At 72.8% G+C, this 55,386-nt stretch carries 43 protein-coding genes and 2 rRNA genes (2 of these 45 running past the window's edge); 36 read left to right on the top strand and 9 right to left on the bottom strand.

Translation table 11 applies throughout. From position 1 onward, the window contains the following. The 19 genes from ACVGV0_RS13055 to ACVGV0_RS12965 form a co-directional block, all read left to right on the top strand. Positions 1–934: ribosomal RNA gene (locus tag ACVGV0_RS13055) — 23S ribosomal RNA — on the top strand (it extends 2,163 nt beyond the left edge of the window). A gap of 106 nt (positions 935–1,040) precedes the next feature. Next, positions 1,041–1,157, top strand: a 5S ribosomal RNA gene (rrf, locus tag ACVGV0_RS13050). Between the two features lie 644 nt (positions 1,158–1,801). Further along, positions 1,802–3,172: a tetratricopeptide repeat protein gene (locus ACVGV0_RS13045; RefSeq protein ID WP_459155943.1), complete on the top strand. Its 1,371-nt coding sequence runs from the start codon at positions 1,802–1,804 to the stop codon at positions 3,170–3,172. Continuing rightward, a complete protein-coding gene (locus ACVGV0_RS13040; protein ID WP_459155942.1) occupies positions 3,169–4,239 on the top strand; it encodes an HAD-IIA family hydrolase in 1,071 nt (356 codons plus the stop codon). The genes ACVGV0_RS13045 and ACVGV0_RS13040 overlap by 4 nt, the downstream gene beginning before the upstream one ends. Positions 4,240–4,326: 87 nt before the next feature. Then, positions 4,327–4,557, top strand: a complete 231-nt coding sequence (locus ACVGV0_RS13035; RefSeq protein WP_459155941.1) for a hypothetical protein — start codon at positions 4,327–4,329, stop codon at positions 4,555–4,557. Positions 4,558–4,562: 5 nt separating this feature from the next. Then, on the top strand, positions 4,563–5,408 hold the full coding sequence (locus ACVGV0_RS13030; protein ID WP_459155940.1) for a TlyA family RNA methyltransferase: 846 nt from the start codon (positions 4,563–4,565) through the stop codon (positions 5,406–5,408). Continuing rightward, positions 5,405–6,310, top strand: coding sequence for an NAD kinase (locus ACVGV0_RS13025; RefSeq protein ID WP_459155939.1), 906 nt, complete (start codon positions 5,405–5,407; stop codon positions 6,308–6,310). Before ACVGV0_RS13030 ends, ACVGV0_RS13025 begins: the two co-directional genes overlap by 4 nt. 116 nt (positions 6,311–6,426) lie before the next feature. Then, positions 6,427–8,211 (top strand): DNA repair protein RecN, encoded by a 1,785-nt coding sequence (gene recN / locus ACVGV0_RS13020; protein ID WP_459155938.1) that lies wholly within the window; start codon positions 6,427–6,429, stop codon positions 8,209–8,211. Between the two features lie 240 nt (positions 8,212–8,451). Further along, a complete protein-coding gene (locus ACVGV0_RS13015) occupies positions 8,452–10,155 on the top strand; it encodes a CTP synthase (protein ID WP_459155937.1) in 1,704 nt (567 codons plus the stop codon). Positions 10,156–10,299: 144 nt separating this feature from the next. Next, the gene (locus ACVGV0_RS13010; RefSeq protein WP_459160006.1) at positions 10,300–10,956 is read left to right on the top strand and encodes an NUDIX domain-containing protein; all 657 of its coding nucleotides are present in this window, start codon (positions 10,300–10,302) and stop codon (positions 10,954–10,956) included. Positions 10,957–10,959: 3 nt separating this feature from the next. Beyond that, entirely contained in the window at positions 10,960–11,901 is a 942-nt protein-coding gene (gene xerD, locus ACVGV0_RS13005) for a site-specific tyrosine recombinase XerD (RefSeq protein WP_459155936.1), read from the top strand. A gap of 132 nt (positions 11,902–12,033) precedes the next feature. Next, entirely contained in the window at positions 12,034–12,990 is a 957-nt protein-coding gene (locus ACVGV0_RS13000; protein WP_459155935.1) for a ParA family protein, read from the top strand. A 248-nt stretch (positions 12,991–13,238) separates the two neighbouring features. Next, complete coding sequence (locus tag ACVGV0_RS12995; protein ID WP_459160005.1) at positions 13,239–14,087, top strand: segregation and condensation protein A; 849 nt, start codon at positions 13,239–13,241, stop codon at positions 14,085–14,087. Between the two features lie 137 nt (positions 14,088–14,224). After that, positions 14,225–15,007, top strand: coding sequence for an SMC-Scp complex subunit ScpB (scpB, locus tag ACVGV0_RS12990; protein ID WP_459160004.1), 783 nt, complete (start codon positions 14,225–14,227; stop codon positions 15,005–15,007). Next, complete coding sequence (locus ACVGV0_RS12985) at positions 14,997–15,755, top strand: pseudouridine synthase (protein ID WP_459155934.1); 759 nt, start codon at positions 14,997–14,999, stop codon at positions 15,753–15,755. The genes scpB and ACVGV0_RS12985 overlap by 11 nt, the downstream gene beginning before the upstream one ends. 134 nt (positions 15,756–15,889) lie before the next feature. Next, a complete protein-coding gene (cmk, locus tag ACVGV0_RS12980; protein WP_459155933.1) occupies positions 15,890–16,624 on the top strand; it encodes a (d)CMP kinase in 735 nt (244 codons plus the stop codon). Next, the gene (locus tag ACVGV0_RS12975; RefSeq protein ID WP_459155932.1) at positions 16,621–17,298 is read left to right on the top strand and encodes a lysophospholipid acyltransferase family protein; all 678 of its coding nucleotides are present in this window, start codon (positions 16,621–16,623) and stop codon (positions 17,296–17,298) included. The genes cmk and ACVGV0_RS12975 overlap by 4 nt, the downstream gene beginning before the upstream one ends. Further along, positions 17,295–18,704 (top strand): ribosome biogenesis GTPase Der, encoded by a 1,410-nt coding sequence (der, locus tag ACVGV0_RS12970; protein ID WP_459155931.1) that lies wholly within the window; start codon positions 17,295–17,297, stop codon positions 18,702–18,704. Before ACVGV0_RS12975 ends, der begins: the two co-directional genes overlap by 4 nt. Continuing rightward, a complete protein-coding gene (locus tag ACVGV0_RS12965) occupies positions 18,701–19,543 on the top strand; it encodes an aldo/keto reductase (RefSeq protein WP_459155930.1) in 843 nt (280 codons plus the stop codon). Before der ends, ACVGV0_RS12965 begins: the two co-directional genes overlap by 4 nt. Positions 19,544–19,698: 155 nt before the next feature. On the opposite strand, the gene ACVGV0_RS12960 is transcribed toward ACVGV0_RS12965, so the two are convergent. Beyond that, a complete protein-coding gene (locus ACVGV0_RS12960; RefSeq protein ID WP_459155929.1) occupies positions 19,699–21,774 on the bottom strand; it encodes a S9 family peptidase in 2,076 nt (691 codons plus the stop codon). A gap of 298 nt (positions 21,775–22,072) precedes the next feature. On the opposite strand from ACVGV0_RS12960, the gene ACVGV0_RS12955 reads away from it, so the two are divergent. After that, complete coding sequence (locus tag ACVGV0_RS12955; protein ID WP_459155928.1) at positions 22,073–23,722, top strand: family 43 glycosylhydrolase; 1,650 nt, start codon at positions 22,073–22,075, stop codon at positions 23,720–23,722. A gap of 85 nt (positions 23,723–23,807) precedes the next feature. Here ACVGV0_RS12955 and ACVGV0_RS12950 read toward each other — a convergent pair whose 3' ends face one another. Next, a complete protein-coding gene (locus ACVGV0_RS12950) occupies positions 23,808–24,599 on the bottom strand; it encodes a DeoR/GlpR family DNA-binding transcription regulator (RefSeq protein WP_459155927.1) in 792 nt (263 codons plus the stop codon). Between the two features lie 144 nt (positions 24,600–24,743). On the opposite strand from ACVGV0_RS12950, the gene ACVGV0_RS12945 reads away from it, so the two are divergent. From ACVGV0_RS12945 to ACVGV0_RS12920, 6 genes are all read left to right on the top strand, one after another. Beyond that, positions 24,744–25,481, top strand: a complete 738-nt coding sequence (locus ACVGV0_RS12945; RefSeq protein WP_459155926.1) for an HAD family hydrolase — start codon at positions 24,744–24,746, stop codon at positions 25,479–25,481. Positions 25,482–25,524: 43 nt separating this feature from the next. Continuing rightward, positions 25,525–26,583 carry a 2-hydroxyacid dehydrogenase gene (locus tag ACVGV0_RS12940; RefSeq protein ID WP_459155925.1) on the top strand — a complete coding sequence of 353 codons (1,059 nt, stop codon included), beginning with the start codon at positions 25,525–25,527 and terminating at the stop codon, positions 26,581–26,583. After that, positions 26,580–28,070 (top strand): FGGY family carbohydrate kinase, encoded by a 1,491-nt coding sequence (locus tag ACVGV0_RS12935; protein WP_459155924.1) that lies wholly within the window; start codon positions 26,580–26,582, stop codon positions 28,068–28,070. Before ACVGV0_RS12940 ends, ACVGV0_RS12935 begins: the two co-directional genes overlap by 4 nt. A gap of 94 nt (positions 28,071–28,164) precedes the next feature. After that, the gene (locus tag ACVGV0_RS12930) at positions 28,165–29,907 is read left to right on the top strand and encodes a dihydroxyacetone kinase family protein (RefSeq protein ID WP_459155923.1); all 1,743 of its coding nucleotides are present in this window, start codon (positions 28,165–28,167) and stop codon (positions 29,905–29,907) included. Between the two features lie 31 nt (positions 29,908–29,938). Next, positions 29,939–30,415, top strand: coding sequence for a ribose-5-phosphate isomerase (locus ACVGV0_RS12925; protein WP_459155922.1), 477 nt, complete (start codon positions 29,939–29,941; stop codon positions 30,413–30,415). 16 nt (positions 30,416–30,431) lie between these two features. Continuing rightward, the gene (locus ACVGV0_RS12920; RefSeq protein ID WP_459155921.1) at positions 30,432–31,076 is read left to right on the top strand and encodes a class II aldolase/adducin family protein; all 645 of its coding nucleotides are present in this window, start codon (positions 30,432–30,434) and stop codon (positions 31,074–31,076) included. Between the two features lie 24 nt (positions 31,077–31,100). On the opposite strand, the gene idi is transcribed toward ACVGV0_RS12920, so the two are convergent. Both idi and ACVGV0_RS12910 read right to left on the bottom strand, forming a co-directional pair. After that, positions 31,101–31,682, bottom strand: coding sequence for an isopentenyl-diphosphate Delta-isomerase (gene idi, locus ACVGV0_RS12915; RefSeq protein ID WP_459155920.1), 582 nt, complete (start codon positions 31,680–31,682; stop codon positions 31,101–31,103). A 236-nt stretch (positions 31,683–31,918) separates the two neighbouring features. Further along, positions 31,919–33,280, bottom strand: coding sequence for a NupC/NupG family nucleoside CNT transporter (locus ACVGV0_RS12910; protein WP_459155919.1), 1,362 nt, complete (start codon positions 33,278–33,280; stop codon positions 31,919–31,921). A gap of 533 nt (positions 33,281–33,813) precedes the next feature. On the opposite strand from ACVGV0_RS12910, the gene ACVGV0_RS12905 reads away from it, so the two are divergent. Then, complete coding sequence (locus tag ACVGV0_RS12905) at positions 33,814–34,617, top strand: SGNH/GDSL hydrolase family protein (RefSeq protein WP_459155918.1); 804 nt, start codon at positions 33,814–33,816, stop codon at positions 34,615–34,617. Positions 34,618–34,638: 21 nt separating this feature from the next. Here ACVGV0_RS12905 and ACVGV0_RS12900 read toward each other — a convergent pair whose 3' ends face one another. After that, complete coding sequence (locus ACVGV0_RS12900) at positions 34,639–35,385, bottom strand: Mut7-C RNAse domain-containing protein (RefSeq protein WP_459155917.1); 747 nt, start codon at positions 35,383–35,385, stop codon at positions 34,639–34,641. A 1,058-nt stretch (positions 35,386–36,443) separates the two neighbouring features. Here ACVGV0_RS12900 and ACVGV0_RS12895 point away from each other — a divergent pair. Beyond that, the gene (locus tag ACVGV0_RS12895; protein WP_459155916.1) at positions 36,444–37,568 is read left to right on the top strand and encodes a J domain-containing protein; all 1,125 of its coding nucleotides are present in this window, start codon (positions 36,444–36,446) and stop codon (positions 37,566–37,568) included. Between the two features lie 82 nt (positions 37,569–37,650). After that, a complete protein-coding gene (locus ACVGV0_RS12890) occupies positions 37,651–38,358 on the top strand; it encodes a dienelactone hydrolase family protein (protein ID WP_459155915.1) in 708 nt (235 codons plus the stop codon). A gap of 76 nt (positions 38,359–38,434) precedes the next feature. On the opposite strand, the gene ACVGV0_RS12885 is transcribed toward ACVGV0_RS12890, so the two are convergent. Continuing rightward, positions 38,435–39,589, bottom strand: a complete 1,155-nt coding sequence (locus tag ACVGV0_RS12885) for a beta-ketoacyl synthase N-terminal-like domain-containing protein (protein WP_459155914.1) — start codon at positions 39,587–39,589, stop codon at positions 38,435–38,437. Positions 39,590–39,999: 410 nt separating this feature from the next. Between ACVGV0_RS12885 and ACVGV0_RS12880 the strand changes: the two genes are divergently transcribed. After that, entirely contained in the window at positions 40,000–42,075 is a 2,076-nt protein-coding gene (locus ACVGV0_RS12880) for a putative bifunctional diguanylate cyclase/phosphodiesterase (RefSeq protein ID WP_459155913.1), read from the top strand. A gap of 21 nt (positions 42,076–42,096) precedes the next feature. Here ACVGV0_RS12880 and ACVGV0_RS12875 read toward each other — a convergent pair whose 3' ends face one another. Together ACVGV0_RS12875 and ACVGV0_RS12870 are read right to left on the bottom strand one after the other, a co-directional pair. After that, complete coding sequence (locus ACVGV0_RS12875; RefSeq protein WP_459155912.1) at positions 42,097–42,945, bottom strand: NAD(P)-dependent oxidoreductase; 849 nt, start codon at positions 42,943–42,945, stop codon at positions 42,097–42,099. A gap of 341 nt (positions 42,946–43,286) precedes the next feature. Then, entirely contained in the window at positions 43,287–45,827 is a 2,541-nt protein-coding gene (locus ACVGV0_RS12870) for an ATP-dependent Clp protease ATP-binding subunit (protein ID WP_459155911.1), read from the bottom strand. A 644-nt stretch (positions 45,828–46,471) separates the two neighbouring features. Here ACVGV0_RS12870 and ACVGV0_RS12865 point away from each other — a divergent pair. From ACVGV0_RS12865 to ACVGV0_RS12840, 6 genes are all read left to right on the top strand, one after another. Further along, complete coding sequence (locus ACVGV0_RS12865; RefSeq protein ID WP_459155910.1) at positions 46,472–46,996, top strand: XdhC family protein; 525 nt, start codon at positions 46,472–46,474, stop codon at positions 46,994–46,996. 4 nt (positions 46,997–47,000) lie between these two features. Next, positions 47,001–48,230, top strand: a complete 1,230-nt coding sequence (locus ACVGV0_RS12860) for a TetR/AcrR family transcriptional regulator (protein WP_459155909.1) — start codon at positions 47,001–47,003, stop codon at positions 48,228–48,230. A gap of 267 nt (positions 48,231–48,497) precedes the next feature. Then, positions 48,498–50,135 (top strand): acyl-CoA carboxylase subunit beta, encoded by a 1,638-nt coding sequence (locus ACVGV0_RS12855; protein WP_459155908.1) that lies wholly within the window; start codon positions 48,498–48,500, stop codon positions 50,133–50,135. Positions 50,136–50,149: 14 nt separating this feature from the next. Beyond that, complete coding sequence (locus ACVGV0_RS12850; RefSeq protein WP_459155907.1) at positions 50,150–50,419, top strand: acyl-CoA carboxylase epsilon subunit; 270 nt, start codon at positions 50,150–50,152, stop codon at positions 50,417–50,419. 84 nt (positions 50,420–50,503) lie between these two features. Further along, entirely contained in the window at positions 50,504–52,267 is a 1,764-nt protein-coding gene (locus ACVGV0_RS12845) for an acetyl/propionyl/methylcrotonyl-CoA carboxylase subunit alpha (RefSeq protein WP_459155906.1), read from the top strand. Between the two features lie 858 nt (positions 52,268–53,125). Next, positions 53,126–54,046, top strand: coding sequence for a hypothetical protein (locus ACVGV0_RS12840; protein ID WP_459155905.1), 921 nt, complete (start codon positions 53,126–53,128; stop codon positions 54,044–54,046). Between the two features lie 43 nt (positions 54,047–54,089). Here the strand turns inward: ACVGV0_RS12840 and ACVGV0_RS12835 are convergent, their stop codons facing one another. Further along, on the bottom strand, positions 54,090–55,386 hold the 3' portion of the coding sequence (locus ACVGV0_RS12835; protein WP_459155904.1) for a xanthine dehydrogenase family protein molybdopterin-binding subunit. The gene runs 782 nt beyond the window's last position; the window shows 1,297 of its 2,079 coding nt (coding positions 783–2,079); the start codon falls outside the window, past its right edge — the gene reads right to left on this strand; the stop codon is at positions 54,090–54,092.

Here is a 55,386-nt window from a genome sequence, read left to right as displayed (position 1 = left end):
GAATGGCGTAACGACTTCTCCGCTGTCTCGACCACAGGCCCGGTGAAATTGCATGACGAGTTAAGATGCTCGTTTCGCGCGGCAGGACGGAAAGACCCCGGGACCTTTACTACAGCTTGGTATTGGTGTTTGGTGCGGCTTGTGTAGGATAGGTGGGAGACTGTGATGCGGGCACGCCAGTGTTCGTGGAGTTGTTGGTGAAATACCACTCTGGTCGTTCTGGGCATCTAACCTTGGTCCGTGATCCGGATTGGGGACAGTGCTTGGTGGGTAGTTTAACTGGGGCGGTTGCCTCCTAAAGGGTAACGGAGGCGTCCAAAGGTCCCCTCAGCTTGGTTGGGAATCAGGCGGTGCGTGTAAGTGCAGAAGGGGGCTTGACTGTGAGACTGACGGGTCGAGCAGGTGCGAAAGCAGGGACTAGTGATCCGGCACTTCTGTGTGGGTGGGGTGTCGCTCAACGGATAAAAGGTACCCCGGGGATAACAGGCTGATCTTGCCCGAGAGTCCGTATCGACGGCAGGGTTTGGCACCTCGATGTCGGCTCGTCGCGTCCTGGGGCTGGAGTTGGTCCCAAGGGTTGGGCTGTTCGCCCATTAAAGCGGCACGCGAGCTGGGTTTAGAACGTCGTGAGACAGTTCGGTCCCTATCCGCCGCGCGCGGAGGAGACTTGCGGAAGGCTGTCCCTAGTACGAGAGGACCGGGACGGACGGACCTCTGGTGTGCCAGTTGTCCCGCCAGGGGCAGGGCTGGTTGGCTATGTTCGGAAGGGATAACCGCTGAAAGCATCTAAGCGGGAAGCCTGTTTCAAGATGAGGTCTCCCTCCCCATGTGGGTTAAGGCTCCCAGGAGATGACTGGGTGGATAGGCTTGGCATGGAAGCGCAGTAATGTGTTTGTGAGTGGACGAGTACTAATCAGCCGAGTGACTTACCAACTCCCCTGTTTGTGGGCTGTTGGGTGGGGTGATGCGTGGGGTGTTCACACCTGCTGATCGGCTTCTCAAGCATCGTCCCCACCACGGTGGTGGTGGGGTGTGGGGTTGTCGGTGGCTATGGCGGGAGGGGTAGGCCCGGTCCCATTCCGAACCCGGTAGCGAAGTCTCCCTGCGCTGATGGTACTGCACTCGGTGGGGTGTGGGAGAGTAAGGCGCCGCCGACACAACACGAAAAAAAGAAGGGGTGGGGTTGTTGAGCCCGTCCACGCTGGGAGGACCAGGGGGTTTTCCCGGCTGGGGTGGGGGCTCCGACTCCACCCCTTTTTTTCGTTGTGTGTGGGCCTGTGTTGGGCCGTGTGGGGTGTGGGTGTGACTCCTGGTCGGGGTCTCGCCCGCGCCCCTCTCTTTGTGTGTGCGTGGCCGGCCGGGATCCGGGTGGTCGCCGTGTTTCGGCTGGCGGGCGGCGCGTGCGGGGCGCAGCCGCGCGGTGGTCCAGTTCCGGGACGGCGAGCACCGCATGGTGGTGTTCGTGCTCCTCCGCCCTGGCTGCCCCTGCCAGGACAGCGCGGCATTCCGGACTGCTGAGCTCGCACCGGCCCGGCGGCGGGTCACCGCGGCAGCGTTCGGCAGTCCCGAACGGTTCGGCGGGTGCGGCGGGTTCAGGAGTGGTCCGGCGCACGTGCTGGCAGACCGCGGGCGCTGTTCTCGATGCTCACTGCTTCGGCCTGACCCGGCCTGGTTCCCCGCGTGGTCGGGCGAGTGAGGCGTGCGCATCAGCCGCGGGCACGGCAGCGCCGGTGCTGCGCCGGGACCCGATAAAATGGGTTCAGCTGTGAGCAATCGATTTTTTCCGAGTTCAGGAGGTTCGGTGTCCGGTTCCGAAGACAGGCGCAGCGGCGCTCGCCATGGGGCCGGTGCCGGCCGTAATCAGGACCAGAACCGCGGCCACGATCCGAAGAAGCCGCAACACTCCCGGGGTGGTAAGCCGGGTCCCCGCGACAAGCAGGGGCCGCGCGACGGCAAGCAGGGGCCGCGCGACGGCAAGCAGGGCGGCAAACCGGACTTCGCGGGTTCCGGTGGTGGCGCGGGGCGACCTCCGAAACGCGATGGGAAGAAGGGGTTCGACAAGCCGAGGGGCGAGCACGGCCCGAAGGGCGCTCAGGGTCCGAAGGGCGGACGCGGCCCGAAGAGCCCCGCGGGAACCAAGGCAGGTTCCAAGAACGCCCCCGGATCGAAGCCTCCCCAACGGCAGAACCGGGAGTCGCAGAAGCAGCGCACGGACAAGTCCCGCTCGGCTCCGGCGCGGACCGAGGCGTCCAAGACGACCGATTCCGGCCCGGTCGAGCCGACGCTGCCGGAAGAGATCGATCCTGCTGAGGTGCAGGACGAGGTGCGCCGCGAGCTGCGCCCGCTGCCGAAGCACGTGGCCGACAACGTGGCCGCCCACCTGCTCGCCACGGGCTACCTGCTCGACAGCGATCCGCAGCAGGCCCTGGAGCACGCGCGGTACGCGCGCAAGCGCGCCTCCCGCATCCCCTCGGTGCGCGAGGCCGCCGGCGTTGCCGCTTACAACGCTTCCGAGTGGAACGAAGCGCTCAACGAGCTCCGCACCGCCCGCCGGCTCTCCGGCGGACCGGGGCACGTGGCCCTGATGGCCGACGCGGAGCGCGCGATGGGCCGCCCCGAGCGGGCGATCGAGCTCAGCCGCAGTCCGGAAGCCGCGGAACTGGGCCGGGCCGAGGCGATCGAACTGCGGATCGTCGCCGCGGGGGCGCGGCGCGATCTCGGCGAGATCGACGCCTCGGTGGTCAGCCTGCAGATCCCGGAGCTGGACCCGCAGCGCCAGGACCCGTGGAGCGCGCGCCTGTTCTACGCCTACGCCGACAACCTGCTGGCGGCGGGCCGCGTGCAGGAGTCCTTCACCTGGTTCGTGCACGCGGCGCACGCCGACGACGAGGAGGACACCGACGCTCCTGGGCGCCTCGACGAGCTGGTGGAGCGGCTGGGTGGTCCGGAAGTCGCCAACGAGCTCGTCAACCAGGCCATCGAGGGCTCGGGCTCCGATGCCGGCGGTGCTGAGGACGACGGCCCTGAGGACCACGGCACTGAGGACCACGGGGACGGGGCCGGGGCGTCCGGGACGAACGCGGGCGCGGAGCGCTCCGATTCCCCCGGCGCCGGCGGAGCCGCAGCGTCCGAGGGGGAGTCCGCCCTCGCCGAGGACGGGTCGGAGGAGTGACGGAGAGCGTGCTGTCCGGGCACGACGCCGTGCTGCTCGACCTGGACGGAACCGTGTACCGCGGCGGTGTTCTGGTGGAGCGCGCCGCGGAGGCGATCCGCGAGGTGCAGCGGCGCGGGGTCGCGCTCCGGTACGTCACGAACAACGCGTCGAAGTCCGACGAGGACGTGGCACACCAGCTCGGTGAGCTGGGCCTGACGGTGCGCGGCGTCGAGGTGAGCACCAGTCCGCAGGCGGCGGCAGCGGTGCTCGCCGAGCTCCTGCCCGCGAGCTCGGCCGTGCTCGTGCTGGGGTCGGCGGCCCTCGAGTCCGAAGTGGACAAGGCAGGGCTGCACCCGGTCCGCAGGCACGCCGAGGACCCGGTCGCGGTGGTGCAGGGGTTGTCCCAGGAGATCACCTGGTCGGATCTGGCCGAGGCCGCGCTGGCGTTGCACGAGGGCGCACTGTGGATCGCGACCAACATGGACGCGACGTTGCCGACGGAACGCGGCGAGCTGCCCGGCAACGGTTCCCTGGTCGCCGCACTGCAGGCCACCAGCGGTCGGAACCCCCGCGTGGCGGGGAAACCGGAACGCCCGCTGCTGGACACCGCGGCGCGCTCCGCCGGTGCGCGATCGCCGCTGTTCGTCGGGGACCGCCTGGACACCGACATCGCCGGGGCCGTGCGTGCCGGCATGCCCGGCATGCTCGTGCTCACCGGCGTCAGCCGCCCGGCTGACCTGCTCGCCGCCGGCCCGGAACAGCGACCCGCGTACCTCGCCGCGGACCTGTCCGGTCTGCACGAACCGCCCGAGCGGGTGCGCATCGCCGCGGATCCGGCGTGGCCGTGTCGCGTGTCCGGGGACGTGGTCGAGCTGTCCTCGGCCCCCGAGGACTCCGAGCCCCCCGAGCCCCCCGAGGTCCCGGAGGGATCCGGGGGAGGTGCGGAGCAGCTCGCCGCGCTGCGGTCGCTGTGCGCGGCCCGGTGGAGCGCCGGGAGCGGCCCGGTGGCGGTGCGGGCGCGGGACGCGGGCGCCCGCGAGGTGCTCGCGCGGTTGGGGCTCTCGGGGACCCCGGAGGGACCGTGATGCGGTGCGTCTCGCGGAGGCGGCGTTGACCGGACGTGCCCGCGGGCGTGATGTCCTCGGGCCGGACGATTCCGCTAGCGTGGACGCATGACAGGTCCACAGGATCCGGACCCCGAGGTCCCGGCGGCCGCGTCCTCGGCGGACGGCGACGAGGAGGCGGTGATCGCGGCCATCCACACGGCCCTCGCGGAGCTCGACGCTGCGCGCGAGCGGCCGGTGGCCGAGCACGTGCGCCGTTTCGAAGCGGTGCACAACGCGTTGACGGACGCGTTGAGCACCGCGGACACGTACTTGTCGGGGACGAGCGACAGGAGCTGACACCGGTGCCGCGCAGGGCTCGTTTGGACGCTGAGCTGGTTCGTCGCGGACTGGCGCGTTCGCGCGAACACGCGAACGACCTCGTCTCCGCCGGGCGCGTCACGGTGCGGGGCATGGTGGCGCGGAAGGCGGCGACGGCGGTCGAGCGGGACGCCCCGGTCGTCGTCGCCGAGGACGACGACCCCCGGTGGGCTTCGCGCGGCGCGCACAAACTCCTCGGCGCGCTCGAGGCCTTCGAACCCCGGGGGCTGTCGGTGGCCGGGCGCCGCTGCCTCGACGCCGGCGCTTCCACCGGCGGCTTCACCGACGTGCTGCTGCGGCGCGGGGCGGGCAGCGTCGTCACCGTGGACGTCGGCTACGGCCAGCTGGACTGGAAGCTGCGCACGGACGAACGCGTGCAGGTGCACGAGCGCACGAACGTGCGGTTCCTCGAACCGGGGACGATCGGCGAGCCGGTGGACCTGATCGTGGCCGATCTCTCGTTCATCTCGCTGCGGCTGGTGCTGCCGGCGCTGACGAGCTGCGCCCGTGGGGGCGCCGATCTCCTGCCGATGATCAAGCCGCAGTTCGAGGTGGGCAGGGAGCGCCTCGGCTCCGGCGGCGTGGTGCGGGACGACGAGCTGCGCGCCGAGGCGGTGCTGGACGTCGTCCGGTTCGCCGAGGAGCACGGCTGGGGCCTGCGCGGCGTCGCCGCCAGCCCGCTGCCCGGGCCGTCCGGCAACGTCGAGTTCTTCGCCTGGCTGCGGGCGGCGGACAGCGGCGTCGACGCGGCCTCGGCGGTGCGCGAGGCGGTGCGCCGCGGTCCGCAGAACGTCGATGCAAGCGCGCACCGGCAAGGGAGTGCCACGTGACCCGCGAAGTGCTGCTGGTGGTGCACTCCGGCAAGCAGTACAACCTGCGCACGGCGGAGAAGGTCGCCGGGCAGCTCATCGGCGCCGGGATGCGCGTGCGGGTGCTGGCCGAGGAGGCGCCGCTGCTGAACTCGGAGTGCTACGACAAGGTCGTCGCACCGGGCAGGGACGCCGCTGTCGGCACCGAGCTGGTCCTCGTGCTCGGCGGCGACGGCACGCTGCTGCGCGCCGCGGACCTGGCCTACGGCAGCGGCGTGCCCGTGTTCGGCGTGAACCTCGGCCGGGTGGGCTTCCTCGCCGGTGCCGATTCCGATGCGCTGGACGAGGCGGTCCGCGCGGTCGTCGAGGGCCGCTACACCGTCGAGGAGCGGATGACCGTGGAGGTCACCGCGAGCCTGGACAGCCACGTGCTGTGCCGCACGTGGGCGTTGAACGAGGCGAGCGTGGAGAAGTCGAGCCGGGAGCGCGTGCTCGACGTCGTCGTCGAGGTGGACGGGCACCCGGTCTCCGCGTTCGGCTGCGACGGCGTGCTGTGCTCCACCCCCACCGGGTCCACGGCCTACGCGTTCTCGGCGGGCGGCCCCGTGGTGTGGCCGGAGGTGCACGCGTTGCTGGTGGTGCCGAGCAACGCGCACGCGCTGTTCGCGCGCCCGCTGGTGATCGCCCAGGACTCGCTGGTGGCGCTGGAGGTGGACCACAACGGCCACGACGCGGTGCTGTCCTGCGACGGGCAGCGCCACGTCGACCTGCCGCCCGGTTCGCGGGTGGAGGTGGTCGCCGGGGGCGAGCCGCTGCGCCTGGTGCGGTTGCACGACACCGCCTTCACCGACCGGCTGGTGCGCAAGTTCGAGCTGCCGGTCCAGGGCTGGCGCGGTCCCGCCGCGGCACCGGAACGCCCGTGACCGGCAGCGGCGGAGTCGCGCGGTCTGCGGGCGGCCGGGTGGCGCCGCTCGGGTGGTCGGCGGCCGCGGGCCTGGCACCGCGCCGAGGCGGATCATCACCCGCTAGGGTGCGTGCTGTGTTGGCGGAGATGCGCATCCAGGGATTGGGCGTCATCGACGACGCCACGCTCGAGCTGCACCCGGGCCTGACCGTCGTGACCGGTGAGACCGGGGCCGGCAAGACGATGGTGGTCACAGGGCTGCACCTGCTCGGCGGCGGGCGCGCGGACTCCTCGCGCGTGCGGGCCGGTGCGAAGCGGGCCGTGGTGGAGGGCCGGTTCGAGGGTGACGCTGCGGCGCACGCGGTCAAGGCCGGGGCCGACGCGGGCGCGGAGACCGACGAGGACGGCAGTCTCATCGCCGTGCGCAGCGTGTCCGGTGACGGGCGCTCGCGGGCCCACCTCGGGGGGCGGTCGGTGCCGAACACCGTGCTGGCCGAGGTGGCCGACCAGGTGCTCGCGGTGCACGGGCAGAACGATCAGCTGCGCCTGCTGCGCTCCGGCGAGCAGCGCGCGGTGCTCGACCGCTTCGCCGGTGAGGAGATCCGCGAGCCACTGGCGGAGTACCGGCGCGTGCGGGAGCAGTGGGCCGCGACGATCCGCGAACTCACCGAGCGCACGGAGCGCTCCCGCGAGATGGCCCGGGAGGCCGACCTGCTGCGGCACGGCCTGTCCGAGATCGAGTCGGTGGCGCCCGAACCGGGCGAGGACGGCGAGCTGGTGGCCGAGGCGCGGCGGCTCTCCGACGCGGACCAGCTGCGGGAGCAAGCCGCGGTGGCGCAGACCGCCCTGTCCGGAGCGGCCGACGGGGATCCCGACCTGCCCGGGGCCCTCGGCCTGCTGGGGCAGGTGCGGCGGGCGCTCGGGGGTGTCGAGGACCAGCAGCTGCGGGACCTGGAGCCCCGGGTGGCCGAGGCCGCGACGGTGCTCGCCGACGTCGACGCGGAGCTCAGCGCCTACCTGCAGCGGTTGGACGCCGATCCGGACCGCCTGGAGCAGGTGCTGGCCCGCCAGGCCGAGCTCAAGCAGCTGACGCGCAAGTACGCCGCTGATGTGGACGGTGTGCTCAGCTGGGCCGAGCAGGCGCGGGAGCGCCTCGCCGGCCTGGACACCTCGGAGGAGGCGCTGGCCGAACTGGCGCGCCGGCGCGACGAGCTGGCCGGCGAGCTGGTCGGGCACGCGCGGGCGGTGACCGAGATCCGCCGCAGCAGCGCCGAACGGCTCGCCACGGCGGTGACCGAGGAGTTGCAGGGCCTGGCCATGGCGCAGGCGCGGCTGGAGGTCGCGGTGCGGCCGCGGACGGCCGAGACCGGCGACGAGCACGCGCTGACCGTCGATGACGCGGTGCTGCACGCGGGCAGGGACGGGGTGGACGACGTCGAGCTCCGGCTGCTGCCGCACTCCGGGGCGGCCTCGGCACCGCTGCACAAGGGGGCATCGGGAGGTGAGCTCTCCCGCGTGATGCTCGCGCTGGAGGTGGTGCTCGCCGACGCCGACACGGTGCCCACCCTCGTGTTCGACGAGGTCGACGCCGGCGTCGGCGGCCGCGCCGCGGTGGAGATCGGTCGGCGGCTGGCCCGGCTCGCCGCCAGTCACCAGGTGGTGGTGGTCACGCATCTGCCGCAGGTCGCCGCCTACGCCGACCGCCACCTCGTGGTCGACAAGGGCGATGGTGACGAAGGGCTCACCCGCAGCGACGTGCGCACGGTGGCCGATGACGAACGCGTGGCCGAGCTGGCGCGCATGCTCGCCGGGCTGGACTCCACCGAGACGGGGCGGGCCCACGCCGAGGAGCTGCTGCACACCGCCGAGCGGGACAAGGCCCGCTATCGCCGGGGGCGTTCCCGCGAGCGCGGGTCGTGATCGCGGTTCGGTGGTCCGCCGCTGGGCAGGGCGGGTCCGCCGCCCGGCCGCGGGGGAACCGGCCGGGAGGTGTACGCGGCCTGCACCAGGCGGTGCGTTCGGGTGAACTCGTGCGATAGGCTGGAATTCCGTGGGAGCGACGGGCCCGGCCAAGCAGCCGCAACCGTCACAGTGCAGAGAGATCCTTCGAACCGGGCGGGACGACAGCCCGGCGACGGCTTAACCACGGGGAGCTTTTTGGTGCCGCACGCACGCGCGATCAAGCATGTTTTCGTGACCGGGGGCGTTGCCTCTTCGCTGGGCAAAGGTCTGACCGCGGCGAGCCTGGGTGAGTTGCTGACGGCTCGTGGCCTGCGGGTGACGATGCAGAAACTGGACCCGTACCTCAACGTCGACCCTGGGACGATGAACCCGTTCCAGCACGGCGAGGTGTTCGTCACCGAGGACGGGGCGGAGACCGATCTCGACATCGGCCACTACGAGCGGTTCCTGGACCGGGCGCTGACGCGCAACGCCAACGTCACGACCGGGCAGGTGTACTCGTCGGTGATCGCCAAGGAGCGCCGCGGCGAGTACTTGGGGGACACGGTGCAGGTGATCCCGCACATCACCGACCAGATCAAGTCGCGCGTCATGGCGATGGGCGAGCCGGACGACAGCGGACGAGCGCCGGACGTGGTGATCACCGAGGTGGGCGGCACCGTCGGTGACATCGAGTCGCTCCCGTTCATGGAGGCCTGCCGCCAGATCCGCCACGAGGTGGGGCGGGACAACTGCTTCTTCCTGCACGTCTCGCTGGTGCCCTACCTGGCCCCGTCGGGCGAGCTGAAGACGAAGCCGACGCAGCACTCGGTGGCCTCGCTGCGCAACATCGGCATCCAGCCGGACGCGCTGGTCTGCCGCGCCGACCGCGATCTGCCGGAGGACCTCAAGGACAAGATCGCGCTCATGTGCGATCTGGACACCGACGGCGTGGTCGCCTGCCCGGACGCCCCGTCGATCTACGACATCCCGCGGGTGCTGCACGCCGAGGGGCTGGACGCCTACTTGGTGCGCCGGCTCGGCATGCCGTTCCGCGACGTCGACTGGTCGGTGTGGACGGACCTGCTGGACAGCGTGCACAACCCGTCCGAGCGCGTGCGGATCGCGCTCGTCGGCAAGTACGTCGACCTGCCCGACGCGTACCTGTCGGTGACCGAAGCGTTGCGCGCGGGCGGTTTCCACCACCGGGCCAAAGTGGAGATCTCCTGGGTGCCGTCCGACTCGTGCGAGACCGAGTCGGGCGCGGCGCAGGCGCTGGCCGGCATGGACGGCGTGCTCGTGCCCGGTGGCTTCGGCGTCCGCGGCATCGAGGGCAAGCTCGGCGCGCTCCGGTACGCCCGCACGAACGGCATCCCCACGCTGGGGTTGTGCCTGGGACTGCAGTGCATGGTCATCGAGGCGGCGCGCTCGCTGGCCGGGCTGGAGCGGGCGAACTCGGCGGAGTTCGAGGAGCCCTGCCAGCACCCGGTGATCAGCACCATGGCCGACCAGCGCGACGTGCTCAGCGGGGACCGCGACATGGGCGGCACGATGCGGCTCGGGTCCTACCCGGCGCGGCTGGAGCCCGGTTCGCTGGTGGGCGAGGCCTACGGCGAGTCCGACATCGCCGAGCGGCACCGGCACCGCTACGAGGTCAACAACAACTACCGGGAGGACCTGCGCAAGGCCGGGTTGCTGTGCTCGGGGACCTCGCCGGACGGGCGGCTCGTCGAGTTCGTCGAGCTCGAGCGCGAGCAGCACCCGTTCTTCGTCGGCACCCAGGCCCACCCCGAGCTGAAGAGCCGGCCGACCCGGCCGCACCCGCTGTTCGCCGCGTTCGTGCGCGCCGCGCTGGACTACCGCGCGGCCGAGCGGCTGCCGGTGGACCTGCCCGAGGCGCCACGCACGTCGGGCGCCTCCTGACCTGGCCGCGCCGCCGGTGCGGGCCCTGCAGCGCTGATCGGTACTAGGCTGGGCCGCGTGCACGCGGACAACACCGAAGCCGACAACACCGGAACCGACAGCACCCGAACCGACAGGGCGGGAGCCGGCGCCGCACCGGGCGGCGTGGGGCGCACCAACGGCGCGCACGACTTCACCGTGGCCGGCAGCGAGGACATCTACGTCGGCACCATCCTGGCCCTGCGGGCCGACGAGGTGGACATGCCCGGCGGTCGCCGCGCGCGGCGCGAGGTCGTCGAGCACTACGGGGCCGTGGCGGTGCTGGCCCTCGACGAGGACGAGCGGGTCACGCTGATCCACCAGTACCGCTACCCCCTGGGACGGCGGCTGTGGGAGCTGCCGGCCGGGCTGCTCGACGTCGACGCGGAGAGCTCGGTGGAGGCGGCGCGCCGCGAGCTGGCCGAGGAGGTCGGCCTGGACGCCGACGAGTGGTCGGTGCTGGTGGACGTGGCCTCCTCGCCCGGTTTCACCGATGAGAGCGTGCGGGTGTTCCTGGCGCGGCAGCTGCGCGCGGTGGACCTCCCGCCGGCCGCGGCCGACGAGGAGGCCGACCTGACGGTCACGTCGGTGCCGCTCGACGAGGCCGTGGCCATGGTCTTCGACGGGGAGATCGTCAACGCCCCCGCCGTGTCCGGGCTGCTGGCGGCGCGGGCCGTGCGGGACGGGGTCCACCGACCGCGGCCGGCGGACGCCTCGTGGCAGGACCGGCCGCGCCGGTTCGCCCAGCGGGGCGGTGCGGCCGGGCACGAGCGTGCGGAGTGAACCGTGCCGGATCAGGAGGAGCTGCCGGAGGCGGTGCGCGCGGCCATCACCCGGTATCTCGAGCACCTGACGGTCGAGCGCGGCGCGGCGCGCAGCACGCTCGAGGCCTACCGGCGGGATCTGCGGCGTTACGGGGCGTTCCTGGCCGAACGCGGCGTCACCGACCTCGCGTCCGTCGCGGCGCAGCACCTGGCCGACTTCCAGGCCGACCTGTCCCACCCGAGCGGTGACCGCCGTCCGCTGGCGCGGTCCTCGGTGGCGCGCACGCTCGTCGCGGCCCGCGGGCTGCACCGCTTCGCGCAGGCGGAGGGGATGCTGGCCGCGGACGTGGCGCGCGAGGTGGCGCCGGTGGCCCCACCGCGGTCGCTGCCGCGCGCGCTGGCGGTCGACGAGGTCGCGCGGCTGCTGGAGCACGCCGCCGGGCAGCGCCCGCACGAGCTGCGCGACCGGGCCCTGCTGGAGCTGCTGTACTCCACGGGCGCGCGCATCTCCGAAGCCGTGGGGCTGGACGTGGACGACCTGGACGTGGACGAGCGCGCGGTGATCCTCACCGGCAAGGGCGGGCACCAGCGCCTGGTGCCGGTGGGGAGGCCCGCCCTGGAGGCGCTGGACGCCTACTTCGTCCGCGCTCGTCCGGTTCTGGCCGCGCGGGGGCGCGGGAGTTCCGCCGTGTTCCTCAATTCCCGCGGATCGCGCCTGTCGCGGCAGAGCGCGTGGCACGCCCTGAAGGCCGCGGCCGAGCGCGCCGGGATCACCAGCGAGGTCTCGCCGCACGTGCTGCGGCACTCCTTCGCGACGCACCTGCTGGAGGGGGGTGCCGACGTGCGGGTCGTCCAGGAGCTGCTCGGCCACGCCTCGGTGGCGACGACGCAGGTGTACACCATGGTCACGGTGACCACGCTGCGCGAGGTCTACGCGACGTCGCACCCGCGCGCCCGAGGCTAGCGGTCGGGCGAATCGGGCCGCTGCGCCGGACGGTTGTTCGGCACACCACGGCGAGGCGCGTTGCCGCAGGTCGTGAACGCCACCTAGGCTGCATTGTGATCGCCACCGGCTAACGAAGGAGTCAGGATCGCCATGTCGCAACCGCAGCCCTCCGCCGATGGGCGGTCGCGGGGCGCGGTCGACCTGAGCATCGCCCCGGATTCGACCGGAACGGGATCGAGTTCCGAGGAGGAGGTCGACCTCGCGCCCGGGGCGGCCCGCGGGCTCGGGCCCACCGGACGGCCCCGTCGCCAGATCCCCGAACCGCCGATGCTGGAGGGGCACGGCCCTGCGTCCATCGTGGCCATGTGCAACCAGAAGGGCGGTGTGGGCAAGACCACTTCGACGATCAACCTGGGGGCGGCGCTGGCCGAGTACGGCCGCCGCGTGCTGCTGGTGGACTTCGATCCGCAGGGTGCGCTGTCGGTGGGGCTGGGGGTTCAGCCGCACCAGCTGGACCGCACGATCCACAACGTGATCATGGAGAGCTCGGCGAAGCTCGAGGAGATCGTCCAGCAGACCTCGGTCGACGGCATGGATCTGCTGCCGAGCAACATCGACCTGTCCGCGGCCGAGGTGCAGCTCGTCGCCGAGGTGGGGCGGGAGCAGGCGTTGCAGCGGGCGCTGCGCAGCGCCGCCAAGGAGTACGACTACGTCCTCGTCGACTGCCAGCCGTCGCTGGGGCTGCTGACGGTCAACGCGCTGGCGGCGGCCCACAGCGTGATCATCCCGCTGGAGTGCGAGTTCTTCAGCCTCCGCGGTGTCGCGCTGCTCATCGACACGATCGAGAAGGTGCGCGACCGGCTGAACCCGGACCTGGAGATCTCCGGGATCCTCGCCACGATGTTCGATCCGCGCACACTGCACTCGCGGGAAGTGATGCAGCGGGTCGTGGAGGCGTTCGGTGACATCGTCTTCGACAGCGTGATCAACCGGACCGTGCGGTTCCCGGAGACGACGGTGGCGGGCGAGCCGATCACCCGATGGGCTCCCCGTTCGGCCGGGGCGAAGTCGTACCGCTCGCTCGCGCGGGAGGTCATCGCGCGCTGAGGCGCCCGTTCTGCCTGCTCGGAGGGGGTGCGGGCGGCAGGGGGACCAGGGCGCCGACCGGCAACGGGCGGTCCGGCCGGTGCGGCCGCGGAGTATCATCGCCGGGTCCGGTGCGCACGCCCCTCCCGCGCCGCAGCCCGGCGGGGAGGGGCGGCCGAGGGGCCGGGACGCGGACCGGTGTCCTCCTGGCCCGCGGCACCGCCGGAGAACACCGTCGTACAGGGGGCCGCCGCGTGACCGATTCCGAGCTGTCCGAACTCGCCGCGGGCGAGCCGGAGGCGGACGAGTCCGGCTCGGGCGGGCGGTTCACCGTGCGGCTCGACAACTTCGAAGGGCCGTTCGACCTGCTGCTGCAGCTCATCTCGCAGCACGAGATGGACGTCACCGAGGTGGCGCTGCACCGGGTCACCGACGAGTTCCTCGCCTACACCAAAGCTCTCGGGCAGCAGTGGGACCTGGACGAGACCACCGAGTTCCTCGTCGTCGCGGCGACGTTGCTCGACCTCAAGGCGGCGCGGCTGCTGCCCGCGGCCGAGGTGGAGGACGAGGAGGACCTGGCGCTGCTGGAGGCGCGGGACCTGCTGTTCGCGCGGCTGCTGCAGTACCGTGCGTACAAGCAGGTCGCCGAGCTGTTCAGCGAGTTGGAAGCGGGTGCGCTGCGGCGCTACCCGCGCGCGGTCTCGCTGGAGGACCGGTTCGCCAACCTGCTGCCGAAGGTGCGGTTGGGCGTCGGCCCGGAGCGGTTCGCGGAGATCGCCGCCTCGGTGTTCCGGCCGCAACCGCCACCGGCCGTGTCGCTGGAGCACCTGCACCAGCACCAGGTCTCCGTGCGGGAGCACGTCGCGCTGCTGCGGGTGCGCCTGGCCGAGCGCGGCGAGGCGACCTTCGCCGGTCTGGTCTCCGACTGCGGCCACACCATCGAGGTCGTCGCCCGCTTCCTGGCGCTGCTGGAGCTGTACCGCGAGCAGGTGATCCTGTTCGAGCAGGAAGCACCGCTGGCCACGTTGTCGATCCGGTGGGCGGGCGGCAGCCTGCAGGAGGCGCGGGCGCAGGCGGACGCGGAACTGGCGCGACAGGACGACGAGGAGTACGGGTGAGCAGCCAGCCCCACGAGCACGACGAGAGCGGCGCACCACCGCCCACGCCGGCGGAGGGCGCGGTGCAGCGGACCGAACCGTCCACAGCGGATCCAGATGAATCCACTGTGGATACTTGTGGTCCCGGGGTTCCTCCGGTGGGAGGCGCGGCCGATGCCACCTCTCCCGCCGAGGACGCCGGAGGCGGCGAGGACGTCGGGCGCACCGGAGACGCCGGGGGCTCCGGCAGCACCGCAGGTGCGGAGAGCACCGGCACCGGTGCGGCTTCCGCGGGCACCACCGGGACGCGGCCCACCGGGGACGGTGGCACCGAGGACGGTGGCGGTGGGCCCGCCGCGGCGCACCGGGCCGTGGAGAGCGCTCCCGAACCGCCGGCCCTGGACACCGACGAGGACCTGGACTGCGCGCTGGAAGCGCTGCTGCTCGTCGTCGACGCCCCCGCCGGCGAGCAGCTGCTCGCCGAGACCCTGCAGCAGCCGGTGGCCCGGGTGCGCACGGCCCTGCACCGGCTGTCCGACGGGTACGCGGCCGCGAACCGGGGGATCGACCTGCGGCACGTCGGCGACGGCTGGCGGATGTACACGCGCGAGCGCTACGCGCCGTACGTCGAGCGCTACCTGCTCGACGGTCAGCGCAGCAAGCTCACGCGCGCCGCGATGGAGACGCTCGCCGTGGTCGCCTACCGCCAGCCCGTGACCCGCTCCCGCGTGGCAGCGGTACGCGGTGTGAACGTCGATGGCGTTATCCGTACCCTGGTGGGTCGAGGCCTGGTCGAAGAGGCCGGGACCGATCAGGAAACCGGTGGCCTCCTGTACTGCACGACGGAGCTGTTCCTGGAGCGGCTCGGCTTGTCGTCGCTGAAGGAGCTGCCGCCACTGGCCCCCTTGTTGCCCGAAGTGGATGCGATTGATGACGTCTAAGGACCCTTCCGTTTCTGCCGACGCCGAAGGCGTTCGGCTGCAGAAAGCGCTGTCGAACGCCGGTGTGGCCTCCCGCCGGGAAACCGAGCAGATGATCGTCGAGGGCCGTATCCAGGTCAACGGGGAGGCCGTCACCGAGCTGGGACGGCGAGTCGACCCGAGCACGGCCACCGTGCACGTCGACGGCGCGCGGGTGTTCCTCACCAACGACGTGCGGGTGCTCATGCTGAACAAGCCGCGCGGCATCCTCTGCACGATGTCCGACGACCAGGGCCGCCCGTGCCTCGGCGACTACCTGAGCAAGAAGGACGGCAAGCTGTTCCACGTGGGGCGCCTGGACCAGGACACCGAGGGCATGCTGCTGCTGACCAACGACGGTGAACTGGCCAACCGGGTGATGCACCCCTCCTACGAGGTCCCCAAGACCTACCTGGCCGAGGTGCAGGGCACCGTGCCGAAGGACATGGCCAGGACGCTGCGCGAGGGGGTGGAGCTCGAGGACGGCCTGGTGCGCGTGTCGCACTTCAAGCTCGTCGACCAGGTGCCGAAGCGGGCCATGGTCGAGCTCGTGCTGCACGAGGGCCGCAAGCGCATCGTGCGCCGCATGCTCAAGCACGTGGGGCTGCCCGTGCAGCGGCTGGTGCGCACCGCGATCGGCAACGTGCGGCTCACCGACGAGCGCCCCGGCGCGATCCGGCCGCTCAACCAGCGCGAGATGGGAGCGCTGTACAAGTCCGTCGGGCTGTGACACCGGCCTCCGCGCCGCCGGCGCACGCGCGGGGCGAGCGGCGCCGTCGATGCCGAGGCACGTGGGGATCACCACTGCCCGGCAGGCAGAATGGACCCCGGTGGGACCGCCAGTTCAGGGAGGGACAAGCGACGGTGGCACAGCTACGCGGTGTGGTGGCGCTCGACGGGCCTTCGGGTACCGGCAAGTCCACGGTGGCTCGACGGCTCGCGACCGAGCTGGGGGCGAAGTACCTCGACACCGGCGCGATGTACCGGGCGGCGACATTGGCGGTCCTGCGCGCGGAGGTCGACCCGGCCGACGCGGTCGAGGTCGAACGCGTCGTGCGCACCGCCCTGCTGAGCGTGCGGACCGAGCCGGACCGGCCCGCGGTGCTGCTCGACGGGGCCGAGGTGGAGGCGGAGATCCGCGGCGCCGAGGTGACCGGGGCGGTCTCGGCCGTGTCGGCGATCCCCGCGGTGCGTGAGGTGCTCGTGGAGCAGCAGCGCGCCGAGGTGCGCGGGGCCCTCGACGGCCCCGGCGGCATCGTCGTCGAGGGCCGCGACATCGGCACGGCCGTCGTCCCCGACGCGCGGTTGAAGGTCTTCCTCACGGCCAGCACCGACGCGCGGGCGCAGCGCCGCACCGCCCAGGACGTCGCAGCCGGCCGCAGCGGCGACGTGCCCAGCACCGCCGAGCAGGTGCGGCGCCGGGACCAGCGCGACGCGGGCCGGAGCGCCTCGCCGATGCGGCAGGCCACCGACGCCGTGGAACTGGACACCACCGAGCTCGGTGTGGCCGAGGTGCTCACCCGGCTGCACGAACTCGTCGGAGCGCGGGGGTTGCTCGGGGACTGCGCCCCGTCGGCCTCGGAACGGACGGCCGGGTGAGGAAGGAAGACCAGCAGCACCTGCCGGAAGGCGCGCGGCTCGCGCTGCACCGCGGCGGACGGCGCTTCGCGCGGATGCTCGGTTCCGCCTACCGGCTGCGCGTGCACCGGGCCGACCGGGTTCCGCGTTCCGGTCCCGTGGTGCTCGTGGCGAACCACTCGGCCCTGGTCGACGGGCCGCTGCTGTTCGGGGTGCTGCCCCGCGACGTGGTCTTCCTCATCAAGGCGGAGATGTTCCGCGGTCCGTTCGGGTGGTTCCTGCGGCGGATCGGGCAGCTGGCGGTGCGCCGCGGCGAGCCCGACCGGACCCCGCTGCTCGCGGCGGTTCGCGTGCTGCGCCACGGTGGGACCGTGGCCGTGTTCCCGGAGGGAACCCGCGGCACGGGTGAAGTGGACAACGCGCAGAACGGCGCCGCGTGGCTCGCCCGCACCGCGCAGGCGCCGGTGCTCCCGGTGGCGTGCCGGGGCACCGCGCGGCCGGGCCGGTGGCCGCGGCTGCGGCCCCGGGTCGACGTGCTCTTCGGCGAACCCGTCGAGCTGCCGAGCGAGAAGGGGCGCGTCGGCCTGCGTGCGGCGACCGACCGGGTGCGCTCGGAGTTGGTGGACCTGGTGGTCGCGCTCGACGAGCTGGTCGCCGACCAGAACAACGATCAGCGGAGAGGGAAACAAGCGTGACCGACGAGTCGCTAGACGGCACGTGGTCGGACGAGTCCGACTGGGCGGTGGCCGATGCTTTCGAACCGGCCGAGGGCGAGCCGTCCGCCCCGGCCCAGCCGGTGGTGGCCGTGGTGGGGCGGCCCAACGTGGGCAAGTCGACCCTGGTGAACCGGCTGATCGGCCGGCGCGAGGCGGTCGTGCAGGACACCCCGGGCGTGACCCGGGACCGCGTGGCCTACGACGCGCTGTGGAACGACCGGTGGTTCACGATCGTGGACACCGGCGGGTGGGACCCGCAGGCTTCCGGGCGGCAGGCCGCCATCACGCAGCAGGCCGAACTGGCCGTGGCCGCGGCGGACGCCATCGTGTTCGCCGTCGACGCCCAAGTGGGCATCACCGAGGGCGAGCAGGCCGTGGCCCGCGTGCTGCGCCGCTCGCGCAAGCCGGTGCTGCTCGCGGCGAACAAGGTCGACGACCAGCGCACCGCGAACGAGGTGCACGAGCTGTGGTCGCTGGGGCTCGGCGAGCCGCGGCCCGTCAGCGGTCTGCACGGGCGCGGCTCCGGTGACCTGCTGGACGCGGTGCTCGAGGCGCTGCCGGAAACACCCCGCGACCGGGGGCGCAGCGCCGGCCCGCGGCGCGTCGCCCTGGTCGGCAAGCCCAACGTGGGCAAGTCCAGCCTGCTCAACCGGCTCACCGGTGAGGAGCGCGCGGTGGTCGACGAGGTCGGCGGAACGACGGTCGACCCGGTGGACTCGCTCGTGGAGCTCGGCGGCGAGACCTGGCGGTTCGTGGACACCGCGGGCCTGCGCAAGCGCGTGAAGACCGCCCGCGGCACCGAGTACTACGCCTCGCTGCGCACGCGCCACGCGATCGAGGCCGCCGAGGTGGCCATCGTGCTCATCGACGGTTCCGAGCCGCTGAGCGAGCAGGACCTGCGCGTGATCAGCATGGTCGAGGACGCCGGCCGCGCCCTGGTCATCGCCTACAACAAGTGGGACCTCGTCGACAACGAGCGGCGTCGCCGGCTGGAGAAGGAGATCGATCGGGACCTGGTGCGGGTGCGCTGGGCCGAGCGGGTCAACGTCTCCGCGCACACCGGACGCGCGGTGTCCAAGATGGCGCCGACGCTGCGCCGCGCGCTGGAGTCGTGGGACCAGCGCGTGTCCACCGGCCAGCTCAACGCCTGGATCAGCGAGCTCGTGGCGGCGAAGCCGCCGCCGGTGCGCGGTGGCAAGCAGCCGAAGATCCTGTTCGCCACGCAGGCGCAGGCGCAGCCGCCGACCGTGGTGGTGTTCAGCACGGGGCGGTTGGAACCGGGTTACCGTCGGTTCCTGGAACGCAGCTTCCGCGAGCGGTTCGGCTTCGTCGGCAGCCCGGTGCGGCTGTCCGTCCGCGTGCGGGAGAGCAGCAAGAGCCGGTGACGGAGGTGGCAACGGTGCGCGTGCTGGGTGATGGCGGTCTTCCCGCGCTCGGGCAGGGCACGTGGGGCATGGGCGAGCGCGCGGCGCGCCGCTCGGACGAGGTGGCGACGCTGCGGCACGGCCTGGACCTCGGGCTGCGGCTGATCGACACCGCGGAGATGTACGGCGGCGGCGGTGCCGAGGAAGTCCTCGGCACCGCCCTGGACGGCCGCCGGGACGAGGCGTTCGTGGTCAGCAAGGTCTACCCGCACAACGCCACGGCGAAGGGCACCGTCGAGGCCTGCGAGCGCAGCCTGCGGCGGCTCGGCACCGACCGGATCGACCTGTACCTGCTGCACTGGCGCGGCGGCACGCCGCTGCAGGAGACGCTGGAGGCGTTCGACCAGCTCCGCGCCGACGGCAAGATCCGCGCGTTCGGGGTGAGCAACTTCGACCCCGACGACGTGGCGGAGCTGTGGCAGCACGAGCTGGGCCGCCAGGTGGCCGCGAACCAGGTGCTGTACAACCTCACGCGCCGCGGCATCGAGCACGACCTGCTGCCGTGGTGCCGCGAGCACTCCTTGCCGGTCATGGCGTACTCGCCGATCGAGCAGGGACGCGTGCTCGGATCCGCGGCGCTGCAGCGCGTCGCCGAGCGGCACGGGGCCTCTCCGGCCCAGATCGCCCTGGCCTGGGTGCTTTCCGGCGACGGGGTGTGCGCCATCCCCAAGGCGGCGACGCCGGAGCACGTGGCCGAGAACGTGCGCGCGCTGGGGATCGAACTGTCCACAGCGGACGTGGCCGAGCTCGGCGAGGCCTTCCCCGCACCGGCCGGGCCGGTGCCGCTGGAGATCCTCTGACTCGGGCCTACGGGACTTCGTTGGAGGTTTGTTGCTGCCCGGTTCCCATGCGGGGTGGGCGGTCGGAGCAGCTGGGAGCTGCCGTGTCGAGATGGGGAGCTTGCAGCTACTCCGCAACGCAGTCGTCCGATGACCCGCCAAAGACGTCTTGGTGCTCAGCCCGGCCCCAGCGACCGGTGCAGGAAGTCCACCTGCATGAGCAGCAGCTGCTCCAGGGTGGACTCGTCGGTCGGCATGTGCGTCACCCCGGGCAGCGGCAGCAGGGCGTGCGGACGCGCCGCCGCCGTCAGCGCGCGCGACAGGCGCAGCGCGTGCGCGAAGGCCACGTTGTCGTCGACCGTGCCGTGCACGATCAGCGTCGGCCGGGTGAGCTCGCCGGCCTCCCGCAGCAGCGAGTTCGCCTCGTACACCTCCGGGTGCTCCCGCGGGTCGCCGAGGTAGCGCTCGGTGTAGTGCGTGTCGTAGAGGCACCAGTCGGCCACGCCGGCCCCGATCACCGCCGCGTGGAACACGTCCGGCCGCCGCAGCACGCCGAGCGTGGCGAGGTAGCCGCCGAACGACCAGCCGCGGACGGCCACGCGCGCCAGGTCGAGCTCGGGGTGCTGCTCGGCCGCCGCGTGCAGCGCGTCGACCTGGTCCTGCAGCGGCGGGCCGGCGAGGTCGCCGGAGACGGCGCGGTCCCACGCGGGGCCGCGCCCGCCCGTGCCGCGCCCGTCGGTGACGAGCACCGCGAACCCCTGGTCGGCGAACCACTGCGAGGTGAAGTAGCCCTGCTGCTGGGCCAGCACCCGTTGCGCCTGCGGGCCGCCGTAGGGGTCGACCAGCACGGGCAGCGGCCCCTCGGCGCGGTCCTGCCCGCTCGGCAGCAGCAGCGCGCTGCGCAGGTCCCGCGCACCGAGCCGCAGCAGGTTCACCCGCAGGCCCATCCGCGGGGCGTCGGCGTGGTTGGCCAGCGTGGCCACCTCCGCTGCGCCGCGGTACGCGGTCGTGGTGGTGCGCGGCGCGTCGATGCCGCTGCGCGCGATGACGGTGACGTCACCGGCCCGCGTGCCGCCGTGCACCCCCGGCTCGCGGGTGAGCCGTTCCGGCCCGTCGGCGGTGACCCGGTACAGGTGCACTTCGGCCGGGTCGTCCTCGGATCCGGCGACGAGCACGTCCTCGTCCACGTCGATGATGCGGTGCACCTGCAGTGGTGCCGCGGTCCAGGCCTCGTCGCCGACCACGAGGCGGTAGCAGTCACCGTCGGCGGCGATGCGCACGAGCCGGCCGTCGGGGGTCCACGCGGGCCAGCCGATCTTGATCTCGACCCAGTGCTCGTCCGTGTCCCGGTGGATTTCGCGGGTCTGCCCGGTGTGCGGGTCGAGGGCGAGCACGAGCTGGGTGCGCTGGTCGCGCGTCTGCACCGCCAGCAGCGGGGGGCCGTGCGGGGACCAGTGCGCGGCGACCAGGTACGGGAAGTTCACCCGGTCCCAGCGGACGTCGACGTGCCGTCCGTCCAACCACAGCACCGCGGCGCGCACGTCGGCGTTGGCCGTGCCCGCGGCCGGGTAGCGCACTTCGCGGGGCGGTGCGGCCGGTTCGGTCGGGTCGGCCAGGTACCACCGGTCCACCGGGGTCTCGTCCACGCGGGTGGCGAGGATCGCCTCGCCGTCCGGGGACCACCAGTACCCGCGGGAGCGGCGCATCTCCTCGGCCGCGATGAACTCCGCGTAGCCCCACGTCGCCGCGTCCTCGGCGGGGGAGAGCGCGCGGTCGACCGATCCGTCCACTGTGGCCACGTGCAGGCGTCCGCCGCTGAGGTAGGCGAGGCGGCTCCCGTCCGGGGACGGACGCGGGTCGGCCGCGTCGGTCGAGCGCACGACCGGACGGGTGCTCCCGCTCGGCAGCTGCGTGGCGAAGACGTCGCCGGAGAGGGCGAACACGGCGAGGCCGCCGCGGGAATCGGTGGCGTAGCCGGTGATTCCGGTGGCCCGTTCGCGTGCGCGCTCCCGCCGCGCCTTCTCGGCCTCGGTGGGTTCGTCGTCCCCCTGCAGCGCCGCCGGGTCGGCGAGGACCCGTTCCGCGCCGGTGTCCAGGTCCAGGGCCCACAGCGCGTTGCTCCGATCGGTGGGGCCGTGCGAGCGCAGGAAGACCACGAGGTCCGCGGCGGGGCAGACCGTGCTGGTGCGCGGGGCTCCCAGCGTGAAGCCTTGGGTCCGCGCGCTGTGACGGGGAAACGACTCGGACGCCATACCGAAAGCCTGCCAGGTCCGCTCCCCGCACCGACACGCAGGTGTTCACTCGTCCGCGTCGCAGTCCGGGTGCTGCGCGCGTCGTGCACGGGGCGTCACGATCGGTGCGGAACAATCACGCGCGGTGTGTGCAGCGGACCGGAGGCGAGCGGTTGTCCGCCGGGGCGGGCGAGCGGTGCTGCGAGCGGCTCGGCGCCGACTGCCGCGGCGCGGGCGTGCGCGCTCCGCGCGCGCCGGGGAGGGTGGGGCCGAGCGGCGCGGCGACCGCGCCGGGAACCGTCCGGCCGGGGTGGTGCGGATGCTCGCCCTGGTGCTTCCACTGGTGCTGGTGAGCGCGGCGATGACCGGGGACTCGAACGCGACCTACCACAACGCCGGGGAGACCCCGGGGGCCGATCCGTTCGTGCTGCACGATCCCGCCAGCGGCTACTACTACGCCTACTCCACGACGGGAGCCGACCCCGGCCACCACTTCGCCGTCCACCGCTCGCCGGACATGGCGACGTGGCAGCGGCTGCCCGGCGGGGCCCTGCCGGCGGACGCGCAGCAGTGGGGCCGCGACTGGTTCTGGGCGCCGGAGGTCTACCACAACACGGGGACGGGCAAGTACTTCCTGTTCTACTCCGCCCGGCTGCGCCGCGACCTCGCTGCCGAGCACTTCCGGTACGCGGACTTCGAGGAACCGAGCAAGCTCGGCGTGGCCGTGGCGGATTCCCCGGCGGGACCGTTCCGGCCGCTGGGCGACGGGCCGCTGGACTACCGCCCGTACGACCCGGACTACCACGACGTCAACCTCATCATGGACGAACCCGAGCGCAAGCCGCCCGAGACCCTCGAGGAGGGCCGGACGGCCCCGCTGGGCACCTACGTGCCCACGATCGACCCGACCCTGCTGTTCGACGACGGGCGCATCTACCTGTACTTCTCGCGCAACGCCTACCGCAACTGGGTCTGGGACCACGACCTCGGCAAGTACGTCGAGGAAGCGGGCATCTACGCGGTCGAGCTCGACCCCGCCTTCTGGAACGACCCCACCGGCACCACGCCGCCGCGGATCGCCGACGCCTACCGCGACGCCAACGGCGCGCCGGGCGACCCCGTCCGCAAGGACGGCTTCACCCCGGTCCTCGACTACGGCGGCGACGAGCAGGCCTGGGAGAACGCCCACGTCCACGACTACGCCGACAGCGGCGGGGAGAAGAAGGACCGCCGGTGGGAGGAAGGCCCGAGCGTGGTCAAGGCGCGCACGCGCGAGGGCCGGCCGCTGTACTTCCTGACCTACTCGGCCAACAGCTACGCGGGCCCGCACTACGGCGTCGGCTACGCCGTCGCCGAGCACCCGCTGGGCCCGTGGCGCAAGAGTCCGGACAACCCCGTGCTGCGCACCGATCCGGACATGGGCATGTTCTCCACCGGCCACGGCAGCATCAGCGCGAGCCCCGACGGCACCGAGTTGTTCTACCTCCACCACGGGCGGCCGGACATGGACTCCGATCGGCGCCTGTACACCGAGCGGATGAGCCTCGATCCGGACCGAGCGCGGCTGGCGATCCACCAGTCCACCTCGGACGAACCGCTGCCGTCCGGTGTCGCGCCGTTCGCGCTGCGCGCGGACACCGCGGTGGTCGAGCCCGGCGGGGGCGGCGCCACCGTGGGGGTGGAGGTGCGGGCGGCCTCCGGCGCTGCGATGCCGCTGGAGCACCCGGCGAACCGGGTCGTGGCCGAGGTGTCCCCGGCGTCGGTGGCCAGCGTCGAGATGCGCGCGGGCCGCGCCGTGGTGCGCGGCCTGCGCCCCGGCGCGGCGGAGCTGGTGTTGCGCTACCAGCGGCGCACCGCCGACGGGCGGTTCGTCGACGTGGTCAACCGCGCGCCGGGGGCTCCCGGCGGGACGCGGCCGGTGCGGACCACCGTGCTGATCGACAACACCGGTGCGGCCGGCCGGAGCTGAGCCCGCCGCGGAGCGGAGGCGGACGTCGCCGATCCGGGCAGCGGTCTATCACCACAGCAGTTAATATTCGCAAAATCAGTGAGAGTCAGTTCGCGACCGGGGCGTGGCGCACGTCGGTCAGCTCGCGCATGCCGGCGATCAGCTCCTCGTCGACCTCCCCGCTGAGCAGGATGTGGTCGAAGCGGCCGACGGGGGCCAGCTGGTGCAGCGCGGCCCGGCCCACCTTGCTGGCGTCCATCATGAGCACGGTCCTCTCGGCCGCGTCGAGCATGGCGCGCTTGATCAGCACGACCTCCTGCTCCTGGTGGAAGGTCATCTGCCCGTTCATCCCCGAGGTGGACTGGAAGGCGATGTCCACCGAGAACGTGTTGACCATCTCCTTGCAGGGCAGCCCCAGGTAGGAGTCGTGCGTGCGGGAGTACTCCCCGCCGAGCCCGATGAGCCGGATGTCGGGCTCCTGCCGCAGCGTCTCCGCCACTTGGCGGTAGTTGCTGACCACGGTGAGCGGGCCGACGTCGGGCAGCAGCCGCGCGAGCGCCAGCGCGGTCGTGGAGTCGTCCAGCAGCACCGACATGCCGGGGCTGACGAACCTGATCGCCTCCCCGGCCAGGGCCTCCTTCTCCCGCGTGCGCGTGTGCAGGCGGAAGTCGGAGCTGCTCTCGAACACCGTGGAGGGCTGGGCCGACACGCCGCCGTGGTACTTGCGCAGCAGTCCGCGCGTGACCAGGTCGTCGATGTCGCGGTGCACGGTCATCAGGCTGACGCCGGTCAGCGTCGAGAGCTCGGTCGCGCTGGCGAACCCCTGCCCCAGCACGTGGTCGACGATGCGCTGCTGGCGGGCGAGGCGCGGTGACTGCTTCTTCGGTCCGGAGCTCATGCTTTCATCTTCTCTCGCACGTCGTGGTCGTCCACGTGCGGGCACGTCGGCGCGTCGTCGCATCCCATGAATTATCAGGAAGGTAGTGACTAATAAACAAGAACATGTTAATTTTCTGGCATCGACGTGATGTGGAGGGACGGCATGGCCCAACCGGACCGGGGGGTCGAGGGCGCGGCGGAGGCCGGTCGGCTCGCGGGGACGGCGGAGGAGTTCCGCGCCGTGGTGTTCGACATGGACGGCGTGCTCGTGGAGAGCGAACACCTCTGGGAGCGCATGTGGGCGCGGTTCGCCGCTGCGCGCGGCAAGGAGTGGACCGCCGAGCAGACCCGCCAGGTGCAGGGGATGAGCGCGCCCGAGTGGGCGGCGTTCCTGACCGAGTTCAGCGGCGCCGGCGACAGCCCGGTCGACACCGAGCGCGCGGTCGTCGACGACATGATCGCCGCGCTCGACGGCGGGGAGGTCGAGCCGCTCGCCGGAGCGGCCCGCATGGTCGCCGAGGTGTCCGAGGTCGCGCCCATCGCCCTGGCCTCCTCGGCGCCGCGGCGGCTCATCGACGCGGTCCTGGTGCGCAACGGGCTCGAGGAGCGCTTCAGCGCCACCGTCTCCAGCGCGGAGGTCGCGCGCGGCAAGCCGAACCCCGACGTGTACCTGGCTGCCGCCGAACGGCTGGGCGGGTTTCCCGAGCGGTGCCTGGCGGTGGAGGATTCCAGCAACGGCCTGCGCGCGGCGGCCGCGGCCGGGATGACCGTGGTGGCCCACCCCAACCGGGACTACCCGCCGGCGGAGGACGCGCTGGCCGGGTCCGCCTACACCGCGGGCTCGCTCGACGAGGTGCGGCACTACCTGGTGGGGGCGCTGGCGCAGCCCACCCGCGGCTGACCGCACCCGGGCGCGGCGGCACGTACGAGACGAAGGAGTCGGCATGAGTGAACTTCTCGCCGCGGGCGACCACTTCGTGTCCCCGGGGGTGTTCCTCGACGCGATCGAGCGGGAGCTCGGCCAGCAGGCCCCGCCCGGTCGCGAACTGCAGCTGCCCTGGCCGGTCGAACCGTTCGGCCCCGTCGGCAACGTGTCCGAGGCCAGCGGGACCGAGCAGCAGCTGCTCGGCGCGCTGGACGGCGTCGAGGTCGTCGCGACCCAGATGGCGCCCTTCACCGGGGAGGTGCTGCGGGCGTGCCCGCAGCTGAAGTTCCTCGGGGTCTGCCGCGGTGGTCCCGTGAACGTCGACCTGGACACCGCGACCGAACGCGGCGTGGTCGTGAGCTACGCCCCCGGGCGCAACGCGGCGGCCGCCGCCGAGTTCGCCGTCGGCATGATCCTGGCCGCGCTGCGGCACATCCCGCGCTCCGACGCCGAGCTCAAGGCCGGCAACTGGCGCGGCGACTACTACGCCTACGACAACGCGGGCATCGAGCTGGCCGGCAGCACCGTCGGCCTGGTCGGCTACGGTGCGATCGGGCGGATCGTGGCGCGGGCGCTGCGCGCCTTCGACGCCGAGGTCCTCGTGCACGACCCGTTCGTCAGCGACGCGGACGCGGCCGCCGACGGCGTGCGGGCGGTCTCCCTGGAAACGCTGCTGCGCAGCAGTTCCGTGGTGAGCCTGCACGCGCGGCTGACCCCGGAGACGGAGCACCTGCTCAACGCGGACAACCTCGAGCTGCTGCCGGAGGGGGCGGTGCTGGTCAACTCCGCGCGGGGCGGGCTGCTCGACTACGCGCCGCTGCCGGAGATGCTGCGGTCCGGGCACCTGGGGGCGCTGGCCGTGGACGTCTACGACATCGAACCGCCGCCGCGCGAGTGGCCGCTGTTCGACGCGCCGAACGTGATCACCACCCCGCACCTCGCCGGGGCCACGCGGCAGACGGCGCACCGCGCCGCCGAGATCGTCGCCGCCGACGTGGCCCGCTTCGTGCAGGGGGAGCGGCCGCGGTTCGTGGCCAACCCCGGGGTCCTCGAGCGGATCGGGGACGAGCGGGCATGATCATCGGGGTGGACGTGGGGACGTCGGTGACCAAGGCGTCCCTGCTGGGCAGAGACGGCTGCGCGCGGGTGGCGCGCAGCGTGCGCAGCACGGTGCACCGGTTGCCCGGCGGTCGCGTCGAGCAGGACCTCGACGAGGTCGTGCGCTCGGTCGTCGACGTCGTCCGCGAGGTCAGCACCGCGGCGGCCGAGATCGGCGAGACCGTGGAGGCGCTCGCCCTGACGGGGCAGGGGGACGGCCTGTGGTTGCGCGACCGCGACGGCGAGGCCGTCGGACCTGCGATCTCGTGGATGGACGGCCGCGCCGCCGACGTGCTCGACCACTGGCACGCCTCCGGCGTCACGCAGCAGGTGTTCGCCCGCACCGGCTCGGGCATGTTCCCCGGGGCCCACGGTCCGCTGCTGGCGCACCTGGCCGAGACCGAACCGGAGCGGCTCGACCGCGCGGCCGTGGCCGGCTACTGCGTGGACGCGATCGTGCAGCGGTTCACCGGGTCCGTCACGGTCGACGCCTCCGACGCGTCGATGCCGTTCCTCGACGTGGCCGCGCGCACCTACTCGGACCAGGCCCTGGCCGCCTGCGGGATCGAGCAGTACCGCCACCTGCTCGCCGACCCCGCGCCCGCCGGCACGCTGCACGCGCTCAACGCCGAGACCGCGCGGCTGCTCGACCTGCCGGCGGGCCTGCCCGTCTCGGCCGGACCGTTCGACCTGCCCGCCTGCGCGTTCGGTGCCGGGATCAGCGGTTTCGGCGACGGAACGCTGGTCATCGGCACCACTCTCGGTTGCCAGGTGCTGCGCGACGAGGTCGTCATCGATCCGCGCGGCGAGCCCGCCGGCATGTACCTGGCGACGCCGTGGCCCGCGCAGTACCTGCGGGTGATGCCCGCGATGGTCGGCACGGCCAACCTCGACTGGGTGCTGCGCATGGTCAACTCCACCGTGGACCGCCTGGACGAGATGCTGGCGGCGAGCTCGCCCGGGGCGGGCGGGGTCTCGGCCCTGTCGTTCCTGTCGACCTCCGGTGAGCGCGCGCCCTTCGTGGAGCCGCACGCCCGCGGGCAGTTCACCGGTCTGTCGCTGGACACGACACCGGCTGATCTCGTGCGGGCGATCTGCGAGGCCGTGGCCTACGCCGCGCGGCACAACCTGGAGTCCGCCGGCCTGCACGGCACCGTCTCCGCCTGCGGCGGCGGGGCGCGGTCGAGCGGCTGGAGCCAGATCTTCGCCGACGTGCTGGGCCAGCCGCTGCACGTGCCGGACGAGGAAGGCGTCGGGGCGCGGGGTGCGGCGCTGGCCGCGTGGGAAGCCCTCGGCGAGCCGATCGACCGGCAGGAGTGGGCCGCGGCGCGGCACGAGATCGCACCGAACCCCGAGGCCGCCGAGTTCTACGAGCGGGGCTACCGCGAGTACCTGGCGAGCCTGGAGCGCGCTCGGCCGCTGTGGCAGGCCGCAGCTCCCAGCACGTCCCTGGGGACTCCCGTGTAGCAGAAGGTTCCGCAACCACCACCGCACCGACAACGATCCGAGCCGCCCGCTCGTCGACAGCGCGGGCGCGTTCGGCTGGCGAAGGAGAACGCGAATGACTCGCCTGCATGACGATCCCTCGTCGTTCGCAGAGGACATGACCGCTGGTTTCGTCGCCGCGAACCCGCACTACGTGCGCCAGGTCCCCGGCGGTGTGGTGCGCGCGCGGCGCGGCCGCCGGGGCAAGGTCGCCGTGGTCACCGGCGGTGGATCCGGGCACTACCCGGCGTTCTGCGGCGTGGTCGGACCCGGTTTCGCCGACGGCGCGGTGATCGGCAACATCTTCACCGCACCCTCGGCCGAGGACGCCCACTCGGTCGGCCGCGCGGTCGACAGTGGGGGCGGTGTCATCTTCTCCTTCGGCAACTACGCCGGGGACAACATGAACTTCGGGCTGGCCGCGGAACGGCTCGGCCGGGAGGGGATCCGCGCGGAGAACCTCGTCGTCACCGACGACGTCGCCAGCGCACCCGCCGGCGAGGCCGAGCGGCGCCGCGGCGTGGTCGGCGACTTCGTCGTGTTCAAGATCGCCTCGGCCGCCGCCGAGGAGGGCTACTCCTTCGACGAGGTCATGCGCGCGGGCAGGCACGCCAACGCGCGCACCCGCAGCCTCGGCGTGGCCTTCGACGGCTGCACCCTGCCGGGGCAGGACGCGCCGCTGTTCGAGGTCCCCGCCGGGCGGATGGGACTGGGCCTGGGCATCCACGGCGAGCCGGGGGTGTCCGAGACCGACATGCCCTCGGCCGCCGAGCTGGCGAAGGTCCTCGTCGACGGGCTGCTCGAGGAGGCCCCGGTGCCGGCCGACGGCACTCGCCCGCGAGTGGCCGCGATCCTCAACGGTCTCGGCGCGACGAAGTACGAGGAGCTGTTCGTCGTGTGGCGCACGGTCGCGCGGCTGCTCGACGAGGCCGGTGTCGAGGTGGTCGCGCCCGAGGTCGGCGAACTCGTGACGAGCCTGGACATGGCCGGGTGCTCGCTCACGCTCACCTGGCTGGACGAGGAGCTGGAGCGCCTCTGGCACGCGCCGGTGGACACCCCGGCCTACCGCAAGGGCAGCATCGCGCCCGCCGACCTGGACGCCGCGGAGGAGCTCGACGCCCCGGAGAGCGTCGAGACCGCCGCGCCGCCCCGCGCGGCGGGGCCGGACGGCCAGCGCACCGCGCAGCAGGTGGTGCGCGCGCTGCGCGGGGTGGCCGAGGAGCTCGACCGGGAGTCCGACCGGCTCGGCGAGCTCGACGCGATCGCCGGGGACGGCGATCACGGCCGCGGGATGTCGCGGGGCAGCGCAGCCGCTGCGGAGGCCGCTGCGGAGACCGCCGGGCGGGGAGCCGGTCCGGCCGACGTGCTCGCGGCCGCGGGTGACGCGTGGGCCGGACGAGCCGGCGGCACGTCCGGAGCCCTGTGGGGAGCGGCCCTGGCGTCCTTCGGGGGGAACCTCCCGGACGACCGCGCGGTCACCGCGGCCGACCTGGGTGCGGCGGCCGGCGCGGCCGCGGACGCGGTGCGCCGGTTGGGAGGTGCCGAGCCGGGGGACAAGACCCTGCTCGACGCCCTCCTGCCGTTCGTCGAGAGCCTGCGCTCGGACGAGTCCGCCGCGGATCCGTGCGCGCTGTGGAGCAGCGCGGCCGAGACCGCCGCGCGGGCGGCCGAAGCGACCGCGGAGCTGGTGCCGAAGACCGGGCGGGCCCGCCCGCTGGCCGAGCGCAGCCGTGGAACACCGGACCCGGGCGCCACCTCGCTGGCGATGGTGGTGACCCGCGTGGGCGCGGTGCTGCGCGAATCCGATCCGGTTGCGTGAACCGGTGATCTCGAACGAAAGGTGCGAAGTGATGAGTGCTGGAACGTGGCGCATCGTCGTCGGCTCGGACGACGCGGGCATGGACTACAAGGACGTGCTGCGCGAGGACCTGCGCGCCGACCCGCGCGTCGCCGAGGTCACCGACGTCGGCGTCGGTTCGGACGAGCACACGGCCTACCCGCACGTGGCGGTGAACGCCGCGCGCGTGGTGGCCGAGGGCGGGGCGGACCGCGCGCTGCTCGTGTGCGGCACGGGACTGGGCGTGGCCATCAGCGCGAACAAGGTCCCCGGCATCCGCGCGGTGACGGCCCACGACAGCTACTCCGTGGAGCGCGCCGTGCTGAGCAACGACGCGCAGGTGCTGTGCTTCGGGCAGCGGGTGATCGGCCGGGAACTGGCGCGTAAGCTCGCCGCGGAATGGCTGGACCACCGCTTCGACGAGGCGTCGGCCTCGGCGAGCAAGGTCGCCGCGATCAGCGCCTACGAAGCGGAGTCGCACCCTGCGTAGGACCGAGGAGGACCAGGTGTCGGGCAGCTCCGGTTGGACTGAGCAGCGCGCGGAGGTCATCGCGATCTGCCGCCGGATGACCGCGGACGGCCTCGTGGTGGGCACGTCCGGCAACGTCTCCATCCGGTGCGGCGATCTCGTCGCGGTGACTCCCTCCGGTGTGGACTACGACGAGCTCACCGTCGAGGACATCCCGCTGGTCGACTTCGACGGCAACGTGGTCGACGGCCGGATGAAGCCCACGTCGGAGCTGCCCATGCACCTCACCGCCTACGCGCGGCACGAGGCCGGTGCCGTGGTGCACACGCACTCGCTGTACGCCACGGCGCTGTCGCTCGTGCGGGACGAGGTCCCGGCGGTGCACTACCAGCTCGCCGAGTTCGGCGGAACCGTGCGGGTGGCCGACTACGCCACCTACGGTTCGGCCGAGCTGGCCGATGCGATGTCGCGGGCGCTGAGCGGCTCGGCCGGCTGCGTCCTGCGCAACCACGGCACGATCACCCTCGGTTCCACCCTGCGCAGCGCCTACAACCGCGCTCGCCAGCTCGAGTGGCTCTGCCAGGTGTGGCTCACCGCCCGCCAGGTCGGCGAACCGCAGCTGCTCAGCTCGGACGAGATGGCCCGCGTGGCCCAGCGCCTGACGACGTACGGCCAGCGCTGAGCCCGGAGCCGCCGCTGCCCGGGGTCACACCGGGCAGCGCGCCGCGGCGGGCAGTTTGCCCTCGGAGTCGTTCGGCCACTGGGCGGGTTCGGGACCGAGCTCCACGAGCTGCTGCACCTGCTGCACGCACCAGGGGGAGACCGCGGTGCGGCCGGCGAGCACGTCGGCGGTGAACTCCTTCCAGTCCACCCAGCGGACCTCGGCGACCTCCTCGGGGTTCGGCTGCGGATCCTCGTGCGCGCGCGCCACGTACACCGGGCAGATCTCGTTCTCCACGAGGCCGTTGTCCATCACAGCGCGGTAGCGGAACTCGCTGAGCACGACGTTCGGAGCGGAAACGGCCAGGCCCAGCTCGTCGCCGAGGCGCCGTTCGATCGCTTCCGGCACGGGTTCCGCGGGGGAGGGGTGGCCGCAGCAGCTGTTGGTCCACACGCCGGGCCACGTGAGCTTGTGGTCCGCTCGCCGGGTGAGCAGGAATTCGCCGCGCTCGTTGAACACGTAGCACGAGAAGGCGAGGTGCAGCGGCGTCTCCTGGTGGTGGACGGTCGCCTTGTCCTCGACGCCGATGGCCGCTCCGGCGTCATCGAGCAAAACCACCTGTTCCACGAAAGTCCCTCCTCGCCTCGAGCTGTTCGGTCGCCTGCGCGGTGTGCGCGGCGTGCGCAAGAATAGCGGTTCGTCAGCGGGCGGGTACAGCACGTGGCCGATCGGGGGAGCGTCCGATGAGGTGAGTGGAGGGGTGGAGGGGTGGAGGGGTGGAGGGAGGGACCTCCGCCTCCCTCCACCCGCCCGCAACGGCCCGTCCGCGGAGTCTCCGCGTCCTCCGCGCTCCTGGTGCGGAGCTACACCAGGATGCCGGCGATCGCGGCGCTGAGGAGGTTCGCCAGCGTTCCGCCGAGGATCGCGCGGATCCCGTACTGGGCGATCCAGCTGCGCCGCTGGGGGACGAGCCCGCCGAGTCCGCCCAGCAGGATGCCCAGCGAGCCGACGTTGGCGAATCCGGTGAGGGCGAAGGTGATGATCGTGGCGCTCTTCTCGCTGAACTGGTCGATCTGCGGTCCGAAGTCGGCGAACGCCACGAACTCGTTGAGCACGATCTTCTGCCCGAGGAAGCCGCCCGCGGCGATCGCCTCGTCCCACGGCACGCCGATCGCGCTCATCACCGGCGCGAAGATGTAGCCGAGGATCTGCTCCAGGGTGAGGTCCGGTGCGCCGAACCACCCGCCGATGCCGCCGAGGATGAGGTTCATCAGCGCCACGAGGGAGACGAACACGAACAGCATCGCGCCGACGTTCAGCGCCAGCCGCAGCCCGTCGAGGGCGCCGGCCGCGGCCGCGTCGATGACGTTGCGCGGTTTCTGCTCGGCCTCGGTGTCCTCGCCGGGTTGCCGGTCGGTCCCCGGGGAGCCCTGCGACTCCTCGTCCGGTTCGGAGCCGTCCGATTCGGACCCCTCGGAGGTGTTCCCTCCCGCGCCGTCGGAGCCGGACTCCGCGCCGTCGGAGCCGTTGCCGCCGTGCTTTTCGAGCACGCGGTCGCTGCGCGGTTTCTCCGTCTCCGGCATGATGATCTTGGCCATGAGCAGGCCCGCCGGTGCGGCCATGAAACTGGCGGCGATGAGGTGCTCCAGGCGCGCGCCGAGCAGGGCGTAGCCCACCATCACAGTTCCGGCTACAGTGGACAGCCCGCCCACCATCACGGCGAAGAACTCCGAACGCGTCATCCGGCCCAGGAACGGCCGGATGACCAGGGGGGCTTCGGTCTGCCCGAGGAAGATGTTGGCGGTGGCGTTGAGCGATTCCGCGCGCGTCGTCCCGAGCACCTTCTGCAGCCCGCCGCCGATGATGCGCACGACCCACTGCAGGATGTTCCAGTGGTACAGGATCGCGCTCAGCGAGGCGACGAAGATGATGACGGGCAGCACCTGGAAGGCCACGACCGTCTCGCTGGGATCCTCGGGCATGACCGGCCCGAGGAGGAAGTCGATGCCCTCCCGGGTCGAGTTGATGACCTGGCGAAAGCCGTCGGCCACGGTCGCGAGCACCTGCTTGCCCACGTCCCAGCGCAGCACGATGACGGCGAAGACGATCTGAATGGCCAGCGCGCCCAGGACCGTGCGCGGCCGGATCGCGCGTCTGTTGGTGGACAGTGCGACCGCGAGCAGCAGCACCACGAGAATGCCGCCGATTCCCCACAGGACTTGCACGGGATTTCCGCCCTCCCTGTTTCTGTGGAACCCGCCCGGTATCGGGTGTGAGCAGTTCGACCACGGGATGTTGTCATCCCGCACCGAACACCACCACACCGGGAGGGCGCAACGCGCCCGCTGCACCGGCGTGCGCTGCGCGCGCGCCGCGAACGTTATCGATCCGTTTCCGCAGCGGAGCCGATTCCCGCGCGCGGTGGCGCGGTGGTTCCGCCCCGCGTTGTTCCGGAATGCTGCGATTCCGACCGCGGGGTGCGGAACGGTGCCTCCGGGATTTCCGCCGTTCCCCGACACCGGTTCCCGGCCACCGGTTCCCGACCGGACCGGGCGGTGCCGGTCCGCGGTGCTGGTGCGCCGCGCCGGCCGCCAGGGCGTCGCGCGGACCGGCCGGTCGCCGAGCGCGGATTCCTCCGGTCGAGGGGTGTGCGCGGCGAATTCACGCCAGGGAGCCCGTTGTGCCTTGAATGCCGGGTTGAATCGCGGCCGTGATCGTCCGCGGCGAGGGCGGACGCGCGAGGACGAGGGGGCATGACGTGCGGTGCGAATCGCGGTGGTTCCGCGCGCTGGCCTGCGGGTTCGCCGTCGCTCTGGGAGCGGCGGGTTCCGCCGGGGCGGCCGCGGCGGAACCGGTGGTGCACTACGCGGCGCTCGGGGATTCCTACGCCTCCGGGGTGGGCACGGGTGAGTACGACCCGGACAGCGGCGACTGCAAGCGCGGGCCGCTGGCCTATCCGGAGCTCTGGGCGCAGCAGCACGATCCCGCCGAGTTCGACTTCGTCGCCTGCGGCGGTGCGACCACCGACGACGTCACCGGCGCGCAGCTGTCCGCGCTGGACGAGGCGACGACCCTGGTCACGGTCTCCGTCGGCGGCAACGACATCGGTTTCGGCGAGATCGTCACGGCGTGCCTGCTCGGCAGCGAGGAGACCTGCGACGAGCGGGTGAGCGAGGGCGAGCAGCGGGCGCGCGGCGAGCTGCCCGCCGCGCTCGACGAGACCTACGGGGCCATCGCCGAGGAAGCGCCGAACGCCCGCGTCCTGGTCCTCGGCTACCCGCGGCTGACCGAACCGGGCGCGTGCCCGATCCCCGGCTTCACCGAGCACAAGCGCGAGCGGCTCAACGCGGGCGCGGATGTGCTCAGCGGCGTCATCGAGCAGGCCGCGCAGCGGGCCGGTTTCGACTACCTCGACGTCCGCGGCACGTTCGACGGCCACGGCGTGTGCGGCGAGCAGGAGTGGATCAACGGTCCCGAGGTGGTGGTCAGCGAGTCGTTCCACCCCAACAGCGAGGGCCACGGGAGCGGCTACCTGCCCGTGCTCGACGCGGCCGCCGGGTGACCGGTGCCCGCGGCCGGGCGTTCACCGCTCGCGGGAGGGGGCGGGACCTCCGCCTCCGCGCGGGTGCACCGCGCGGGCCTCGGCCACGAACGCGTCGATGCGGCGCGCGTGCGCGCCGCGCCAGTACACCCGCCCGCACTCCGGGCACCGGGCGAACGCCTCGTAGCAGCGCCGCGTCCCGGCCGGCAACCGGTCGGCGACCTCCTGCTTGGGCACCGGCGCGAGCTTCCCGTTGCAGGCTGTGCACCGCGTCCACGGGGCCAGCGGCGGCGCGAACCGGGTGAGCACGTCCCGCACCTGCTCGTCCGGGTGCGCGGCGTAGACGTAGGCCCCGGCCCACACGGAGCGGCGGCACAGCAGCCGCCGGTCCTGCGTGAGCACGACCCGGTGCTCGGCGCGGGAACGCGCGACGAGGTCGTCGTCGGCGGCGTCGTTGCGGTAGGACGCGTCGATGCCGAGCAGCCGCAACCGCCGCGCCAGGCGTCCCAGGTGCACGTCCAGCACGAAGCTCTCGGCCGTGGTGGACGGGCGCGGCACCGGCAGCAGCTCCACCCGCGAACCGGGGGCGGCGCGGTGGGTGGGATCCACCCGGGACCCCTCCACCCGGACGCCGCCGAGCTCGGTGGCGGGGACCCCCACCGACTCGGCCAGGTGCGCGATGGTGGCCGTGCCGTCGCTGGGCACCACCACCCGTCCGGCGCGGCGGTGCGCGGACAGGAACAGCTGCAGCTCGGGATCGACGCACAGCACGACGCTCGCGGCCACCACACCGGCCATGATGGCCGACCGCGCCGGCGCTGTCGCCGCGAGCCGGCAGCGTGGAACCGGCGGCGCGGCCCGGCAGCGCAGAACGAGCCAGGCGGGCCGAGCCGGCGGGGGCGGGCAACGGGCGCGTCGCGCTTTGCGCGTGACCATCGGCTGGCTGCATGTCCGCAGCTGGCTTCCGCCGGCCGCGCTCCGGCGGCGCGGAAGCGGCAGGCACAACAGACGTGGACGAGCCGCGCCGCCCAGGCGCTCCAGAGGGTGCGCGCGGCTGACCGGGTGGCCGGAAGGGAGAGGCGATCGATCGCCTCGGCCGCCCGTGAGAAGAGCCCGCTGACCCGGTCGGTCAGCGGGTTTTTTCGTGCGGTGCAGCCGAGCAGCTGCTCAGGGGCTGACCGGAGGAATGACCGCACGTCGTTCGCGCACCTGGAGCACTGTCGCGGCCTTCGCTCCTCCGTGGTGATCACAGCTGGGTACTGCAGCCACACGGCGTACTCAGCTGCCGGGATCGAACTGGTCGCGGCAGGCGTCGCACAAGGCTCCACCGCGGTCCGCTGGTCCTCCGCGCATCCGACACGTTCGGTCTCCCCGCGGCGTTCCGGCGATCGTCTTCGCGGCTTCGGCGGTGATCTCCGAGGTGAAGTGGTGCTTGATCACCTGACCGCCGCGCGGGGCGAGTAGACGTGGAACGTGCCAGCCGTGCGGCGCAACCCGACGCGCACCGCCGGGGATGCTGACGTGGAAGCACTCCCGGAGACGCCGCGTGGTGCGCGGGATCAGTAAAACTCGGAGCAGTTGGCGGTGGCGAACTCTCCCGATGATCCCGAGCACGAGGGTGAAAGCCCCCGCGCCCTCGCCTCGCGAGGCAACTGCACCCGGTCGCTGCCGAGCTGCTCCGGTCGGCGCACGGGACGGTCGTTCCGATCACGGGCGTTCCTCGATGGAGCTCACCGGGCGGTCGTGGTTCACTCCTCCGGGTCCGTCGCGTCCCGCGCGGCGATCTGCGATCTTGGTCGCGGGCGCGGACCGGCGCCGAGCGGGCCGAACGGAGGTACTCAGAGCACGTGCGCGGGACCGACTACTACGAGCTGCTCGGGGTGTCACCGGAGGCGAGCGCAACCGAGATCAAGTCCGCGTACCGCTCGCTGGCGCGCACCATGCACCCGGACGTCGGCGGAACCGAGAAGACCTTCCGGCTGCTGCGCGAGGCCTACGACACCTTGCGCGATCCGGCCAGTCGCGCCCGCTACGACCGGAGCCGCGGCGGGGCGGCGCCCCCCGCCCCGCGCGGCTCTGGCGAGCCCTCCGCGCCCGATGCCCGCACGTTCCCGCGCGGGGCCCGCTGGAAGCGCTCCGCCTTCGGCGAGGACCCGCGCCACGAGCCGCGGCTGCCCGATCTCGGGCCGGAGGACCTGCCCTGGTGGAACCGGGTGGACCCGCGCGATCGCGTCCGGCTGGTGCCCGCGTCCGGCCCGGACCGCGCCTCGGTGCTGGCGATGTTCGGCGCCTGGGGCCTGCTGCTGCTCACCGGGTCGACCGTGCGGCTGGGCGGGGTGCTGCTGGGTTCCTGGCTGTCGCTGGTGATCACCGCCGGAGCTGCCGTGGTGGTGATGCTGCGGCGGTACCTCCGCGCGCGCCGCGGGGAGCGGGACTTCCACGCCCGGCTCGGCGGCCAACGGGTCTTCGGGGCTCCGGACCAGCAGGACAGACGCGTCCAGGTGCTCACGGCGCACCTGTGCAAGCGGTACTTCACCCGCATGCCGGGCGCGCGGATCTTCCACGGGCTCGCCTGGCCGGGGTCGGTGTTCGCCGACGTGCCGCACGCGGTGCTGTGCGGCCGCCGCCTGGTGCTCGTCGAGCCGAAGAGCTGGCTGCCCGGGCACTACGCGATCGACGCGGACGGGTCGGTGTGGCGCAACGGCCACCGGTTCCGCGGGGGTGCGACGGCGCTCGCCGACGGGATGGCCGCCTTCGCCGACCTGCTGCCCGGCGTCCAGGTGCGGGGTGTCGCGCTGCTGTACCCGAACCGCGAGGGCGAGGTCACCGCGGAGGAGGACGCGCCGGGGAACGTGGAGCTGATGACGCCGGCGCGGTTCGTCCGCGACATCGGCGGCTGGTTGGCCGCCGATGCGGCGGCGGTGGACCGGGACGCGGTGGTGGCGGTGCTCGACCGGGTGGTCACGTGCTGATCGCGCCGCGCCCCGCTCCGGGGCCCGGCGGGGCGCGGGCGGGAGGATGGGGTCGTCGAACGCGAAGCGAGGAGGGTCAACGGTGACCGAGGGCAGTCGGCCGCAGCAGAACGTCAGCTTCCCCAGCAACGGGGGCACCGCGCACGGGTACCTCGCCGAGCCGGAGGCGCCCGGCCCCGGTGTGGTCGTCATCCAGGAGTGGTGGGGGTTGACCGACCACATCGCCGACATCACCGACCGCCTCGCGCGCGAGGGGTTCGTGGCGCTGGCTCCGGACCTCTACGGCGGGCGCACCACGCACGACCCCTCCGAAGCCGCGCGCATGATGCAGGAGCTCCCGGTCGAGCAGGCCACGCGGGACCTGTCGGGCGCGGTGGACCACCTGCTGGCGCACCCGCGGACGACGTCCGCCCGCGTCGGCGTGGTGGGCTTCTGCATGGGCGGCAAGTTCGCCATCGTGCTGGCCGCGCAGCAGGGCGACTGCGTCGGGGCCGCCGTGCCCTTCTACGGTCTGCCGGCGGTGGCGGAGACGGACTTCTCCGGGCTGACCTCGCCGATGCTGTGCCACTTCGGCGAGCACGACCGCACGATCAGCCGGGAGGCGATCGCCGAGCTGCGCGAGCACGTGGAGCGCGACTCGCCGGTGCACCCGGAGATCCACCTGTACCCGGCCGGGCACGCCTTCTGCAACGACCGCAATCCCGCGAGCTACCACGCGGATTCCGCGGGATCGGCCTGGCAGCGCACCGTGCGGTTCCTGCGCGCGCAGCTCGGCGGGTCCGAGCGGTGAGGGCCCGGTGGGGAGGACCCGCCGCGGGGACGCGCGGATCCGGTGCGCAGTGGTTCCGCGACCAGCGGTGAACGGGTCAGGGCGTGTCGAGCACGAGCGCGGAGTTGTGCCCGCCCATGCCGATCGCGGATTTGACCGTCGTCCCCGGCTGCGCCGCGGTGGGACCGGCCAGCAGGCGCTCGTGCCCGGAGGCGACGGGCCGCGGGGCCGGCAGGAGGCCGCGGTCGTGCCCGAGGGCGGAGGCCGCGAGCTCGACCGCCGAGGCCGCGCCCTGGCAGTGCCCCACGAGGGGTTTGACCGAGTACAGCTCGGCGTTCGGCAGCTGTTCGTCGGCGATCGCGGCCTCGGTGCGGTCGCACTGCGTCGTTCCGGGACCGTGGGCGTTGAGGTAGCGCACCCGCCTCGGGTCGACCGCGGCGTTGTCCAGGGCTTCGGTGAAGCAGCGAGTGATCTCGGCGCCGTTCGGGTCGATCGAGGTGACGTGGTGGGCGTCGTGGGTCATGGCCCCGCCCCGGACGTGCAGGTACGGGTTCGCCGCTCGGCGCGAGAGCACCATGCCGACGGAGGCCTCGCCCATGATGAAGCCCCGGCTCCCCTCCTGGAAGGGCCGGCAGGCCTGCAGCGGTTCGGTGTCGGTGACGGCCACGCCCAGCCGCCGGAAGTGCTCGACGTTCTCCGGGGTGATCGACAGGTCGCTGGCGAGGAACAGCACGTCGTCGACGATGCCGGCGTCCAGCCAGGCCTTGGCGGTGAGCAGCCCGGCGTTGCCCGAGGCGCACATGGCGCCGACGTTCATGGCGGGGCCGTGGAAGTCGTGCTCCTGCATGAGCGTGGAGATCGGCGTCGACGGCATGAGCGAGAGGTAGTCGCGCACCGGCAGGCGGCCGTTGCTCGTGAGGTAGAAGTCCTTCCACAGGTCCACCTCGCCGAGGACGACCGCGTGCAGCAGGCCGACGGTGCCCGTCGGCCGCCAGCCGCGGAGCCGCGCGTCCTGGACGGCCTCGCGGGCGGCGGCGCGCATGGCGCGCTGGAAGCGTCCCCGGCCGTCGGCCGGGTCGCCGCCGTCGGTGACGGTCGCGGCCCAGACGTCGTCCTGACCATCCGCGGACAGCTCGGTGTGCGGACGGGCGGCGGACTCCCCGCTGCACAGCCCGTCCCAGAGCGCCCGGGTTCCCCAGCCGTAGCCGGTGACCGCGCCGATGCCGGTGATGTCGCAGTGCTGCTTCGTCATCGGATGTCTCCTCCGTCGTCCGCTGCGCGGTGGAAGGCGGGAAGGTGCGGGGCGCGGAACGGTGAGCGGGGGAGGGGCGCGAGGCGGAGGTGGCGCCGGGGCGTGCGATCGTGCTGCTGTGTCCGCGCTTTCATCCGACGGTGACGAGGAGGTTCGCTGTTCGGACACTAAATGTGTTCGCGATCCCACGAGTATTGCCGTAATGGATTAAGATCACACAAAAAGGACGCAGGCCCAAGGTGTTGTCTTGCGCGCAACGTGTTTTTCGGGTGGCGTCCCCGGGTTCCGCCATCCGGTAGCGGGCACCGGGTGCCAGTACGGTGGGAGTCGGCGGATCCGAATGGAGTAGGAGGTCGTCGTTCCCAGCGTGACCACCGGTTTGCTCATCGGTCGGAGCGGTCGGAGGGGCCATGCAGTCTGAACCTCGGGATGCCGACCGTCTCCCGGCAGGTGACGAGCTGGACGGGGGCGTTGCGGACCGGGAATTCGTGGACCTGGCCCTCGCGCTCAACGACGCCGTCCTGTGGGTGTACGACTTCGCCCGGGACGAGGTGCGCTGGACTTCCACGGGGCTGGAGCGGTTGCTCGCCATGCCCGGCACCGCGTTCGAGCAGCAGCGTTCCCGCCTGCAGGAGCTCGCCGCCCCGCTGATCGTGTCCGCGCGCACCGCCCCCGTCTGGCGCGACCTGGAGCTGGAGCAGTCGTTCCAGGCCCCCGACGGGCGCGAGCGCGCGGTGCGCTTCCGCGCCCGCCGCTCCTGGCGCGGCGGCGAGGAGGAACTGCTCGGTGCCGTCACCGACACCTCGGAGGCGCACCAGGACCGCCGCGCGCTCGCGGATCTCGCCGAGCGCTACCGGCTGCTCACCGAGCTGACCCCGGTGGCGATCTGCGTGCACCAGGACGGTGTGGTCACCTACGTCAACTCGGCGGCCGTCCGCCTGGTCGGAGCGGAGGCGGACACCGCCATCCTCGGCCGCCCCATCAGCGACTTCATCGCGGCCCCCGCGCTGCCCGCGCTGCGCGAGCGCATCGCCGCACTGGACGCGCACGGTGAGCGGACGGAACCGACGGAAGTGACCATGCACCCCCTCGACGGCAGCACCGTGCTCGTCGAGTCGGTCTCCGTGCGCATCATGTGGCGCGGGCGCCCCGCCTACCAGGTCATCCTGCGCGACATCACCGAGCAGCGCGCCACCGAGGACCGGTTGCGGCACCAGGCCACGCACGACGAGCTCACCGGACTGCTCAACCGCAAGGGGGTCAACGACGTCCTCGCCGAGCTCACCCGCGAGCAGCGCACGCAGATCGCGCTGCTGTTCTGCGACATCGACAACTTCAAGCGGATCAACGACTCGCTCGGGCACGAGGCCGGGGACGAACTGCTGACGACCCTGGCGCGCCGGCTGGAGCGGGAGGTGCCGGAGGGCTGCTGCGTCGCGCGCATCTCCGGCGACGAGTTCCTCGTCGTCTGCCCCGAGGTCGACCCCGGTGGGGAGGAGCTCGACCGGCTGGCCCAGCACGTCTCGGCGGCGCTGCGCACCGTGGTGCCCGTGCGCGACGAGCTCATCAGCGTCTCCGCCTCCACCGGAGCCGCCATGTTCGAGGGCGGCATGACCGGCCAGGACCTGCTGCGCTACGCCGACATGGCCATGTTCCAGGCCAAGAAGCGCGGCCCCGGCCGCGTTTCCCTGGTCAATCCGGCGCTCGTCTCCGCGGCTGAGGCCCAGTTGCGCCTCGAGGGGCAGCTGCGGGAGGCGATGCGCACGGACCAGCTCGCCCTCCACTACCAGCCGATCGTCTCCACCGATGCCACCGTCGTGGAGGCCGAAGCGCTGCTGCGCTGGCCGCACCCCGAGCACGGGATGCTCACCCCCGGCACGATCCTGCCCGTGGCCGAGCAGGCCGATCTGCTGCGCGAGCTCGACTGCTGGGTGCTGCGCACCGCGCTGCGGGAAGCGGCCACGTGGCCCGCCGCCGGCGGGCAGCCACCGGCCGTGGCCGTCAACCTCGCGCAGCTGCTGCCCACCGACCCGCGCTTCGTCGAGGACGTCACCGGGATCATCGCCGAATCCGGGATCCCGCCCGACCGGGTCGTGCTGGAGATGCTCGAAACGGAGCTGGTGGAGCTCACCCCTGCGGCGCACCGCGCCATGACGGAACTCGCCGAGCACGGCGTGCGGTTCGCCATCGACGACTTCGGCACGGGGTACTCCTCGCTGGCCCGGCTCAAGGACATGCCGGCCCAAGCCGTCAAGCTCGACCGCCGGTTCGTGGCCAGCGTGGACGACAGCACCGTCGACCACGCCATCGCCCGCGCCGTCACCGACATCGCCAGCGTGCTCAACCGCACCTGCGTGGCCGAAGGCGTGGAGACGACGAGCCAGCTGCACACCCTCACCGAGCTGGGCGTCGACCTGTACCAGGGGTACCTGTTCTCGCACCCGCTTCCCGCCGCCGAGCTGCGCGCGGGGTTGCAGCGCGAATGACGAGGGGCCGCCCGCCGGGGGTCACTCGAAGGAGGCGAAGTAGGCGGCGACCATGTCCTCGTCGCCGTGCCCGGCGGCGACCGCGCGCCGCAACCGCTGGCGCGCTCCCTCGGCCAGGTCGAGCCGCAGGCCCTCACCCGCCTCGGCGATGAGGTCGGCGTCCTTGGCGGCACCGCTGGTGGTGAACGACGGCGCGAAGTCCTCGCCGAGGATGGCGCCGCCCTTCAGCTGCGCGTAGGGCGAATCGGTGGCGGTACCGCTGATCGCCTGGAGGAACCGCTGCGGATCAGCGCCGAGGTGCCGGGCCAGCGCGATCGACTCGCCGACGGCGTTGGTCAGCGCCAGCACCCAGTTGTTGGCCACGAGCTTGAGCCGCGTTCCCGCGGCTCCCGCGGCGTCCTCGCCGAGCCAGAGCGTCCGTTCGGCCATCGCGTCCAGCACCGGGGCCACGCGTTCGCGGACAGCGGGGTCGCCGGCGGCGAGCGCGACGAGCGTGGCCTGCTCGGCAGGTTTGCGCGTGCCCAGCACGGGCGCGTCGACGAGCGAGCTGCCGGCGATGCGCGCGACCTCGCGCATCCCGCTCAAGCCGATCGTCGCCATCTGCAGCCAGATCCCGTCCTCGTCGAGGGCCTTGTACGCCGGTTCCGCCGCCCGCACGGTCGTCCCGGCGTCGAGCAGCATCGTGATGAGGACGTCGGCCCCGCGGGCCGCGCCCGCGGGGGTGTCGGCGACGTGCGCACCGTGCGCGGCCAAGTGCTGGGCCTTGCTGCTCGTGCGGTTCCACGCGCGCACGTCGAAGCCCGCGGCGAGCAGGTTGCGGGCCATGGGTTCTCCCATGGTCCCGGTGCCGAGGAAGGCGATGGTGGTCATGGGATTCCTCTCGAACACGACGGGCTCCCGGAGGCTGCTGCCCGAAGCGTGCGGTGCACGACTCGCGGCAGGAGACCGGGCATCGCTCCTCCTCGCCCGTGGCGGCGTGCGGTTCCCCCGCCACCGCAGGATGTCCGCAGCGGCGCGGTGCTGAAACGGGAAGCCGGCACCGGAACGGGACGACCGGCCCCGGAGCGCGGACCGTCGCCGGAACGCGGCCGCGCGGAACCGGCCCGCGACGCGCGGAGGGGCGGGCCCACCTGCGGTGGACCCGCCCCTCGTCCTCGCTGCGGCGCCTCGTCAGCGCTGCGGGATCCGTCCTCGCTGCGGGGCCGGGACCGTCACGCGGCCGGGGCCGCCCTGGTGGTGGTCGTGACGGTCAGCTCCCCGTCGGCGGCGTCCACCACCACGCGAGTGCCCGCGTCGAGCTCGTCGTCCAGCAGCAGGTCGCTGATCCGGTCGTCGACCTGCCGCTCGATCGTCCGGCGCAGCGGCCGGGCACCGAACTCGGGCTGGTAGCCGCGCTCGGCGATCCAGTCGACCGCGGCATCGCTGAACTCGACGTCGATGTCGCGCTCCGCCAGGCGCTGCACGGTCCGGTCCAGCAGCATCCGGGTGATCGTCCGCAGCTGCTCACCGGTGAGCTGGCGGAAGACCACGACCTCGGTGATCCGGTTGAGGAACTCCGGGCGGAACTCCTCCCGCAGGCGCGGCATGATCCGCTCCGCGAAGTCGTCCTCCCGGCTCTCGCCGGTCTTGAAGCCGATCGCACCCGACTTGCTGGACACGATGTCCGCGCCGAGGTTGCTGGTCATGATCAGCACCGTGTTGCTGAAGTCCACGGTCCGGCCCTGACCGTCGGTCATCCGCCCGTCCTCGAGCACCTGCAGCAGCGTGTTGAACACGTCCGGGTGCGCCTTCTCGATCTCGTCGAGCAGGACCACCGAGTACGGGTTGCGCCGCACGGACTCGGTCAGCTCACCGGCCTCGCCGTGGCCGACGTAGCCCGGGGGCGCACCCACGAGCCGGCTGGCCGTGTGCTTCTCCTGGAACTCGCTCATGTCCAGCCGGACCATGCGCTTGGCGTCGCCGAACAGCGCGGCCGCCAGGGCCTTGGCCAGCTCGGTCTTGCCGACGCCGGTCGGGCCCAGGAACATGAAGCTGCCGATGGGGCGACTCGGTTCGCCGAGACCGCTGCGGGAGCGCCGCACGGCGCGGGCCAGGGCGCGCACCGCGTCGTCCTGGCCGACGACCCGCTGGTGCAGCTCGGTCTCGAGGTTGCGGAGCCGCTCCTTCTCGGCCGTGGTCATCTGGCTGACCGGCACGCCGGTCGAGCGCGAGATCACTTCCGCGATGTCCTCGCGGGTGACCTCCACCTCCGCGCGAGCCTCACCGGACTCGGAGGACAGCTGGTCGAGCTCGGTCTGCGCAGCGTTGATCTCGTCGCGCAGCCCGGAGGCCCGCTCGTAGTCCTCCTCGGCGACGGCCGCGTCCTTCTGCTGCTCCAGCGTCCCGATGCGCTGCCGCAGCTGGCCGACCCGGCTGGTCGGCGCGGCCGTGGCCAGGCGCTTGCGGGCACCGGCCTGGTCGAGCAGGTCGATGGCCTTGTCCGGCAGGTTCCGGTCGGTCAGGTACTGGTCGGACAGCCGCACCGCCGCGTCCAGGGCGTCCTCGCTGTAGCGGATGCCGTGATGCTCGGCGTAGCGGTCCTGCAGTCCGCGCAGGATCCCGATCGCGTCGTCCGTGCTCGGCTCGCCCACGCGCACCGGCTGGAACCGGCGCTCGAGCGCCGCGTCCTTCTCGATGTTCTTGCGGTACTCGTCCTGCGTGGTCGCACCGACGACGTGCAGCTCGCCGCGGGACAGCCGGGGCTTGAGCATGTTGCCGGCGTCGACGGCGCCCTCGGCGCCCCCGGCCCCGACGACCGTGTGCAGCTCGTCGATGAACACGATCAGGTTGTCCTGCTCGGTGATCTCGTCGATGACCTTGGTCATCCGCTCCTCGAAGTCACCGCGGTAGCGGGTGCCGGCCAGCATGCCGGACAGGTCGAGCTGGACCACGCGCTTGCCGGACAGCGCGTCCGGCACCTCGCTGTCGACGATGCGCTGGGCCAGGCCCTCGACCACCGCCGTCTTGCCGACACCGGCCTCGCCGACGAGCACCGGGTTGTTCTTCGTGCGCCGCGACAGGATCTCGATGGTCTCCTCGATCTCCTGACCGCGCCCGATCACCGGGTCGAGCTCGCCACCGCGCGCGCGGGCGGTCAGATCGGTGCCGTACTGGTCCAGCGTCGGCGTCTCGCTGCTCTGCTGGGCCTGCTCATCGGTCTGCTGCGGTGCCTGCGCCGCGGAGCGCACCGTCTCCGGGTTCGCGCCGGCACCGTTGAGCAGCCGGCCCGGCTCGGAGTCGCTGCTCGCGGACATGGCCAGCAGCACGTGCGTCGGGGCGATGTAGGTCGAGCCCAGCGTCCGGGCGACGCGGTGGGCGTCGGCCAGCACCGTCTTCGCGGCGGGGGTCAGCGAGACCTCGGCTTCGGCCTCGTCGCCCCCGGCCTGCGCGGCCGGCGGCAGGTTGGAGCGGATCGTCTCGGCGAACGCGGAGACGTCCACCCCGGCCTGGCGCAACACCCCGGCGGTGGGCTGCTGCTGCGTCACGGCCCACAGCAGGTGCAGCGCGTCCAGCTCGGACTGGCCGCGCTCGCGGGCGAAGCGGGCGGCTTCGGCGAGCAGCTGCTGGGTCTGCTCGGTCATGAGGTCGGTCAGGTTGACGCGCCGCCCCTCGTCACCGCCGCTCGGGCCGCCGCCCTGCGGTCCGAAGAAGCGGGCGAAGTACTCGTCGAACGGCCCCTGGCCGAACCCCGCGGGTCCGAAGAAGGTCGGCATGGTCTCCTCCTCGCAAGGGCGGACTGAGCCTCATTGCCAGGCTTCGCCGCCATCTCGTTGAGTCTGCTGTTATCAAGCAACGTTAGCGCATGCTCCTGCATTCCGTGAGGGGGTGATCATGACGAGGGTCACAGCGGGGGTGGGTGGAGGTCCCCGCTCCGCCCGGCAGCTCCGCGGGCAACCGGGCACCTCTCCTCGCGCGCAGGTCGCTCAGCGGCACCCGCGGTACGGCCCGAGGAGCACCGGGCCGCTCGGAGGGGATCGGAGCGGGCGGGTGGTGAGCACGCGCGACGTTGCTGCCGGGAGGCCGGCTCCGCCGAGCCGGCCGGTGCACCCGGCGATCCGCCCCGCACAACTCCGCGCGGGCGGGGGCGTATTCCCGCCGCGGAGGTGGGTGGTGCGGCGGGCCGCGCGCACGTGCGGAGGGCGCGGGACGGGGAGGCGCCGGTGCGCAGCACCCCGCCCGCGCGGAGCCCGCGCGGAGGAGCCCGCCCGCGGGGAACGCGGCCCCGAGGCGGAGGTGGTGCGGAGGTCGCGCTCGCAGGGCGGCGGGTCCGGGCAGCCGCGGCAGCGCGGCCTCCCGGCACCCGTGATCACCGGCGCGCGCGATCACGGGTGCGGCGGCGCCCTGGCACACTGTGGCCATGACGGAGCAGCCGGCACACGATCCCGCCTGCGCGGTGGCCCACGGCGACGGCGCGCAGGAGCACTCCGACCGCGAGCTCGTCGCGGTGTTCGCCTCCCCGGTCGCCGAGCGCCTGCTGCGCTACGCCGCCGACGCGGGCTTCCGCGTGCACCTGCTGGAACCGGACGCCGCCCGCGCGGAAGGGCTCCGCGGGTCCGGCGTCCCGGTGCTGTCCGCGGCCGGGGGGTGGAGCTCCACCACCGACGTCGTGGTGACCGACCACCACCGCGCGGAGCTCGGTCCGCTGCTGCGCGACGTGCTCGCCGGGCCCGTGCGGTGGATCGGTGTCATGGGCAATCCGCGGCACGAGGGCCCGCACGTGCGGGCGCTGCGCGAGCTCGGCGTGGCGGAGGAGGACATCGCCCGGGTGCATCGCCCGATCGGGCTGGACATCGGTTCGCGCGCCCCGGCGGAGATCGCGATCGCGACCGTGGCCGGGCTGCTGGCCGACCGCAACGGTCGCGCCGGGGGTTTCCACCGGTGACGGCATGAGCAGGAACTCGGCGCACAAGATCGAGAGCACGAACGCGCCGCCGCGCAACACGCGCCCGCGCAACCGGCGGGCGCTGATCACCGCGGCCGCGGCCGAGCTGTTCCACCGGTGGGGCTACGCCCAGGTGTCGATGAGCGACATCGCCGAAGCCGTCGGGGTCCGCTCCTCGGCGCTGTACCGCCACTTCGCGGGCAAGCAGCACCTGCTGACCGAGGTCGTGCTCGACGAGATGCGCCCGCTGCGCGCGGGCGCCGAACGCCTCGCGGTCTCCGACGTGGAGCCCGTCGTGGCGGAACTGGCCACGCAGGCGCTCGACCACCGGCAGCTCGGCGTGCTCTGGCAGCGGGAAGCGCGGCACCTGCCCGCGGCGCAGCGGGAGGCGCTCCGCGACGAGCTGCGCGGCGTCGCCCGGGCGCTGGAGCGCGTGGCCCGGGCCCGCCGCCCCGAGCTCAGCCGCGAGGACGCGTGGTTCCGCGCGTGGTGCCTGTTCAGCGTGCTGACCAGCCCGTCCTACCACCGCGCCGAGCTGCCGCGCGGGCAGTTCGAGCACCTGCTGCGGGCGATGCTCGCGGTCGTGCTCGACCAACCCCCGCGCCGCTTCGCCCGTCCGGACGTTCGCGCGGGACCGCAGCGGTCCGCCTCCGTGCCAGCCCGCGCCTCGCGCCGCCGGCTCGTGCTCTCGGCGGCCACGCGGCTGTTCTCCGAGTGCGGCTACACCCAGGTCACCATCGAGGACGTCGGCGCGGCGGCCGGCATGTCGGGGCCGAGCCTGTACAACTACTTCGCCAGCAAGCAGGAGCTGCTCAGCACGGTGATCATGCGCGGTTCGGCGTGGCTCGAGGTGGAGCTGGAGCGCACGCTCGCGCGCCACCCGGACCCCGCGGACGCCCTGCGGGCGCTGCAGCGCACCTACACCGACTTCGCCTTCGACCACGGCCGGTTCATCGACATCCTCGTCAGCGAGGTCCACCACCTGCCGGACGACCAGCGGCACCGCGCGCGCCAGACGCAGCACGCCTACGTGGCCGAGTGGGTCGGGCTGCTCTGCGAGGCGCGGCCGGGACTGGACGCCGCGCGGGCGCGGGTGCTCGTGCAGGCGGCGCTGACCCTGGCCAACGATCTCGCGCGCACGGGTGCCGCGCGCCACCTCGCGGCCCTCGATGCGACGGCCGCCGCGCTGATGCTGGCCGCGGCCGCCGATGATCCGCCAGCGGAGGCGTGGTGAGCTAGCGCTCATTCACTTATGCCGAGAAACAGCTGGGCACCACCGCCATCACGGACAGTGTCGTCTAGGATGGACTCACTTGGAAATTGACCGCGGCGCGCCCGGCGGGCTAGTCTCCCGCGGGGCGCGCCGCGCCCGGACCTCGCGGAATCCGGGGTATCCCCACCTGCGGCGAGCGCGCCCCGGCAGCGCCGGGGTGCGCGCTCCCGGGGAAGCGCGGGACGCCGGGGCGAGGCGGACAGCAGGGAACAAGGACTGGGTTGGTTGATGAGCAGCGCGACGGAACCGGTCGGTGAGCCACCGGTCGACACGCCCGACATCCACACGACGGCGGGCAAGCTGGCGGACCTCTACCGCCGCAACGACGAAGCCGTGCACGCCGGATCCGAGCGCGCGGTGGAGAAGCAGCACGCCAAGGGCAAGAAGACCGCGCGGGAACGCATCGACGTGCTGCTGGACCCCGGCTCGTTCATCGAGATGGACGAGCACGCGCGGCACCGGTGCACCAACTTCGGCATGGAGGAGTACCGCCCCTACGGCGACGGCGTCGTCACCGGCTACGGGACGATCGACGGGCGCCAGGTGTGCGTGTACTCGCAGGACTTCACCGTCTTCGGCGGCAGCCTCGGCGAGGTGCTCGGCGAGAAGATCGTCAAGGTCATGGACCTGGCGCTGAAGACCGGGTGCCCGCTGATCGGCATCAACGACTCCGGCGGAGCGCGCATCCAGGAGGGCGTGGCCTCGCTCGGGCTCTACGCGGAGATCTTCAAGCGCAACACGCACGCCTCCGGCGTGATCCCGCAGATCTCGCTGATCATGGGGCCGTGCGCCGGGGGCGCGGTCTACTCGCCGGCGATCACCGACTTCACGGTCATGGTCGACCAGACCTCGCACATGTTCATCACCGGTCCGGACGTCATCAAGACCGTCACCGGCGAGGACGTGAGCTTCGAGGAGCTCGGCGGCGCGCGCACGCACAACTCGACCTCCGGCAACGCGCACTACCTGGCCTCGGACGAGGACGACGCCGTCGCCTACGTCAAGGAGCTGCTGTCGTTCCTGCCGGAGAACAACCTCGCCGAGCCGCCCGTCTTCGACGGACCGGCCGAGGCCGGCGCGGTCGTCGAGTCGCTGACCGACTCCGACCGCGAGCTGGACGCGCTCGTCCCGGACTCGCCGAACCAGCCCTACGACATGCACGAGGTGATCTCCCGCGTCGTCGACGACGGGGAGTTCCTCGAGACGAGTCCGCTGTTCGCGCAGAACATGATCGTCGGGTTCGGACGCGTCGAGGGCCGCTCCGTCGGCATCGTCGCCAACCAGCCCACCCAGCTGGCGGGCACGCTCGACATCGAGGCCAGCGAGAAGGCGGCCCGGTTCGTCCGCACGTGCGACGCCTTCAACATCCCCGTGCTGACCTTCGTGGACGTGCCCGGTTTCCTGCCCGGCACCGACCAGGAGTTCAACGGCATCATCCGCCGCGGCGCCAAACTGCTGTACGCCTACGCCGAGGCCACGGTTCCGCTCGTGACGGTGATCACTCGGAAGGCTTACGGTGGGGCGTACGACGTGATGGGGTCCAAGCACCTCGGCGCCGACCTCAACTTCGCGTGGCCGACCGCGGAGATCGCGGTGATGGGTGCGCAGGGCGCGGTGAACATCCTGCACCGCCGGCAGCTGTCCGAGGCCGCCGAGAACGGGCGGGACGTGGAAGCCGAGCGCGCGCGGTTGCAGCAGGAGTACGAGGACACGCTGTGCAACCCGTACCAGGCGGCGGAGCGCGGGTACGTGGACTCGGTCATCCCGCCGTCCTACACCCGCGGCTACGTCGCCCGCGGTCTGCGCATGCTGCGCACGAAGCGGGACGACCGGCCGGCCAGGAAGCACGGCAACATTCCGCTGTGAGCCGGAGGGAATCGATGGCCGACAACGACACCGGCGCCGGTGCCGGGGACGGTGCGCACCGCCCCGAGCTGCGGGTGGTGCGCGGCAACCCGGACGACGCCGAGATCGCCGCGCTGGTCGCCGCGCTCAGCGGTGCCGCCGCCGGCTCCGCGGCCGCGCCGGAGACCGGTCCGGAGCGGTTGAACCGGTGGGGCGCGCGGGACACCCAACTGCGGTGGCCGCACGGCCGGCGGCCGCTGCGCCCGGGCCCGGACGGCTGGCGCGCCTCCGCGCTGCCGCGGTGAGAACGCCGACCGGGCGGGGAGGCACGTGCTGATGGATCGAACGACACTCCGGCGTCGCGCCGGGAACAAGAGGAGTGGACCACTGTGGACGTGACGCCGATCAACAAGGTGCTGGTCGCCAACCGCGGTGAGATCGCGGTGCGCGTGATCCGGGCGTGCGCCGACGAGGGCATCACCTCCGTCGCCGTGTACGCCGAGCCGGACGCCGACGCCCCGTTCGTCCGCCTGGCCGACGAGGCGTTCGCCCTGGGCGGTGCCACGGCCGGGGAGAGCTACCTGAACATCGACAAGATCGTCGAGACCGCGCGGCGCAGCGGTGCCGACGCGGTGCACCCCGGCTACGGCTTCCTGTCCGAGAACGCCGACTTCGCCCAGGCGGTGCAGGACGCGGAGCTGATCTGGATCGGTCCCTCGCCGCAGGCCATCCGCGACCTCGGCGACAAGGTCACCGCTCGGCACATCGCCACCCGCGCGGGCGCTCCGCTGGTGCCGGGCACCTCGGACCCGGTCGCCGGCTCGGACGAGGTCGTCGCCTTCGCCGAGGAGCACGGCCTGCCCGTCGCGATCAAGGCCGCGTTCGGCGGTGGCGGCCGCGGTCTCAAGGTCGCCCGCACGGTGGAGGAGATCCCGGAGCTGTTCTCCTCCGCGGTGCGCGAGGCCGAGGGCTCCTTCGGCCGCGGGGAGTGCTTCGTGGAGCGCTACCTCGACCGGCCGCGGCACGTCGAGGCCCAGGTCGTGGCCGATCAGCACGGCAACGTCGTGGTCGCCGGCACCCGCGACTGCTCGCTGCAGCGGCGGCACCAGAAGCTCGTCGAGGAGGCACCGGCGCCGTTCCTCACCGACGACCAGCGGCACACCATCCACGAGGCGGCGCGGGGGATCTGCCGCGAGGCCGGCTACCACGGTGCGGGCACCGTCGAGTTCCTCGTCGGCGAAGACGGCACGATCTCCTTCCTCGAGGTCAACACGCGGCTGCAGGTCGAGCACCCGGTCACCGAGGAGACCACCGGGCTGGACCTGGTGCGCGAGCAGTTCCGCATCGCCAGCGGCGAGAAGCTGCACATCACCCACGACCCCGCGCCCACCGGGCACTCCATCGAGTTCCGGATCAACGGCGAGGACGCCGGGCGGAACTTCCTGCCCACACCGGGCACCGTCACCGCCTTCCACGCGCCCGCGGGACCGGGCGTGCGCCTGGACGCCGGGGTGGAGAGCGGCAGCGTCGTCGGTGGCCAGTTCGACTCGATGCTGGCCAAGCTCATCGTCACCGGCGCCAACCGGCTGCAGGCGATCGAGCGCTCCCGCCGGGCGCTGGCCGAGATGCGGGTCGAGGGCCTGGCCACGGTCGTGCCGTTCCACCGCGCCGTGCTGCGCGACCCGGCGTTCACGGCCGTCGAGGGCTTCACGGCGCACACCCGCTGGATCGAGACCGAGTGGGAGAACACCATCGAGCCGCACGCCGGCGGGGCCGAGGTGGTCGAGCCGGAGGAGCGGCAGACGATCACCGTCGAAGTCGGCGGTCGGCGCCTCGAGGTGTCCCTGCCCGCCGAGTTCGCCGCACCCGCGCCCGCGGCGGCCAAGCAGGCGGCCAAGCCGCGCAAGCGCTCCGCGAGCAAGGCGTCCAGTGCCGTCTCGGGTGACGCCGTGACCGCGCCGATGCAGGGCACGGTCGTCAAGGCCGCCGTGGCGGACGGCGACGAGGTGGCCACCGGTGATCTCGTGGTCGTGCTCGAGGCGATGAAGATGGAGAACCCGGTGACCGCGCACAAGGACGGCACCGTCAGCGGGCTCACCGCGCAGGCCGGGGACTCCGTCTCCCAGGGCACGGTGCTCTGCGAGATCAACTGACCCGCACCCGCTCCACCGTTCGGAGTGTGACCGCACCCCGCGCGGACGGGGCGCGTCCACCGCGGACGTGCGACGCGCCGTCGGACTGAGCCGTTCGGCGGCGCGTCGGGCGCGGCTGGACGTCCGTGACGCCCCGCGGTCTTCCACCGACACCTCCGCGGGATCTCCCGCATCCTCCGCGGGCTCCTCCCCGCAGCCACTGTGGACCGGAGATCGGCCGCCGGGAACCGCGGCGGGACCGAACCCGCGTTCGGCCGGGTGCGGTCGGGCCCGCCCCGAGATCCCGTGGCCCCGGTCGCTTCCGCACCCGCGGCGCGTGGCCCACCGACCGGGGGAGCGCTCCTCGCCAGCGGGCGAGGCCGATGCCGCCGTGATAGGACAGTGATGTCGAACAGATACGCATCGTCACCACGTCGATGCGGTGAGTCGACATCAGGCGGTGAAACGTTGTTCGGCAACACGGCACGGCATTGCGAGGGAGCCGGGTGCGCGTGCGCATCGTGCGACGCGTACGCGTCCGGCCGCTTATTACACATCTGACTCCGCGGGACACGACCGCCGGTGGGGCGGTTCTGGCTGTGAGCCGGACCGTCCCGTTCGGTGGCCCGTGCCGCGATCGACACCTCCTCCCGCGGTTCGCGCGCTTGCGGCAGCGGTGCGGCGGACCAATACTCACCCGGTGCGTGCTCTTTCGAAAATCATTCGTCCTCGGTGGGGTTCCCGAGGACGACCCCGTGCCGCAGGGCCGCCGCACCGGCCCCCGGCAGTGCCGGAGACCCGGCCGCGTGCGCACACCGAGGCGCCCCTGCGGCGGAGACGGCGCGCACGCAGGGTGCTCTCCGCGCTGCGGGAGGCGTGATGTCCGACTCCGGTCAGGACCATGCCGCTGCCATCGCGGCGGCGGTCCTCTACAAGGGATCCCGGTCCTCCTCCGCACGACCAGCGGACGCTCCGGAGCGGTTCCGGTGGCAGTTCGGCGTGCTCAGCCCTTCGGACGCGGTGGGGCGCGACGTCGGCGAGGACGCGACGATGGTCACCGACTGCCTCGTGGTGGACGAACCCGCGGCGGAACTGCGGGTGCGGCTGCGCTTCCTGCAGCTGCAGGACCGCGGTGTCGAACAGCTCGTCTCCGCGCACGAGCAGCCCCCGGAATTCGCGCCGGTCGCCGAACTCGACCGCGGTGCATGTCTGAGCGGGCGCGAAGAAGTCGAGCACGACATCCACGTGGTCACCCGCGAACTCGGCGAGCTGGGGGAGAGGCCGGTGGACCAGCTGCTGCGCGTGCCCGGCACGCGGCAGTTCGCCCCCCTGCACAGCGATCGCGGGTCCCAGCGCGGTCGCGTCGTGCGCACGCGCCAGCCCGTGGACGCCCGGCTGCGCGTCACCCCCGGGAGGCGCTCCCGCGGAGTGCGGAAGCTGCGGTTCGAACTGGTCAACACGACGGTGTCCAGTGGGGACGCTCACGACCGGGTGCAGCGCGCAGCGCGCGAGCGCGCGCTGCACCGCTCGCTGCTCAGCCCGCACCTGCTGCTGTCGGTGACGCGCGGACGGTTCCTGTCCGTGCTCGATCCGCCGGAGTGGGCCGGGGAGCTCGCTAGTGAGTGCGTCCACCGTCGACTGTGGCCGGTGCTTACCGGGGACCACGGCGATGACCGGTCGGTGCTGGCCTCGCCGGTGATCCTGCACGACCGACCGCGCGTGTCCGCCCGCCACGGGCGGTGGCAGCTCCCGGAAGTCACCGAGGAGCGCGACATCCCCGCGCAGCGCCGCACCAGTTGACGCGGCGGAGCGTCCGCAGTGGATCGCAGTGGAGGGATGCGGATCAGGGCAGGAACTTGTCCGGGGTGAGCGGCAGGTCCCGCACGCGCCGCCCGGTCGCGTGGTACGTCGCGTTGAGCACCGCGGCGGGTGCGCCGACGATGCCGATCTCACCGATCCCCTTGGACCCCATGGGGTTGACGTGCGGATCCTCCTCGTCGAGCCACTCGGCGCCGATGTCGCCCACGTCCGCGTTCGCGGCCACGTGGTACTGCGCGAAGTCCCGGTTGACCACGTGCCCGAACCGCGCGTCCAGCACGCCTTCCTCGTGCAGCGCCATGGACACGCCCATCACCATTCCGCCGAGGAACTGGGAGCGCGCCGTGCGCGGGTTGACGATGCGGCCGGCGGCGAAGACGCCGAGTATGCGCGGCACGCGCACCTGCCCGGTCCGCGCGTGCACCCGCGCCTCGGCGAACTGCGCCCCGAACGCGCTCATCGCGTGCTGCCGCTTGTCCGGGTTCCCGGCCGCGCTCGCCGCGGCCTCCGCTCCCTCGGGAGGGTCGGACCCGTACCGCTCGCGGAACTCCTCGGCCGCGGCGGCCACGGCGGTTCCCCAGCTCGTCGTGCCCGAGGAGCCTCCGGCCACCGTCGCGAACGGCAGTGCTGTGTCGCCGATGTGCAGCTCCACCACCTCGACGTCGACGCCGAGCGCATCGGCCGCGATCTGGCGCAGCGACGTCCACGCCCCCGTACCGAGGTCCACTGCACCGATGCGCACGAGGTAGCCCTCCGGGGTGCGGGTGATCGCCGCCGTCGACCCCGGGATGCGGTGCGTGGGGTACATCGAGGCGGCCACCCCGGTGCCGATGAGCCAGTCCCCCTCGCGGCGGGTGCCCGGTGCGGGATCGCGCCCGTACCAGCCGAACCGCTCCGCCCCGCGCCGCAGGCAGGCGACCAGGTTGCGGCTGGAGAACGGCTTGCCGGTGCTCGGGTCCACCGCGGTGTCGTTGCGCACCCGCAGCTCCACCGGGTCGAGTCCGCAGGCGGTGGCGAGCTCGTCCACGGCGACCTCGCCGGCGAACATGCCGGGGCACTCGCCCGGCGCCCGCATCCACGACGGGACCGGCACGTCCAGCGCGGCCAGCCGGTGCGTGGTCCGGCGGTGCGGTGCGGCGTAGACGCTGCGCGTGGACACCGCGCTCTGCTCGGAGAACTCCTTGATGCGCGCGGTCTGCTCCACCGAGTCGTGCACGATCACCGACAGGCGCCCCTCGCGGTCGGCACCGAGCCGCAGGCGCTGCACCGTGGGGGAGCGGTAACCGGTCAACCCGAACATCTCCTGCCGCGACACGGCGTAC

It is taken from the genome of Salinifilum ghardaiensis (assembly GCF_054491345.1).
This window is presented reverse-complemented; position numbering and strand designations above follow the sequence as displayed.

Bases quoted from the DNA above. Each gene is read 5' to 3' on its own strand.
- ACVGV0_RS12940 (WP_459155925.1), top strand. From the start codon at position 25,525: ATGAGTGAACTTCTCGCCGCGGGCGACCACTTCGTGTCCCCGGGGGTG.
- ACVGV0_RS13000 (WP_459155935.1), top strand. From the start codon at position 12,034: ATGTCGCAACCGCAGCCCTCCGCCGATGGGCGGTCGCGGGGCGCGGTC.
- ACVGV0_RS12880 (WP_459155913.1), top strand. From the start codon at position 40,000: ATGCAGTCTGAACCTCGGGATGCCGACCGTCTCCCGGCAGGTGACGAG.
- ACVGV0_RS12870 (WP_459155911.1), bottom strand. From the start codon at position 45,827: ATGCCGACCTTCTTCGGACCCGCGGGGTTCGGCCAGGGGCCGTTCGAC.
- ACVGV0_RS12960 (WP_459155929.1), bottom strand. From the start codon at position 21,774: ATGGCGTCCGAGTCGTTTCCCCGTCACAGCGCGCGGACCCAAGGCTTC.
- ACVGV0_RS12850 (WP_459155907.1), top strand. From the start codon at position 50,150: ATGGCCGACAACGACACCGGCGCCGGTGCCGGGGACGGTGCGCACCGC.
- ACVGV0_RS12875 (WP_459155912.1), bottom strand. From the start codon at position 42,945: ATGACCACCATCGCCTTCCTCGGCACCGGGACCATGGGAGAACCCATG.
- ACVGV0_RS12925 (WP_459155922.1), top strand. From the start codon at position 29,939: ATGAGTGCTGGAACGTGGCGCATCGTCGTCGGCTCGGACGACGCGGGC.
- ACVGV0_RS12885 (WP_459155914.1), bottom strand. From the start codon at position 39,589: ATGACGAAGCAGCACTGCGACATCACCGGCATCGGCGCGGTCACCGGC.
- ACVGV0_RS12950 (WP_459155927.1), bottom strand. From the start codon at position 24,599: ATGAGCTCCGGACCGAAGAAGCAGTCACCGCGCCTCGCCCGCCAGCAG.
- ACVGV0_RS12840 (WP_459155905.1), top strand. From the start codon at position 53,126: ATGTCCGACTCCGGTCAGGACCATGCCGCTGCCATCGCGGCGGCGGTC.
- ACVGV0_RS13035 (WP_459155941.1), top strand. From the start codon at position 4,327: ATGACAGGTCCACAGGATCCGGACCCCGAGGTCCCGGCGGCCGCGTCC.
- ACVGV0_RS12985 (WP_459155934.1), top strand. From the start codon at position 14,997: ATGACGTCTAAGGACCCTTCCGTTTCTGCCGACGCCGAAGGCGTTCGG.
- ACVGV0_RS12855 (WP_459155908.1), top strand. From the start codon at position 48,498: ATGAGCAGCGCGACGGAACCGGTCGGTGAGCCACCGGTCGACACGCCC.
- ACVGV0_RS12930 (WP_459155923.1), top strand. From the start codon at position 28,165: ATGACTCGCCTGCATGACGATCCCTCGTCGTTCGCAGAGGACATGACC.
- ACVGV0_RS12860 (WP_459155909.1), top strand. From the start codon at position 47,001: ATGAGCAGGAACTCGGCGCACAAGATCGAGAGCACGAACGCGCCGCCG.
- ACVGV0_RS12955 (WP_459155928.1), top strand. From the start codon at position 22,073: ATGCTCGCCCTGGTGCTTCCACTGGTGCTGGTGAGCGCGGCGATGACC.
- ACVGV0_RS12945 (WP_459155926.1), top strand. From the start codon at position 24,744: ATGGCCCAACCGGACCGGGGGGTCGAGGGCGCGGCGGAGGCCGGTCGG.
- ACVGV0_RS12865 (WP_459155910.1), top strand. From the start codon at position 46,472: ATGACGGAGCAGCCGGCACACGATCCCGCCTGCGCGGTGGCCCACGGC.
- ACVGV0_RS12935 (WP_459155924.1), top strand. From the start codon at position 26,580: ATGATCATCGGGGTGGACGTGGGGACGTCGGTGACCAAGGCGTCCCTG.